A 57,671-nucleotide genomic window follows, 5' to 3' on the forward strand; every position below is an offset into this window, starting at 1 on the left:
CCCGTGCTCTTGGTTTAGATTCAACTTTTGATAGCTTCAGAAAGTCGTGATCGCTTAACTTATGATTTCTAGGCGTTATTTTTGGCATACTGGCGTCGTAATAGTAAATAATAATTTATTATATATTATTTCTTGGAATTGGTATTAGATATCTTCATAGCCTCGTCAAACTCTAACACAGGTAGTTAGAGCCTGTAACTCATCAGAGGTAGGAGTCCTAAATCTTATGTTTCTTGACGATACTTTACGGCTGTGACTAAGACCGAGCATCGTATCCTCAAACTCCGACAAATTGACATCAAGCCCCCACGCAAGCTTGGCTTGCTTGAGCACTGAGCGCAACCTTACCATATCACCGTTTAATGTAGGAGATTTGATTGGCGCTAAACCCTCATACTTACCTTTTAGACGGCTATTAGCAAATGCTGTATAATCCTCACGACTAAGCTCGTTTAACTGTTTGGAGGCTAGCGGTGTGCGTGCTATTAGTTTTAGTGATAGATTATGAGTACGCCCAAACTGACCGCCTAACTCATCTAAGTAGCGATTAATAACATCACGTAACAGCATCGACTTAGCTGAACGCTTTAGCAACAAATCAGGATTGACTTCAATCTCTGCTTCTCGTTTTTTTATCCAAGTTTCAGCTAGCGCTTTTCGGCTAAAAGTTTTTGACTCGCTAAAAGGAGGATAACCTTCCCTGTTAATCCTGATGACTGCTCTAAACCTAAACTTACCGTCTTTTGTTTTACGCTTAGTTATCGATCCCATGACTCACACCACTTACACTTTAAAAATTGATGGTGCAAATATGGCACAACAATAACCCATTAAATAACACGTAAAACATTAAACACGCAAGTAAACACATTTAAATAAATTACAGCTAACACAATATAACACAAAGGTTTAACGCCAAATGCTTAACAATATTAAAGATAAGCGCCTATCCGTAGCACCCATGATTGATTGGACTACGACTGATTATAGATACTTTGCACGCCTATTTAACCCCTATGTCTATCTATATACAGAAATGATTTCTACTGGTGCTATCTTACACGGCAACACAGATCGCTTATTACGTTTTGATACCACTCAACATCCTCTCGTCCTGCAATTGGGCGGAGCCGATATCACAGAGATGACCCAGTGTGCTGTTATTGCTCAACAGCGTAGCTTTGATGAAGTTAATATCAATGTTGGCTGTCCATCAGATAGAGTACAGCATAATAAAATAGGTGCCTGCTTAATGGCTGAGCCAGAAACTGTGGCGAAGTTAGTACATCACATGCAAGCTGAAATTGATATTCCAGTAACTGTTAAGCACCGTATTGGTATTGATGAACATGACAGTTATGAGTTTATGCGAGATTTTGTGGTCGCCTGCGCTGATGCTGGCTGCAAACATTTTATTGTGCATGCTCGTATTGCATGGCTACAAGGTCTTAGCCCTAAACAAAACCGTGAAATTCCGCCGCTTCGCTATGAAGAGGTTTATCGACTCAAACAGGAGTTCCCTGATCTCTATATTGAAATCAATGGCGGTATTGATAGCGTACAACAAATAAAAGTACACCTTGAGCATGTTGACGCAGTAATGATCGGACGTGCTGCTTATCATAATCCTTATCTATTAGCAGAAGCCATGCAGTTGTGGGGGGAACCTGCTGTTAGTCGTGAACAGATTCTAGCAAAGCTATATCCTTATTTAGAACAGCAAGTTGCCAGTGGTGAGCACTTACCTTCTATTGCTCGTCATTTACTAGGTCTCTTTCAAGGACTAGCAGGCGCTCGCAAATGGCGTCAAGCTCTAAGTGGTAAACAGCATTTAACGGTTGATGAAATTAAAGCAGCGGCTGATCACACTCTTAATTTAATTCATAAAGCACAGTTGGCAACTGATTAAGTATCATTAAATCATTACTGTAAAACCATTACCTGCTTTAAGACTCAACTAAATAAGTGCGCTAAATTTATGACATAAAGCTGACATAAAGTTAAAGCCTAAAAAAATAGCCCATCAATTGATGGGCTATTTTATAAAAGCGCATATCACAAACATCGATTTTAATAAAACAAATAATCACAAATATAGTTAACAAGCTTTGAAACAGTTATGGTGTCAACCATGCTAAGTCTACTTTAATTTGCGGTGTAGAACTCACCAATGATCGTATTAAACCAGTATTACTATTTTAAACTTCTTTGACTTTATGCGTTATCAGCTGCTTTACCAGGACGTCTTTCGGGCAGCATACCTTGCTTTAAGATAAAGCTGATAACTTCTTCGATACCATCGCCATCATACAAGTTAGTGAAGATGAATGGACGCTCGCCACGCATTTTCTTAGCATCACGATCCATTGAATCTAAATCTGCATGTACATATTTTGCGATGTCTTTTTTGTTAATGATTAACATGTCAGACTTAGTGATACCTGGTCCACCTTTACGTGGAATATCATCACCAGCTGAAACATCAATAACATAAATAGTTAGATCTGAAAGCTCTGGGCTGAAAGTAGCCGCTAAGTTATCACCGCCTGATTCAACCAAGATTAACTCAAGATTAGGATGACGCTTTTGTAGCTCATCAATAGCCGCTAAGTTCATTGAAGCGTCTTCACGAATGGCTGTGTGTGGACAACCGCCTGTCTCAACACCCATGATACGATCTGCTGGTAATACACCACTTCTTACTAATGAGTCGGCATCTTCACGAGTATAAATATCATTAGTTACTACTGCCATATCATAGTGATCATGCAGTGCTTTACACAGCTGGCGCAATAATGATGTTTTACCAGAACCAACTGGTCCACCGACACCAACACGTAAACATTGTTTCATTATATTATCCTTATAATTTTTATATAGCAAAATCAAAATATAGTTAGCTTGTATGCGCTAACTTAGAATATACTACTAGCTTCATATACTACTAGCTTCATATACTACTAGTTTCATATACTACTAGCTTCATATACTACTAGTTTCATATACTACTAGCTTCTAAATAACCTAGAATACTGAGTCTCATGCTGAGCACTACCAAGCGCTAAGCCTGGTAATATTGGTCCTAACTCATCATCTGATAAATCTAAGGCTTTATCTACTGCGACAACAAGGTTTGGACGTAATTGTTCAATAATTCTTTGTGCAGCCGTCTGACCTAATGGTAACGCTTTACAGGCCGCTGCTAATTGGTTTTCAAGCCATGCCCAACCAAAGCCTAATAAAGTGACTCTTGTTGGTAATCCACGTTTATGTGCCAACCAACTAAATACCGTAATATAGGTTGGATCTTCAGGCATTATCGGATCACCCTGCTCTGCATTAGGTTCAAGACCTAGGCTATTAAGTAAAGTTAATAGCGCTGCACCAAGACGTGAGTCTTCTTCGTTTAGCTCTGCACTTTCACGGTTAGCGTAAAGCCATTCGTTCCAGTACTCTAATCCTTCGCTATCGCCATTTTTCCAACAGGCTTGTAGTCTAGATAACAATGGTAGCTCACATAAAGTTAATCCGTCATCTAATACACCTGTAAGCCAGTCACTAAGGTCGGCTTCATTTTTTACCCAACCGAGCTCAAAAGTACTTTCCAAACCTTGTGACCAGGCGAAAGCCCCTATTGGCAATGCAGGGCTAACTACTTGCATTAGCCCCAAAATTGCCAAATCAGATACGTTACTAGATTGATTCTCAGTGTGCATGGTTGTGATCGCCATGATGGGAGTGTCCCTCATTATGATTATGTTCATGATGACTGTGTTCATGCCCATGTGCATGTGAATGCCCAAGACCAGTTTGCGCATATGCACCTGACTCTGGGTCAAAAGGTGCTTCATGACGCTCTAGAGTTGCCCCTAACAGCTCAGCAAGCTCCTCAAGAACATGATCAGGTGGGAATCTTACCCAATAACGATCATCTGAATCAGAACCAATGGCCAGAGTCACATGACGGTTACCTAAGTGGTAGCAAAGCTTACCTAAAGGTAAACCGTTTTCAATGTATGCGGTAACAACTGGCTCATCGGCAGCACGAACTTGAATCACTTTTCCACAACTAGACTCTAATAAGTCACCATCATTAAGAACCGGTCCTCGATCTAGGAATAGGCCGACTTCCTGCCCTTTATCAGTGGTCGCTTTTAAGCGACCTCTGATACGTAACTCATAAGGCAAAGTTAATGTGTCTAACACCTCACCTTCTTTATCTTTAGTTTCTAGTCTTTTTGTTAATTCAAGCATATTGCTTCCTTACGATTTAGAATAAGTGATAACGTTGTGCTAATGGTAACTCACTTAAAGGCTCGCAACTTAATAACTCACCATCAGCGTAAACTTCATAGGTCTCTGGATCTACAGTTAGATTCGGACACACATCGTTTAGCTTCATATCACTCTTACGCATTGTACGAACGTTTTTACAAGGTACTAATGGACTTCTAAGACCCAACTTCTCTTCTAAACCAGTATTTTCAGCCGCTTGACTGATAAAAGTCATACGTGTTGCATTCACAGCACGACCTTGTGCGCCAAACATGCGACGGTAATGTACAGGCTGAGGTGTTGAGATAGCAGCGTTTGGATCACCCATCAACGCACCTGCAATCATACCACCTTTAATAACTCTAGTTGGCTTAGCACCAAACATTTTTGCTTCCCACAATACCAAATCAGCTAATTTACCAACTTCAATTGAACCAATTTCATGGGCAACACCATGTGCAATAGCTGGGTTGATGGTGTACTTAGCTACATAGCGTTTAGCGCGGAAGTTATCAGCACCTAACTCTTTATCCTCTGGCAACAACCCACGCTGAACACGCATTTTATGAGCTGTTTGCCATGTACGACAGACAACTTCACCAATACGACCCATTGCTTGTGAGTCAGATGACATCATTGACATGGCACCGATGTCATGCAAGATATCTTCAGCTGCGATTGATTCACGGCGAATACGAGAGTCAGCAAACGCAACATCTTCTGCAATATTTGGATCTAAATGGTGACACTCCATCAACATATCCAAATGCTCATCAACTGTATTTACAGTGTATGGACGAGTTGGGTTGGTCGATGATGGTAAAATATTTGGCTGCGCAACCGCAGTAATAATGTCTGGAGCGTGACCACCACCAGCACCTTCAGTGTGGAAAGTATGAATACAACGATCTGCCATTGCATCAAAGGTATCTTGAACGAAACCTGATTCATTTAGCGTATCTGAGTGAAGTGCTACTTGAATATCATACTTATCGGCAATCGTTAATGCGTTGTCGATAATTGCAGGTGTTGCACCCCAGTCTTCATGAATTTTTAGACTCATTGCTCCCGCTTTAACTTGAGCTTCTAAACCTTCTGGAGTACTTACACTACCTTTACCTAAAATACCGATGTTCATTGGTAAATCATCAACGGCTTGTAGCATTTTGTGGATATGCCAAACGCCAGGTGTACTGGTTGTTGCCATTGAACCTTCAGCTGGACCTGTACCACCACCGATCATAGTTGTTGTACCGCTCATTAGCGCTTCATCAACCTGCTGTGGACAGATAAAATGAATATGTGTATCAATACCACCAGCAGTTAAGATTTTGCCTTCACCAGCGATGATTTCTGTGCCTGGACCAACAACAATATTCACATCAGGCTGGGTGTCTGGGTTACCAGCTTTACCAATACCAGCAATGCGGCCATCTTTTAAGCCAACATCTGCTTTGACGATTCCCCAATAATCAAGAATAATGACGTTGGTAATCACAGTATCCATGACTTCGTCACCGGCACTTTGGCCTTGACCCATGCCGTCACGAATTACTTTACCACCACCGAATAGAATTTCTTCACCATAATGCGTGTAATCTTTTTCAATCTCAATCCATAGTTCTGTATCGCCTAGGCGAACACGGTCACCTACTGTTGGGCCATACATCTCTGAATATGCTTTACGAGAAATTTTCATGCTTTAACTCCTAATTTTTATTCTTTATCGAGTGGACCCATAACATCGCCACGGAAACCAAAGATACGACGTTTGCCTGCAAAGGCTACTAAAGTCACTTCACGACTTTGACCTGGTTCAAAACGTACAGACGTGCCTGCTGGAATTGCTAAACGAAAACCATAGGCTTTATCACGATCAAACTCAAGCGCTGAGTTCGTTTCGGCGAAATGATAGTGTGAGCCTACTTGTACAGGTCTATCACCATTATTTGAAACTGTGACAGTAATCGTTTCACGATCTGCGAGTAGCTCAATGTCACCACTTTTTAATTGATATTCTCCTGGAATCATGATAATTCTCCTAAACGATTGGGTGGTTAACGGTGACAAGCTTAGTACCGTCTGGGAAAGTTGCTTCTACCATGATGCTTGGAATCATTTCTGGAACACCTTCCATCACATCATCACGTGTTAGCACTTCACGACCGGCACTCATTAGCTCAGCAACACTACGACCTTCGCGTGCACCATCTAAAATAAATAAACTGATAAATGCAATCGCCTCAGGGTAGTTAAGCTTAAGGCCTTTTGCTTTACGGCGTTCTGCAACTAGACCTGCAGTAAACAGCATTAGCTTATCTTTATCTCTTGGTGTTAAGTCCATCACTTACTCCTCATTGTTATATTGACTCTTATAAAACTTTTATAAAAACAGTTACTTAATTAAGTGGTTGAATTACAAAGTAAATCGAAATATAAACCATGTAAGTAAACACAACCATTACTTAGAAAGATATTTGTGTATAACCATGCTTTTAAGTCAACCAAATACGTGGGATAACAGCTTCATGCCCAGTTAGACGTGGCCGTAAAATCTCACGTGCTTGCTGAAATATTTCCCAAGCTTCATTGCGATCCGTACCCATATAACGTAGCAATAAAACGCCACGACGATAAGTAACTGCCCAATTATTAGAAGCTGGTATAGAGTCGCGCAGTGCTGTAATTGCCTCTTGCGGGTCATCTAGACCAACCACCCAAAAAGTACCATGTGACGTTGCGCCACCTTGACCCCATTTTCCTTGAAACCTAGGATGATCAGGCTCAACAAATTGGCGCTCTATCCATAACGGCTTACCATTACGAAATATTTGAAACTTTTGCTCTAAGCGTCCGCTTTCAAATGGAAGATTTGTTGCAGGTCGGCCAAGGCATAATAGCTCCCAGCCTAAACACTTAGCATTTTCTCCCAGTTCAATATTAAATAGTTGCGTACCACGTGTACCATTAAAAGCTATGGAATCTAGTGGTAACCATTCAAGGATCCCATCATCTTCTACTTGCAAGCTTGTGATCTGATGCCATTCAACATTATTACTATCTGCTTTATATAGCTTATTGGCAGCAGGCGTGGTTACCAAAGTATGCGCACCCTGCTCTACAGTTACATCAAATTCAAGCACATCTCCACTTACCAGTCCACCTGGGGGGTGCAAGATATATACATGGCAACATCCTTCATTCCCTTCTGGATAAAATGGTCTTTGAATACGTAAAGGCCCATAATGTTTAGCATGCCTCATGCGCGTAATATCTGGCAATCCTTTGGTGTCAAAAACTAGTTTTAAAGAAGCATCCCAATGGCGGCTGGCATCAAAACGGTGTCCTGAATCAAACTTTTTAACAGCCGTATCTGGAGAAGTTGTCATTGTATTAAGTACCTTTATTTATTACAATATTTCTTTATTTATTACAATATTTCTTGGTTTATTACTATGATGTTATTTACTTTTAATTAAATTTATCGCTACCAATGCAATATATTTTAAACATTTATTATTGTCTATTTCAAAATTTAAATTTTGTTTTATCATCAACATTCAATAAAAACTTTAACATTCAATAAAAACTTTGACAGATTAAACTTAGCACACCAAAATCTTAACCAGCACACTTAAAATTAGTTATTGTTATCAGGTATTAATTGGCTTTATAGTTCTTTTAACATACTATCTGCTTTTATTTATATTATATTAATATTTGCGATGTACTCTTCTGATGTACTCTTCTTTAGTTAGGAAAGCTAAAAGCTAAAAAGCCAAAAGTTAAAATAAGTCAAATAAAAAAAGTTGAATAAAAACCATAAAAGCTAAATAAAAAGCATAGATTAAATAAAAAAGCATATTCACGAGTAATGCTTTACTTATTTCATCCAATAACTTAGGCATTAGGCAATAGCTAATTTCGATATTATATAACTACTTAAACAAGAAGAATATATAGCAAATCATACCAATACACTGTTATAGACACTCTATATATCTGAACTATTAAAGTCAACTTCTATTCTTGAAAGTTATATAACTCCCCAATAATATCGATAGTTTTTTAGTTAAACTACTACTTTAGACAGAAAAAATTTGTATTCAATACCATTTTCGCTGTTTTAGTTTTACCATTTGTATCTAAACCAAGCCTTGGGGCCCTTTAATCCAACTTAGCTTTATTTAAAGCTCAAGCCATATAAAAGTGGTATATGCCTATGACCTATGTATAGTCTATGATAGAACGACCTTCTAGCCATACATTTTGCGCTATTCCCATAATTTCACTTTATCCCAGTTTTGAAGATTAGTATAGTATGCAAGAAAACAGATATGTTGCTGAAATGTTACTTTCAAGGCTTAACAGAAATTGAGCTTTGATACGTCTATGACTTACACACATCTTATGACTTACAGGACGCACACCTCTCACCATAGCCCCGCCTAAGAAGAGTGGTTATTTATCAATTATGCTGACTGCTGACTGAAATGATAATTCAGTTACATACAGGATATTGGCATCCATGCTGATTTAGAAGGATAGCTAGCAGCTCTACTCCAACTGTTTGTTTATGTGGTTTATTACTATTAATTCCCAACTACCTATTAACTCCCAACTACCTATTAACTCCCAACTACCTATAACATTTATATCTTTATCATCTAGCCTATGGTTATGGTATAGGTAGCTAGTTTTTTCTTTTTTTTTGAATAATTCTTATTACAACACTTTTATCTATCCAAAAATATTTTGGTAAATTAGCAGGTTACATCTTAAAAACATTAGATAAAAAAAAGGTATTGGTTTATTTATAATCATATAAACTTGTTATTCCACAATAAAAGTATGGTAATAGATGGGTATATACTGCTACACTATCCTGCACTGATAGACTCTATCTTTTAATAATTATATTTTAAATATAGATTTATAATAGTTGATTACGTATTTTTATATTTCTTATATATCGTGTAACAACGTAATGATTAGTAACTAAAGTACATATTAGTATTTACATTTTTACTTAAAGGGTACACAATTAAATTTAATATTGTTTTTCTTGCGTAAGTATGTTTACTTTCATGACTTTTTATTCATGATTTTAATTTAGAGGTGTTCTATGACTGAAACGACTAAAGCAGTTCATAAGCCATTAAGCAAGCCACTTGCTTATGCATTTATTATGACTGGTATTTTTGCATTAGCTTTTTCCGCTATTATGGTTAAAGAAGCAAACTTTGAGCCAGTAACAAATGCGTTCCTACGTTGTTTACTAGGTTTCATTACACTAATTCCTTTTGGTATTTGGGAAATCAAAACTAAAAGAAAGTTAAGTAAAAATGGTGTACTTCTAGCAATTGGTGCTGGTATCTTCTTAGGTATTGATATGACAGCATGGAACTACGCCATTTTCTTCATTGGTGCTGGTATTTCATCTGTTCTATTGAACCTACAAATTATCATTATGCCTATGCTGGCAATGATATTTGATAAATTCCAGCCCAAAAAGAGCTTCTGGGTACTTGTACCTATCATGATCTTCGGTATCGTTTTAGCTGGTGGTATCCTTGATGGTGCACCCTCTGAAGGTCCAGCTATTATTTGGGGTTATCCAATTGCATGGATTGGCACAGCACTAGGTATGCTATCAGGTATCTGTTATGGTTGTTACTTATACACCAGTAGAAAATCAGGTACACTAAACGCTGGTTTATACATTCAGCCACTAATGTGGGTGTTCTTAGCGCAGTTAATTCCCCAAGGTTTTACCATGCTTTTCTTATCGCCTGAAGGCTGGAACGTCACTCAAGGTGTATTAGCTAATGGTAAGCTACCACTTGATGCGGGTACTGCGATGACAGGTGATATGATTACTGCTGCTAACTGGTGGTGGATGGTGTTACTAGCGGTTGTTGGTCATGCTATGGCATGGGTATTCGTTCAGATTGGTTCTGTTAACTTAGATCCAACAGTTGTTGCAGGTCTTCTACTATTGAGCCCAATTACTACCGTACTTGTTGCTCCTTATACAAGTGGTGAATCTATCTCTGTGCTACAAGCTATTGGGGTTGTTATCGTACTCGCTGCGGTTGCTTACCAGAACGAGCTACATAAAGCCTTACTTGGTAAGTTAAAAGGTAGTACTTAAAGAAAGCCACCGTAAATGCTTTTTAAGTCAAGCTATTGAGCTATCTAGCCTCATTATGACTTAGCTTTACAACAAAATAGAAAAAAATAAGCCAGATTTAATCTGGCTTATTTGTGTTTGACATTGTCTGAACTGGCTTCGTATATCGCATCTAGCTCCTGCTTAGATAGTAGCTCTTGAGCAAGTGGAAACAGCTCACGCTCTTCAAAACGTATATGCTCATAAAGCGTCTTACCTAACTCTCGGATTTGGTTGGCACTTAGGCTAGGCAAGTGTATGATTTTATATAGCTTTTTATGCTGGCTTGCAATGATATCTAACACCTTTGCCACCTTCGGATAGCTGTCCTTATATCGTGCTAACATCACTAACAATAAATCATCCTCAACCTTAAAGTGGTTGCTCATATTATCATTGATATATTCTGTCAGTGCCATCCAGTGCTTAGCGATATCTTCCACATCATTGGCGCAGCGCTTGGCATGAGTCGCAATAACCAACCCCAGATGATGTTCGCGTGATAAAGGTTGCAACTGTTTGGCACGTTCCATGACACATCCTTTAATATACTGATTCACTGTCGTTTTATTATCAATTTAAACGATTTTTAAAGCTGAAAATTAACCACGGTATACGTTTTCTTGTGCCAGCTCTATCTCAATGCCTTCAATATCTGCCGCTTCTGCTAAGGTGTATAAATAATCACATAAGCCATGATGGAAAGCTTGCTGTGCCAGCTTATTAGCAATAGCAGGTTTGGCTTGTAAGTAATCTAGCTGCACGCCCAGCTGTTTATCCATCACATCGACGATATGAAAACCATAACGGGTTTCTACCGGGCTAGGCGCTAAGCCTTCATCCATAGAAAATACAGCGGACTCAAACTCAGGCACTGTCTGACCTTGACTTAAGACACCCAACTCGCCACCCTGCTCTTTTGATGGGCAAGCAGAATACTGGCGTGCCAATTCGATAAACTCAGCACTTGAATTTTGACTGTTGTTAATGCGCTCGATCAGCTCATATGCCTGCTTTTTAACAGCCAAGCGCTCCTCGCCATCTTCTGGTAAGCTGGCAAGTAGGATATGACGTACCGACATAATAGGTGCTGTCTTATAATCAGATTTATTTTGTTCATAAAAGCGCTCACATACCGCATTATCTGGTGTGGAGGCTGTCACATTTTTGTCAATTAAATCTGAAATCGCCTGCTCTTCATTTGCCTCCCAAGCAGCTTGACCTAGCGTCTCATCTGCCAGTACCGCATGCTTTAATAACTCGCGTACTACCAGCGCCTGAACTGCTAAGAATAACGCATCCTCTTTGGTTGCTGCAGGATGATATTGTAGCTCTTGAGCAATTGCCTTTTTGTCAATCTCTATCCCATTGACTCGAATGGTAGGCAGCTCTTCTCGACTAGAGGCAATTAGATTATTATGATTGCTACGCTCTTCTGCTAAGACTTGCTCAATCAGTTCTTTATCAGAGTGTGGTTTTTTTAGATCATCCGAAGTTGGCATGATACGGATAGTGTCATCTGCCGCTTGTGTTGGATCATAAGTCGTTGCCGTCATGTTATACTCCGTTAAGTTATCCTCACCTTAAACGCTGTATACCTCTATTTAAAGTGAGGATGAACCTTTGTGTTATTTCTTACGCTTAGCTCAATCAAACTATTTAAGCGTGTCACAGCTAGTGTATATTGCCATTATTTTTGTCGCACAATCTGATAGCGACGACCTAAATACCACACTGGTGCACTAATAATGTGAATCAATCGGGTGAACGGGAAGATCAGTATTAAAGTTATACCCAAGGCAATGTGTAGCTGATAAACAACACTGGTGCCTTCGATAGATGACAGGGCTTGTAGCGGTCTAAATACCGTTATGTTCTGTGCCCAACTCGCAAGTTGCATCATGGTGCCGCCATCCATATGACTGGTTGATGCAACAATGGTCAGTAGCCCAAGATTTAGCTGTACAAATAAAATAATCAATACTAATTTGTCAGACATACTTGAGGTATGTGAAATACGGTCATCAGTAAAACGACGGATGATAAGCATGATCATACCGATCCAGCACACAACACCTGCGATACCACCAGCAACCATAGCAAGCAGTTGCTTTTGCGGTGCGGTGATAAAGGGCTCATAAACCCAATGCGGTGTTAACAATCCCACAAAGTGACCTAATAAAATACCGATAATACCAATATGAAATAGGTTGCTTGCGGCACGCATGTTCTTTTTGCGTAGCATTTGTGATGACCCTGTTTTCCATGAGTATTGTGACAGGTCAAACCGTGCCCATGTACCAATAATAGCAACCACCAATGCAATATAGGGGTAAATGCCAAATAAAAATATTTGTAGCCAATTCAAGTTGGCTAGATTTTGTAAGTTGGGATCTGAGATATTCATAGCTATTCTCCTAGAGGCTATTTGGCTGGTGATGTTTGGTTAAAATCTACCCAATGCACAGGGGCATCGACCTGTTTTTGTGGTGGCGCTGACTTGTCAACAGCAATCCCAACTGTACTTGAAGGACAGCGCTCCTCTTGCTGCGCCCCTAAAAAATCAACCGCCTCTTCTTCCCACTCTTTATCAAGTGCATCAAAAGTGTCATCTCGCAGTTCTTGCTGTACTTTTTCCTCTAGCTCAGACACACTCTCAAGAGGCTTGCCAGCAATCTGTAATAATGCATTAAAACAGCCCACATATAAGCTGCCTCTGTCTGTTAAACGAGCAGCTAATAGTGCAATAATATGACTCACGTCAGCGATATCCATTCGAACTTGAATGTCATCGCCAGTCACCGCAGCCTGATAGGCTAAAAATTCCAGATACATTGGTAAGTAATCAGGCAACTCTTTTAGACCGATTTCAAAGCCAGCAGCTTCATATTGAGCCATCAGATCTACCATGGCTTGACCACGATCACGTGATTCGCCATGCACATGCTCGAACAGCCATAACGATAACGATCGTCCACGCTCGAATAAACCGTCATAACGGGCTTGCGACTCTAAAGCACCGGTTTCGACTAAATCATCAATCAAAGCAATAACTTGTGCTCTCACCTCTGGGCTAATTACTGAGGACTGGCTAACAATGTCTTTCGACATTGCCAGCGTGTCATCTTCAAACAGCTCATTGGTTGGATAATCAATCAGCAGGCTCAATACTTTAAGGATTTTCATATCTGAATCTGCAATGGTTGGCATCGCTTGTGAACTTTGATCAATATCGGTATCAAAAGCTGTATTTTGGATAATATCTGTCATGCTATACCTCCCACTTTTGCACGGTGTCAATAAAGTCACGACGGGTAGACTTTTTCTGACCAAACATACTGACATCATTGCTACCTGAACAGCCTTCACCAAAGGTGAATCCACAGCCATTACGTTCAGCAAACGCATCACTCATAGCTTCTTCACGATGTGCTGTTGGGATAACGAAGCGATCTTCAAAGTTCGCGATGGCTAAGTAGCGATACATCTCTTCTACTTGATGCTTGGTTAAGCCCACATCATCCAAGATGCTTTGTACTTCTTGCTTCTCGACCAATTGCATACGCTTGTAGCTGCGCATCGCAAGTAGGCGTTTTAGTGCCATACGCACCGGCTCTTCGTCACCAGCGGTTAACATATTGGCCAAATAACGCAGTGGAATACGTAAGCTGTCTACATCTGGAATCAGACCGTCCATGCCTACTTTGCCCGCTTCTGCTGCATTTTGAATTGGTGATAATGGCGGTACGTACCACACCATAGGAAGCGTACGGTACTCAGGGTGTAATGGTAGTGCCAGCTTCCAATCCATCGCCAGTTTATAAACGGGTGACTGCTGAGCGGCATCAATCACTGACTGCGGTACACCATCTTTTAATGCTTGAGCGATGACTTCTGGATCATTTGGATCTAAGAATACGTCCAACTGCGCTTGATATAAGTCTTGCTCATTTGGCGTGCTTGCCGCTTCGCTAATCTTATCGGCATCATATAACAGGACGCCAAGATAGCGAATACGACCGACACAAGTTTCAGAACAAACGGTTGGCATGCCCGCTTCAATACGTGGATAACAGAAAATACATTTTTCAGATTTACCTGATTTCCAGTTGTAGTAAATTTTCTTATACGGACAACCAGAGATACACATACGCCAGCCACGGCATTTGTCTTGGTCAATCAATACAATGCCGTCTTCTTCACGCTTATAAATTGCCCCACTTGGACAAGACGCCACACAGGTTGGGTTTAAGCAGTGCTCACACAGACGTGGCAGATACATCATGAAGGTATTTTCATACTCGCCATAGATATCGGCTTGCACGTTGTCGAAGTTTTTATCACGACGACGCTTTTCAAACTCTGAGCCTAAGATTTCTTCCCAGTTAGGGCCCCACTCGATGTTCTGCATACGCTTGCCGGTGATGGCAGAACGTGGGCGAGCAATCGGTTGGTGATTGCTAATGGGCGCTGTTTGTAAATGTTGATAATCAAAATCAAACGGCTCATAGTAATCGTCGATTTCAGGTAAATCTGGGTTAGCGAAGATGTTCGCTAACACTCTGAATTTACCACCGATACGTGGATTAATCGTGCCATTGGCATTACGAATCCAGCCGCCTTTCCATTTGTTTTGGTTTTCCCACTCTTTGGGATAACCAATACCTGGCTTGGATTCAACGTTGTTAAACCACGCATATTCCATGCCTTCACGGCTGGTCCAAACGTTTTTACAGGTAACTGAGCAGGTGTGACAACCGATACATTTATCAAGGTTAAGCACCATGCCTACTTGTGATCTAATTTTCATGGGTGTGTGCTCCAAATTTAAGTGTTTAAGGTTGTCTTAACCTTCCAAAGTCGTTGGTAATGGCTGTGGTAATGAGTCATCTGGCTTGTCTTCTAACCAGTCAATTTTTGACATCTTACGAACCACAACAAACTCATCACGGTTACAACCGACAGTGCCGTAGTAGTTAAAGCCGTATGATTGCTGTGCATAGCTACCAATCATGTGCGTCGGCTTCAAGATAGTACGGGTCACAGAGTTATGAATACCACCACGGGTACCGGTGTGCTCAGAGCCTGGAATATTGACCAGTTTCTCTTGTGCGTGATACATCATGGTCATGCCATCTTTCACACGCTGACTGACGACCGCACGTGCTGTAATCGCACCGTTGACGTTAAATACTTCAATCCAGTCGTTGTCTTCAATACCGGCTGATTTTGCATCATTTTCAGACAGCCAAATAATAGGACCACCACGGCTGAGCGTTAGCATGAGTAAGTTTTCAGAGTACGTACTGTGGATGCCCCATTTTTGGTGCGGTGTTAAGAAGTTCAGTACAATCTCTTTGTTGCCATTTGGCTTAGCGTCTTTCATGATGTCCGTGGCTTTGGTATCAATCGGCGGACGATACTGCTGCATCTGCTCACCGAATGCCTGCATCCAAGGGTGATCTTGATAAAACTGCTGACGGCCAGTAATGGTACGCCAAGGAATCAGCTCATGGACGTTGGTGTAGCCTGCGTTATAGCTGACCGATTCAGATTCAAGACCAGACCAGGTTGGGCTTGAGATAATTTTACGTGGCTGCGCAACGATGTCTCTAAAGCGAATTTTTTCGTGCTCACTTGCAGCCGCTAAATGCGCGTGCTCACGGCCAGTAAACGCCTCTAGCGCTTTCCAACCTTTGACAGCAATCTCACCATTGGTCTCAGGGGCTAGCATCAAGATGGTTTCTGACGCATCAATTGCAGTAAAGATTTGTGGACGACCTTCTGTAATACCTGGGGTAGTGACACGATGATTTAAGTCACCTAAATCTTTAACAGCCTTGGTCATATCCCAGTTCAAGCCTTTCGAGCCGTTACCTAATTCCTCAAGCGCAGGGCCTAAGGAGGTGTATTTGGCATAGGTATTCGGATAATCACGCTCGACCACTTTAATCATTGGACAGTTTTTACCCGGTACTGGTTTCTCACCCGCTGTTTTCCAGTCGCTACCACCAAATGGCTGTGCCAATTCACCTGGGCTGTCGTGTTGCATCGGTAGCGTGACCACATCCGTCTCAACACCTAAGTGACCCACTGATACTTGTGAGAAGGCTTTGGCGATGCCTTTATAGATTTCCCAGTCTGTTTTTGATTCCCAAGCAGGGTCAGTTGCTGCGGTTAGTGGGTGGATGAATGGATGCATGTCTGAGGTGTTCATGTCATCTTTTTCATACCAGGTGGCAGTTGGCAACACGATGTCTGAATACAAGCAAGTTGATGACATACGGAAGTCTAACGTGACCACCAGATCAAGCTTACCTTTTGCGCCTTTTTCAACATAATCGACTTCTTTCGGAATCAATCCTTGTGGCAATTCATCTTCACTCATCAGACCATTTTTGGTGCCTAAGAAATACTCAAGCATGTACTCATGACCCTTACCTGATGAACCGAGTAAGTTTGAGCGCCAAATAAACATATTGCGTGGGAAATTTTTAGGATTATCAGGTGACTCACATGCAAAGCGTAAGCTGCCCTCATGTAGTGAATCCACGACATACTCTTCAATCTCTTTACCTTGCGCTTTCGCCGCAGCCGCGATAGATAACGGGTTACGATTAAGCTGAGGTGCTGATGGCAACCAGCCTGCACGTTCGGCTTGAATGTTGTAATCAAGCATGTGCTCTGGGAAGAACTTCTTATTCACACGTGGCGATAAGATTTCGTGTGCAGATACTGTCTCGTGACGCCACTGTGAGCTGTGGTTATAGAAGAAGCTAGTGCCGTTCATATGACGTGGTGGACGATGCCAATCCAGGGCGAACGCCAGCGGCAACCAACCTGTCTGCGGACGTAGTTTTTCTTGACCAACATAATGCGCCCAACCGCCGCCTGATTTACCGATACAACCACACAGCATCAGCATGTTAATCACGCCGCGGTAGTTCATATCTAGGTGATACCAGTGGTTCATGCCGGCACCGATGATAATCATCGACTTACCATGAGTTTTGTGTGCGTTTTCGGCAAACTCACGGGCAACTTGAATCACACGCTCACGGCTAACACCTGTGATGACTTCCTGCCATGCTGGCGTGCCCGCAACACTTGCGTCGTTGTAATCATCAGTGACATGCTCGCCACCAACGCCATTATCCACACCTAAATTGGCTAAAGTTAAGTCGAATACAGTGGCAACTTTAGCGGTTGTACCATCTGCTAAAGTCACCGTTTTACACGGTACTTTTTTGGTCTGTAACGCCTCGCCGGCGACCGCTGTAAAATATGGATGCTCAGTACCACCGAAGTAATCGAAGGTGACATCACAGACTTCCTGCTCGCCTGCCTCAGATTTTAGGCTTAAAGTTAAGTCGATATCTTTGCCAGTTGTGCCACTTTTTTGCTCAAGGTTCCATTTGCCTTTTTCGCCCCAACGATAGCCGATAGAGCCTAGTGGTGACACAAGTTCGCCATCGTTATTTAGACCAATGGTCTTCCACTCTGGGTTATTTTCTTCACCAAGATTGTCCACTAAGTCTGATGCACGCAGATAACGACCAGGACGACGACTACCGCTGTCATCTTCTTCTAGCATGACCAAGATTGGCATGTCGGTATAACGCTTGGCGTAATCTAAGAAATAGTCACTTGGCTGTTTAAGATAAAATTCTTTGATAATCACATGACAAAATGACTGTGCTAACGCGGCGTCTGTACCTTGTTTGGGGTTTAGCCAAAGGTCGGTTAGCTTTGAGATTTCAGCATAATCCGGTGTAATAGAAACTGTTTTGGTACCTTTATAACGTACTTCGGTAAAGAAGTGAGCGTCTGGTGTACGCGTCTGCGGTACGTTAGAGCCCCAAGCAATGATGTAGTCTGAGTTGTACCAGTCAGCGGACTCAGGTACGTCGGTTTGTTCACCCCAAGTCATCGGTGACGCTGGTGGTAAGTCACAGTACCAGTCATAAAACGACAGACAAACGCCACCAATCAAAGACAAATAGCGACTACCAGCAGCATAGCTGACCATAGACATCGCAGGAATTGGCGAAAAGCCGATAATACGGTCTGGACCATAAGTTTTGGCAGTATAAACATTACTAGCAGCGATGATTTCATTGACCTCATCCCAGCTTGAGCGAATAAAGCCACCCAAACCTCGTTTAGACTTATATTCAGCAGTCTTGCTTGGATCTTCAACAATACTTGCCCATGCATCTACTGGGTCTGCATGCTGTGCTTTTGCCGCTCGCCAAAGCTTGAGTAGTGGTTTACGAACTTTAGGATACTTAACACGGTTAGCAGAGTACATATACCAGCTATAACTTGCCCCACGTGGGCATCCACGAGGCTCATGGTTTGGCAAATCTGGACGAGTACGAGGATAATCTGTCTGCTGGGTTTCCCAAGTGACAAGACCGTTTTTGACATAAATTTTCCACGAGCAAGATCCTGTACAGTTAACCCCGTGGGTTGAACGCACTACCTTGTCATATTGCCAACGGTTGCGGTAGCCGTCCTCCCATCCACGTGCTTCGTCACGCACCTCACCATGACCGTCAGAGAACTCTCCTTTTTTGCGTTTAAAAAAACGAAACTGGTCGAGTAAATGGCTCATTTTGCTATCCTCTAGGTTGTGCTTACAAGCGACTATAAGCTCGCAGTAAGCTTTAGGCTTTTCTATGTTTTTGCTTACATTTTCTAAGTTTTTCTTGCATCTATGTGAGCAATGGTAGATATCTGTTGATATTGCCTATTCTATGCAGGTATCCAACGCCTTACTATTATCTGACATAGGCAGCCTGCTACTACTTTGGTAGTAGCTTAACTTTGATAGTAGCTTAACTTTGGTAGCAGCTTTAAAGTGACGCTTTATAAAATTGAAATCGCCAGCCTTGTAACCTTCAATAAGCTGAGAGTAGGATTATTAACGAAAAAAACATTACTATCTTTAAAGTATTGAGCGTATAATTTTTATCATTGATTAATTTATATTATTCTTTCTTTAAAGTACCTTTTTAATCCAAAGATAAGTCTATCTTAATGACTTACCAATCTATCTATGGACTAAAGACTGTACATTTCAGATAGCTGTTTTTATTCGAGGTAACTTTTATGCAATTTGCCGTTATTGGATTAGGTGTATTTGGTCGCGCTTGTGCATTAGAATTACAAAGTCTGGGCAACGAAGTGCTTGGCATTGATTTGGATGAAGATGAAGTTAGCAAGGTTAGTGACACCCTAGCTCATTCTGTCATCGCTGATGCCACTGATAGTGATACTTTAGAAGATCTCAATTTAAGACAGTTTGATGGGGTGATTGTCAGTATTGGTGATGATTTAGAAGCCAGCTTATTGTGCACACTAAACCTGATCAAATTACCAGTCAAAAACCTATGGGTAAAAGCCAAAACCGATGCTCATCACGATATTCTTGAAAGTCTGGGGGTAGAAAACATCATCCACCCAGAGCAGGATATGGGGGTCCGTATTGCACAGTCTATGGCCTATCCCATGATGAAGCAGTACCTATCTTTAGGTAATAAAGAATACTTAGTGCGTATAGATCTTCCTGAAAAAATAGGCTGTGTTAGTCTAAATAAAATTACTGATCGTAATCCAAACACCCGTTTAATTTTGATCGTTCGAGACGATGAAGTCATCCAAGACTTCTCTACAGATATGCTATTACAGCATCCCGATCGTCTGCTTTTTAAGGGTGGAATTAGTGAACTTAAATACTTGGCTAAAAAACTACTATCTCTAGAAAAATAATGTGCATAATAAAGTGCATAAATCGTTAAATACCTCACCTGATACTAAATCTGCAAATTAAGATATCGAGGAAAACGAGTGCAAACGCTACAAGTTGTAGGTTTAGCGAGTTTGACAAAGATAGGTTATTTTCAGTAAAGCTATTATTTAAGGTTATCAGCAGTAAAAGGTAATAACTATGCCAAAAAGAACAACTAATTTATTATCCTCTCCGCCCATTATTCTTGCAGTAGGATTTGTATTTTTAATCATTATCGGTTGTTGTTTACTCAAGCTTCCTTTATCAACGATAAAGCCTGTATCTTGGTTAGAAGCTACTTTTACTGCAACCTCGGCGGTTACCGTAACTGGCTTGGCAGTTGTAGATACCGCTAATTACACTACTTTTGGTCAGGTAGTCATAGCGACTTTGATTCAGTTTGGTGGGTTAGGCTTTATGACTTTTGCGGTATTTGCCTTTATAAGCTTACAACGAAAGCTTAATATAGCCAGTCAAAAAATTGCTCGTGAAGCTTTTGCCGAGACCAGCTTTGGTAAGATTACTTCAACTGCCAAGTCAGTGATTGGTATCTCACTTATTGTAGAGTTTATCGGCTTCGTTGCTTTGACTTTGTTTTTTATTCAAGAAATGCCTTGGTCAAAAGCTATGTATCATGGATTTTTCTACACCATTTCAGCTTTTAATAATGCTGGCTTCGCCTTATCAAGTGATAGCTTAGCGCCTTATGTTCATCATACTGGTATTAATATCACCATTACCTTCCTTATTATTATTGGCGGTCTTGGTTTTATAGTTATTAAAGATATGATCGATAATCGCAGTTGGACCAAAATCAGCGTCAATACCAAATTGGTATTGGTTACAACCCTAATTCTCAATCTTGTGGCATTTTTTTTGTTCTGGCTACTCGAACATAATAATCCTAATACTATTGGCAATTATAGTTTTGGCAATCAGCTCATTGCTTCTTGGTTTCAAGCCATCACTCCAAGAACTGCTGGCTTTAACACCATCCCCATAGATCAATTGACCGATGCCAGCACCCTATTAACTATGTTCTTAATGTTCATCGGGGGTGGCTCGGTTTCTACCGCCAGTGGTATCAAAATAGGGACTTTTGTCATTCTGATCTTAACCACCATTGCTTTTATACGCCAACGTGACGATGTCACTGTATTTGAACGGCGTATCCCAGATCGTTTGGTACGTAAGTCTTTGGCGTTGGTCAGTATTACCGTTATGCTTATTTTCTTTAGTGTCTTTATACTGTCTGTGGTCGAGGCCAATCACGCACTTGAAGACGTACTCTTTGAAGTGGTATCGGCATTAAGTACAGTAGGTTTATCACGTGGTATTACCCCAGAGTTAAGTCAGACAGGTGAAATAGTTATTATGTTTATGATGTTTACTGGACGGGTTGGACCCTTAACGTTAGCTTATCTGATTGCCATGCCAAAAAGCTCTCGAATTCATTATCCTGCAACCAATGTGCTGGTAGGCTAATGCATTCGCTAGGATATGCTGAGAACTGTCTTGGGTATTAAGCTTTCGTGGGTATTAAGTCGTTATAAAGGAGTATAAATACTACTCAGATTTATCCTTCTAAATCTTAAAGGAGTTACAGAATTAATGAAAAACTCAGTATTGACGGTGACGTTACTTATAGTCGGTATCGGTCTTACCAGCTGTGATGCTGTTGAGAAAGATCCCAATATCTTATATAGCGATGAACACAAAGACCCTATTAAAGAGCTTGAGATTGATAATATACCTAGTGAGGATATGCCGTTCCAAAAGCTATATTATGTACCGGTATATTCCAATATCTATGGTGATCAAGACAGTCCCAAAGTGATGTTATCTGCCACCTTAAGTATCCGTAATACCAGTTTAGACAACAGCATGTATATCACCAAAATTGATTATTACAATACCAAAGGCGATTATGTACGCCCCTATTTAAATAAATCGATTGAGTTGCCACCTATGGGGACTTTGAACTATATCGTTGAAAAGCTTGATGATACTGGTGGTGACGGGGCTAACTTTGTGGTGGCGATTGAAAGTGAGGCCAACAACATATCCCCTTTAATTGAAACCATTATGATTGGTACCTTTAGCAATAAGGCCTTTTCATTTACTAGTAATAGCGTTGAAATTGAAGACTCTAAAACGGATGCGTATTTTTAATCGGGGCAAAATAGGCGCTTAGAATAATTAAACTTACTACTTTATGCGTCGAGATGACTAAAAACAGTCTCTATCAGTTCCGTAAATGAAGGCCATACAGCCCCAAGTTTTAGATTAAAAAAATGGGACGCATAACCAAAAAACACAACCAAAAAAAACACGACTTAGGTATTAAACTAAATCCCATAAGTCGTGTTTATTATTGATACCCTGTTATTAGGTATCTTTTATTTATTAGTTATTAGTTCATAGCCTGTTGTTAATTGCCTCATTAACCCATTAAAAAGAACCATTAACAAGGATACTCTGCATTACTACGGCTGTAATACCACCAAGTCAGTACTATACAGAGCACATAATAAATAACAAGTGCGATAAAAGTACCATAAACTCCTAAACCTGAACCAAACATCTTAGGAATAAAAAAAGCACCATAAGCTGCAATTGCCGAAGTAAACCCAACCACAGCCGCAGACTCTTTACGTATCTCAACGAACAATGGCTCAGTACCTATTCTATCAGGATGTTCACGTTCAAGTACGGTACGGAAAATAACTGGAATCATACGGAAAGTAGAACCATTACCAATACCTGTGGTGACAAACAGCACCATAAATGAAATTAAATAACCAATAAAACTACCTTCACGAGTTTCACTTGGTAAGAAATACATCACTGCTGCCACAGCAAGCATCATGATCACAAAGTTCCAAAATGTAACACGAGCACCACCTAATTTATCAGCAATCCAACCACCTGCTGGGCGGAATAACGCACCGACTAAAGGCCCTAAGAATGCAAACTGTAAGGCACTCACTTCTGGGAATGCATTTTTGATTAACATGGGGAATGCCGCTGAGAAGCCAATAAACGAGCCGAAAGTTGCCATATAAAGCACACACATAATCCAGTTATGTTTGCGTTTAAAAATGACCGCTTGATCCTTAAATGAGGCCTTTGCTGAAGCAATATCATTCATCAAGAACCAAGCCGCTATTGAAACCAAAGCAATGAAAGGCACCCAGATAAAGCCTGCGTTTTGTAAATATAAGGTTTTGCCTGATGTGGTAATCTGAGGTGCGCCACCAAGTGCGCCAAATAGCCCTACTCCAATCACTAACGGAATTAAAAACTGCATGACCGACACGCCAAGGTTGCCCAAACCAGCATTTAAACCCAATGCTGTGCCTTGTTTTTCTTTAGGATAGAAAAAGGAGATATTTGACATCGATGATGCGAAGTTACCGCCACCAAAACCACAAAGCAACGCAATAATGACAAATACCGTAAAGGGTGTGCTGGTGTCTTGTACTGCCAAACCCATCCATAACGCAGGTATTACTAGTGATGCAGTAGAAATAGCCGTCCAGCGGCGACCACCAAAAATTGGCACCATAAATGAATAAAAGATACGCAGCGTTGCGCCCGATAAACCCGGTAGCGCTGCTAACCAGAACAATTGCCCCTGATCAAAGTCGAAGCCAATCTCTGGCAAATTAACAATAACCGCACTCCACACCATCCACACCGCAAAAGCCAGTAGCAAGGCTGGAATAGATACCCATAAATTACGACTGGCGACCTGCTTACCCCCATTCTCCCAGAAGTCTTCTTCTTCAGGGTGCCATTGTTGAATGACCTTACCGCCTTTTAGCGCCTCTTTGTTACTCATAGTTCCCTGCCTCATAATTCGTAGCTTTGATTTGAAATTTAATAGCCTGCTGGCACACCAGCTACAATAAATTTATGTCAGCACTAACAGTAAGGGATTATGTGGTTTATTCCTATGCGTATATGGGTTTACACCAGTAGCTTAGTGGGAGTAAGTACAGCTAACCAAAGATGACTACCTCTTTGGTAGTATTATCATTAAATGAGATAGTGTTATTCTAGGCGCAGCTAAACAATTGTTTATATTTCGTTTATTTCAAGATCGATGCCCTTATGCTAAAAACTATCAGCAACATGCTCTCTGATTCACTGCCCACCCGTGCTTGGCTGGCAGTGATTACTGTTACCTTTTTGTTTTTGATGTCAGCTATTAGTAGTGGCTATTTGGCATGGGTATCACAAGAAGATGCCAGAGCTGTGAATACAGCTGGCTCTATCAGAATGGCCACGTATCGTGTTAACTTTTTATTGGCATCAGACTTCCAATATCCTGACTTTATTGATCTGACCGATGACAACTTTGATAGCAAACAACCAGAAGACTCACGTCTATATCATGAGCAAGCTATCGACTATCTCATCAAAGACATGCAGCGCCGCCTAAATGACTTATATCAATATCAAAGCAGTCACAAAAACAACGACTTTGAGATAGACCAACAGCTTAAGAAAATTGATCATCAGTGGCAAACGGTATTACAGCCAGCACTGGCAGCTCAAGATATGAATAGCTTCTACCAAGCCTCTTTAACCTATATTTTTGACGTTGACAATCTGGCCAATCAGCTCCAGTATCGTAATGAACAACGCCAAAAGTGGCAGCAGATTTTGCAGTTTTTGTCATTAATTTTGGCAGTATTAGTCATGCTTGCCGGACTTATAGAACTCAAACAAAAGGTACTCAGACCAGTAAATTCGCTGATAAAAGCAACCAAAGAGTTTCAGCGTGGTCATTTAGACAGTCGTATTCCTGCCAGCGGCTATCGTGAATTTAATAGCCTGGCAGTCTCTTTCAACGACATGGCCGCCACCATAGACTCTTATCAAAAGTCACTGGAACAAGAAGTGGCTGTTAAAACTGCAAACTTAATACAAGCCAATCAGGTGCTGTCACTACTATATGACTTTGCTCGTCACCTCACCACAGAACAAGTGGGTCTCACCCGACTTAACCACCTTATTTCAGACTTTGAGGCGATTATTCCAGGTATTAATTTAACGCTCTGCTTGCAATATGATGCATTAGACAGCAAGGACTCCATTGCAATACATGGGAACAAAATTAGTGAAATCTGTGCGTCAAACACCTGCGACTCCTGCCATGTCAATCTAGCTAAAGCGATTAAAAGCTATCCCGTTGCGCATCGTGACATTCTGTTTGGTGAGCTTCGAGTGCGTGCAACCGCTCCCACAGTGACAGAGGATCCAAACAAAATACCTTTGGTGGATGAAACCACAGTATTTGATAACTCCACAACAGACCACCCTACACCTAAAAACAAGCTAAACCCGACTGAAATAGACCCTATTGCCATCAACAATGAGGCCCTCATTGCTTTAACCAACTTAATCAGCACTGCTATGTTTTTGGTACAACAGCGTCAGCATGAGCACCAGATTATTTTATTAGAAGAGCGTGCTACCATTGCTCGTGAGCTGCATGACTCGCTGGCACAGTCTTTGTCGTATCTAAAAATTCAGGTTGCCATTTTGGAAAAAAGACTTGATAGCACCCACTGTACCAGTCCGGAATATGCAGCCCTGACTGAGTCTATTGTTAAGATTAAAGATGGCTTAAACTCAGCCTATCAGCACTTGCGAGACTTGCTAGTAACGTTTCGCTTAAGTTTAGATGATGATAGCTTTGACGAGGCACTGCACAACTCGGTACAAGAGTTTGCTGAAAAAGGGGGCTTTAACTATCATATTAACAATCAAGTGATGTCATTGAACTTAAGCGCTTCAGAGCAAGTGAACATCATTCAAATTGTGCGAGAGGCGTTATCAAATATCTGTCGTCACTCTCAGGCCAGTGAAGTTGCTGTCAATTTTCAGTATGTTTCTAACAACAGTAATGAAACCATCCTAACCATTGCTGATAATGGTGTCGGTATTCACCAAGAGGTTGATCAGACCCACCATCACGGCCTAATGATTATGCAAGAAAGGGCAAACAGCTTAAATGGGCAGTTCCAAATTACCGAGAACCAGCCTCAAGGTACAATTATTACCATCCGCTTTACCCCTGCATTCTTTCAGCATGAAACTAATGAATAATTACTTAACATAACTGCTCGGTATTTAGATATCAGTATTTAGGTATTAGATATCGGTACTTAGACCAACGCTTTTGACAACTTAATTTGTGAGATTTTATGACAACCACGGTATATACCCAAAGCTCTCCTGCCAAAATCCTACTGGTCGATGATCACCCCATGCTGCGACGTGGCTTGGTAGACCTTCTAAGCCTTGAGCCTGATTTTAAGGTTGTTGCAGACTTCAGTAGCGGCGAAGAAGCCATAGAGTTTTTGGCTAATAACGAAGTAGATTTGATGGTTCTGGACCAAAAGATGCCAGGACTGTCTGGTATTGAAACAGTACAAAAAATTCGTGATAAAGGAGATCAAACTAAAGTTTTAATGTTCACTGTATCTGACAGTGGTGAGGACATTCATGATGCTCTCAAACTTGGTGTGAATGGTTATCTGTTAAAAGACATGCAGCCTGAGCAAGTGGCATTAGATATTCGTAAGGCTTTACGAGGTGAATTGGTGGTCAGCTCAAGACTTGCCGCTGTATTAGCGCAAGCGCTACGCACACCAAGCATCAATGATATCGTTAGCAACCTAACTGCCAGAGAGCTACAAGTTGTAAAAATGATTGCCAAAGGACTGAGCAACAAAATGATAGGCAATGAGCTAGGTATATCAGAGTCCACCGTCAAAGTTCATGTAAAGCATATCTTAAATAAGACCAATTTACGCACTCGTGTGGATGTGGCCGTATGGGCTGTCAATAACTTAGGCTAATTAATGGCACTCTACTGCTAACCTACTGCCAATCTAGTGTTAATTCAATCTAGTATTAATCTAGTGTTAATTTGCCTATAAATAAACACCCTATTCAATGCTAACCGCTTAAGCAATTGACATAAAAAAGCCCCTATCCAGAAATAATGCTAGGGGCTTTTCTGCTGATGCTTACTGAGCTTTTATTCAATCATATTCGCAGCGTTAAGCGGTTATTCATGTGGTTGTGCATTACCATCATATTACTGGGCACGATTTTCTGCTTCAGCCAACTCGATATCTACTGATGACATCTTGTACTCATCACCGAAAGCATCTTCAGGCTCATCAAGCCAAAAGTAGCACACCAGCCAAGCAATAAAAGCACCGCCAGCAATGATATAAAAGAATTGGTTTGGCTCAACAAAGGTATATAAAAACAAGTAGAAAACTGCACCCACGTTACCATAAGCACCTGCCATACCAGATATTTGACCGGTCAAACGGCGCTTGATAGATGGAATAATACCAAAGGTTGCACCCTCTGCCCCTTGCACAAATACCGAACAACCAATGGTAAACACAACCGCAATAAATAATGGCCAGCTAGCATTTAACAATCCCATTAACGCAAAGCCTATGCCAATACCAAACATATAAATGAGCATCACCAAGCGTCTGTTACCTACTTTATCTGAAATATAGCCACCCAAAGGACGTGCCCATAAGTTTACAAACGCAAAAGTTGAGGCAATCAGACCAGCCGCCGTAGGATCAAGCTTCCAAGTGGTGGCAAAGAACATGGGTAGCATAGACACCACTGCCAGCTCTGCACCAAAGTTGGCGAAGTAAGAGACATTCAGCGCTGCTACCGACTTAAAGGGGTATTTATCATCTTCAGGAATACCCGCTTTTAGCATAGGAACATTCACTCTCAATGCTTTATAAATCTGATATACCACGACTAAGGCTATCACTGCATAACAAACAAGCGCCCCAGTTTGATTTAAAAAGCCCATGGCTTGAGTGCGATAAACTAAAACTCCTAAGATGCCATAAAGCGGTATGGTAAATAAGCAGTACAGCCACAAGTCGCGCCAAGTTGACACCTCTAAAGCACCTGCCTTTCTAGATTTTTTATGAGTGTCTGCCGTTGGGCCATCAGTTATCAAAAACCAATAAGCCACACCGTATAAGGCCATCAATAATCCAGATAGTGCGATTGCCCAGCGCCAGCCATCAGGTCCACCAAAAAACTGTAATGCCACTGTCGGAATGGTAATGGCTGCAGCGGCTGAACCAAAATTACCCCATCCAGCATAAAACCCTTCAGCAAAACCAATATCTTTTGGCTTAAACCACAGTGCAGTCATGTGAATACCAACCACAAACCCAGCCCCAACAATCGACATAAACAAGCGCGCAACAAACAGTTGCATTGCTGAGCTACCAAAAGCAAAAAACCAAGTCGGTATCGCCATGATAACCATCAATACTGAAAATACACGTCGTGGCCCAAATCTATCTAACGCCATACCGACCACAACCCGCCCTGGTATGGTTAAGGCTACGTTGGCAATCAAAAACAACTTTATATGCTCTGGCGTCAAAAAGTCTTCGGCCTCAAGCATCAAAGTTGCAAGAGGTGCCATATTAAACCAGACATAGAAGGTTAGAAAAAAAGCAATCCAGGTGTAATGCAGCGCCCTAATATCACGGCGTTCAATCTCAAGCAGCTCTTTGGCATGCATGATATACCTCCTCTAAATAAGGACGTGGCAGTCAAATGCAGTATGAGATACTTATCTATCATTTGACACGTCCATTAATCATTTAAAGTCACTATATCAAGCTGTTTATTTGTAACCTATTGAGCAAAAGCAGTATAAATTTCACACCCATACTACTTATGGGGGATTGGTTTTTTTGTTGATGTTAAATATCAGCTTCTAGTACTTGGTCGATGTATCACCTCACCATTTTCTTTTTCAAACTCAGAAACTGCATTATCACCTAAAACAGAAAATATCTGCTCTAAAGGACGACACAACACAGCGCCTTTATCAGTAATGACTATGGGACGATTGATTAAAACTGGGTGAGTCACCATAGCACCTATCAACTCATCTTCTGTCAAGTTTAAATCATCGAGCCCTAATTCACTATAAACCGTTTCTTTGCTACGTATCAAATCACGTGCTGTTAACCCCATCTTCGATAACAGTTGGGCTAACTGTGTTGCAGTCGGTGGTTGCTTCAAATACTCAACTATTTCTGGCTGTTCACCAGATGCTTTTAGTAGTGCAACTGCATTACGTGAGGTACTACATTTTGGGTTATGCCAAACAATAACGGACATAAAAAACTCCTTAACAAACCAAAGTAAATTACCGTAAAAACTAGGGTCTATTGAATATTAATCTTCATAGGGAAAATTTAGCCTGTTTTTGCACGAAAATGAAATTATTCCTTAAACCTAAACGGCCACTGATCCTATGTGGTGAATGTTCAACAAACCCTACTTATTTCGCTTTTATTAATTAACAAAAAAGGAACAAATTTGCCTGTAAAATATTGTTGATAATGATTATCATTTTTAGGGTGAATTTGGGTATAATATCATACTCTCAATGTTGTATTTTTATCGATACATATTTTAAAACATAGTTTTCTAGCATAAAGCTATTTTAAAAATGAGGTCTTATGTTTAACTTATCATCATATTCTAACTGGTCACTGCCCTCCTCTACCACTGCCAAAAAAACCAAATCACTACTATTGACCCTGCTTGTGAGTAGTGCATTGATTGCCTGCTCTCCAAAAGATAACACCAATAGTCAAGATACTGAGGCGCAGCCAGATAATAGCGTACAAAGTACAGAAACCATAGACACAGATACAAACCCTGAGCAGGCGACGGTCACGATAGATACAGCCCGCGGCCCGATAGAAATGGACATCAACCCAAGTCCTATAGCAGTATATGACATGACTTTGTTACAGGACTTAGCAGCATTGGAAGTCCCAGTACAAGGCATGCCTACCAATTTACACCTAGACAACCTTGAAGCAGCTGGTGCTACCGATAACGTCAAAGTGGGCACAGTTTTTGAGCCGGATATGGAAACGCTAAACCAATTACAACCTCAAGCCATTTTAGTGGGCTCACGCATGGCGGAGAAATTCGACAGCTTAAGCAGTATGGCACCAACTTTAGATATGACGATTGATACCGCTAATATTTATCAATCCAGTATGCAGCGTTTAACTGACCTTGGTAAATTGTTTGACAAGCAAGATAAAGCTGAGCAATTACGAAAAGATATCGATAATGCGATCGCCAAAGCAAAAGCGGCCAGTGAAGGCAAGGGCAATGGGCTGGTAATATTGGTAAATGGCAACAAAATCTCAGCTTATGGTAAAGACTCACGCTACGGTTTCTTACATAACGATTTTGGTATTCCTGCTGCTGATACCAATATTAAAGAAGCTCGACACGGTCAACCAATCTCGTTTGAATACTTACAAAAAACAGACCCTGACTGGTTATTTGTCCTCGATAGAACCTCTGCTATTGGTCAAGAAGGCGTAGGTGCTGCAGAAGTTCTAGACAATCCTTTAATCCATGAAACCAAAGCTTGGAAAAACCAACACATTGTATATTTGAGCCCAGACTCTTACCTTGCTTTCGGCGGTTATTATCAGTGGTTAAAAGATGCACAAACCATTATCGATAATTTAGGTAAAGCTGAAAAGGTAGCTTCTTAATTAAATTATTAGGCCTGGATTTAATTAACAAGTCTTGATCAAATTATTAAGGCTTGATTCAATCATTGCCTGTTTATAATTGGCTCTTTATCAAAGTGTTGTCTTGCTATGTTGTTTAAAAATCGTACCACACCTGTAGCCGCCAAGTTTCCTTGGCTTACGCCAACAGTGCTAAATGTCTTAAGCTTTGTATTATTGACAGCTTTAGTTTTAACCAGTCTTTCACTGGGTGTGGCTGATTTTTCGTGGCAAGGATTATGGCAAGCACTAACGCAACAAGCCGACAGCAGTGATTTACAGCTGCTGTTGGTGAGCCGTCTACCCCGAACTATTGCCATAATTTTGACAGGGGCCTCTTTAGCAGTGGCGGGGATGATTTTGCAAGTGGTATTAAAAAACCGCTTTGTAGATCCCTCGATGGTGGGGGCCACTCAAGGGGCAGGACTGGGTTTATTGTTAGTAAGCTTGTACTTACCTTCAGGCAGTCTTATTACCAAAATGCTATTGGCCACAGTTTGTGCCATTTTAGGCATGATACTGTTTATGCGTCTGATCAAATACTTGCCTGCCACGGACATCTTAATGGTGCCTTTAGTAGGCATTGTCTTTGGTGGCATTATCGAAGCAATTACCACTTTTATTGCCTATCAAACCGAATCTTTACAGCTATTATCGGTATGGCGTTTTGGAGATTTCTCTACTATTCTAGCCGGTCGTTATGAGCTGCTATATATAACTGCGGCTTTAGCATTTATTGCCTACTTACTGGCTGACAAGCTCACCATAGTGGGTTTGGGTGATGCCATTGCCATTAACCTTGGCGTAAATCAACGGGCCATGACTTGGTTTGTCATTCTCACCGTAGCTATGATCAGTGCTGTGGTAGTGGTGACCGTAGGGGCCATTCCTTTTGTTGGTTTGGTTGTGCCCAATATCATAAGCCGCTTAATGGGCGATAGATTAAGACGCTGCTTGCCAGCTGTGGCCTTACTGGGTTCTAGCTTAGTTCTACTGTGTGATGTCATCGGACGTGGTATCCGCTACCCTTATGAAGTTCCTGTTGCTACCGTCTTTGGTGTGGTCGGTGCAGCTGTCTTTTTATGGCTTTTATTACGTAAGCCTAAGCCTGCTGCCAAGCTGAGCTAATCCTACTGGGCGTATTTTATAGAAAATACTGTTAACAACCGATATGTTCAATTTTTTTTCTAATTTGGTTTTCTAATTTGGTTTTCTTATATAGTGCTTTTGATATGAGTTTATTTAACACCGCTTCTTCCCATGAATTATCTATCAAACCAAGCCTAGTATGGAGCAAGCCGGTGTGGATCCTATTTATATTATTGGTGCTTAGCTCTACCCTTTTTATGACCCTAAATGCCAATAATAATTGGGATTTCGTTTTGCCATTTCGGGGCCAGAAGCTGCTCGCTTTGATGATTGTTGGTTATTGCATTGGTGTTTCTACCTTGCTATTTCAAAGCTTAACCCATAACCCTATTTTAACCCCTTCCCTTTTGGGTTTTGACTCCTTATATGTGCTCATTCAAAGCTTATTGATATTCTTTTTGGGAACCGTAAATGTTTTAACCCACCAACCTTTACTTAAATTTGCAATAGAGGTTGTTTTAATGGTGGGTGCCTCCTTATTACTGTTTAGACTTCTATTTACTCGGACCGATCACTCATTATCAAGGTTAATATTGGTGGGGATAATTTTTGGGGTATTATTTAGAAGTTTATCAAGTTTGATAGCCCGTTTAATTAGCCCTGAAGACTTTGTGGTTGTCCAAGCCGCCAGTTTTGCCCAATTTAATACCATCAATACAGAAATGATGACCATAAGCCTAATCATTTGCTTGATAAGTGCTTTTCTGATTTGGCGTTGGCGCTTTGCAGTAGATGTGCTTATGTTGGGCCGTAATGAGGCGATTGGATTAGGGATAAATTATCAACAACTTTCCCTAAAACTGTTAGTGGTTATTGCCATACTAGTAGCCACAGCCACTGCCTTTGTAGGCCCTATTGTTTTTTTGGGTTTATTGGTCTGTGCTTTAACCAATCGTATTAGCGATAGCATGTATCACAGTGAACGTATCATGTTAGTGAGCCTGGTTTCTATGACTACCTTGGTGTTGGGTCAAACTTTATTTGAGCAGGTGTTGGGTATGGCTGGTGTTCTATCCGTTGTTATTGAGTTATTAGGTGGCTTAATTTTTATTGGTTTGATCCTAAAGCAATATAATAAAAACTATGTAGCAACCTAACTTTTCTATCTTTAGATAATTACCAAACTTAGATTTAGCTTATGATTACTCTCAAAAATATTAGTCATCATATCGATAACCAACTGATACTTGATAACGTCAATCTAACACTGCCTAGTGAGCAAGTCATTGCTCTTATTGGTCCAAATGGTGCTGGAAAATCCACCCTATTTAGCGTTATGTCACGCTTGCAGACATTACAAAGTGGCTCTGTACAATTTGCAGACCATGATATCAGCATCACTGATAGCAACACTCTTGCCAAAACTGTGGCCATACTTGCACAAAGCAATCACCTACAAGGTCGGCTACGTGTCGCTGAGTTACTTATGTTTGGTAGATATCCTTATCATCAAGGTCGCCCTACTGAAATAGACAATGAAAAAGTCGCCCAAGTCATCGAACAGTTTGAGCTTCAACCTTTGGCGCAGCGCTATTTATCGACACTCTCAGGTGGTCAACAGCAGCGAGTTCTCATCGCCATGATTGTCTGCCAAGATACGCCTTATTTACTTCTGGACGAGCCACTAAACAACCTAGATATGTATCACTCAGGTCAATTGATGCGGGCATTGCGAGCACTGGCTCATGAACAAAAAAAGACAGTAGTGATTGTCTTACACGATATCAATCAGGCAGCTCAATTTGCGGATACTGTGGTTATGATGAAAGCTGGCCAAGTGATGAAAACAGGTCATCCAATTGAAGTGCTAACTGAAGAAGCCATCGAAGCGCTATATGGTGTAAAGGCCACAGTCATTGAACATAATGGCTTTCCTGTTATTATTGATAGTCGTCATTAGCTCACAAGCACTGCATTAAACCTACAAGGCCTACGAATAAATGAGGTTTACACAAATAGGTTTACGCACTACACTAGTTTACGCACTACACTAGTTTACGCACTACACTATATAGATGCCGAAAATACTATATAGATGCCGAAAATAGATTTAACACCACCACTCCAGCGACAATCAGGGCAATACCTGCAACCGCAGGCATATCAATCGCTTGCTTAAAAACAAAAAACCCAACCATTACAGTTAGAACAATACCTATCCCACCCCAAAGCGCATAAGCGATGCCCAAAGGTATCTCTCTTAGTGACTTGGTCATAAGATAAAATGAACAACAATATAGCACTATGGTCGCAAGCGTTGGCATAAGTCTGGTAAATTCTTCTGACTTTACCAAAAACGTCGTGCCGATGACTTCAAATATAATAGCGCCTGCAAGATAGCTATAAGCAATAAGGGTTGGGGACATCATATAATAGATCTCACACAAATATTGACAAATATTATAGGCTATATATTTTAAACTAAAAACCCTGTTAACTGCTCATATACTTTTGATGTGCAAACGCTACAAGTAGTAGGTTTAGTGAGTTTGACAAAGATAGGCTACTTTTTTAGAAAAGGTATTAGATAGATAATGCCATGATAGACGACTTAGCAAACGTTTTAACCATTGATAAAACAAAATAAAACCATACAATTAATTTAATATACAGAACATAAGGAATCTTGTTTAATAATACTATCAGTTAGGAGACTTGGGCTAGGTTACATTAAGCATTGGTTTTTGACATATCTTTCAACTTAACCATTAAATAGATAGATATGATTACTAATTCAAAACACTTAATGACTGAAAACACCGCATAATCATACAATAAACTGATACAGTAATACTTGCCGTAATCAAGTTGATATATTGCCAGATTATGATTGTCTAAACACCTCTCCCTGCTCTAGTAACTTGATACGTCACAAGATAAATCGCAGCAATAAAAAAAAGCATACGTGTTTTAGGACACATCCTCATTTAGATATAGTGATTTAAGTTGAGGACACACCTTAGCATAGGCTTATTTCTTATTAAATATAATCAATCTTACTCACCATAACCACTAAAAAAGGAGTCCGCAATGAGCGATAAAAAATGCCCATACGCCCCTACAAAACTTACCATGAACAATGGTGCCCCTGTTGCTGATAACCAAAACAGCTTAACCGCAGGTCCTCGTGGTCCATTATTGGCTCAAGACGTTTGGCTAAACGAAAAGCTGGGTAACTTCGTCCGTGAAGTTATTCCAGAGCGTCGTATGCACGCCAAAGGCTCAGGCGCTTACGGTACATTTACCGTCACCAATGACATCACCAAATATACCTGTGCCAAAATTTTCAGTGAAGTCGGTAAAAAAACTGAAATGTTTGCCCGCTTTAGTACCGTTGCTGGTGAACGTGGTGCCGCTGATGCAGAGCGTGACATCCGTGGTTTTGCCCTAAAATTCTATACCGAAGAAGGTAACTGGGACTTAGTCGGTAATAACACGCCAGTCTTCTTCTTCCGTGATCCACGTCAATTCCCAGATTTAAACAAAGCAGTAAAACGTGACCCTCGCACTAATATGCGCTCAGCGACTAATAACTGGGACTTTTGGACACTACTACCAGAAGCACTACATCAAGTAACTATTGTCATGAGTGATCGTGGTATTCCAAAATCATACCGCCATATGCATGGTTTTGGTTCACACACTTATAGCTTCTGGAACAAAGATGGCGAGCGTTTCTGGGTAAAATTCCACTTCCGTACTCAACAAGGTATTGAAAACCTAAGTAACGAAGAAGCAGCGAAAGTTGTGGGAATGGACCGAGAAAGTCATCAAAAAGACTTATTTGAATCTATTGAAAATGGCGACCTCCCTAAATGGAAAATGTACGTACAAATTATGCCTGAAGAAGAGGCAGAAAAAGTACCTTACCATCCATTCGACTTAACCAAAGTATGGCCAAAAGGTGATTATCCTCTTATAGAAGTTGGTGAGTTTGAATTAAATAAAAACCCAGAAAACTACTTCTTGCACGTTGAACAAGCTGCTTTTGCACCAAGTAACTTAGTGCCTGGTATTGGCGTATCTCCAGACAAGATGCTGCAAGCCCGCCTATTTAACTATGCTGATGCTCAGCGCTATCGTGTGGGTGTAAACTTACATCAAATCCCAGTAAACCAACCACGCTGCCCATTTGCAAGTAATCACCGTGATGGATTAGGTCGTGTTGATGATAACTATGCTGGTCGCCCACACTATGAGCCAAACAGCTTTAGTCAGTGGCAAGAGCAACCAGAATACATGGAGCCACCTTTAAAGATCAATGGTGATGCCCACTACTGGAACTATCGTGAAGACGATGACGACTACTTCAGTCAGCCACGTGCGCTATTTAACTTAATGACGGATGAGAAAAAACAGTTATTATTTGAAAACACTGCTGCAGACATTGCCTCTGCTCCAGACTTTATCAAATATCGTCATATCCGTAACTGCTACTGGTGTGATCCAGCTTACGGTGAAGGCGTTGCAACAGCGATGGGATTAACCGTTGAAGATGCAATGGCTGCTCGTGAAACTGATCCAGCACGTGGTTTACCAGGTTTGCTGTAAGTATCACTGCTAAGGTAGGTATTCACTGTTAAGGTAAGTGTTGGCTATGCTTAACTGTGTGCCGTACTTAATTTAAAGCCATACTTAGCTTAGCTAATTATTACCCTGACTATACCTGTACCTGACCATGCATAGCCTCTGGACACTTGTTAGTCGGCTACTTTTAGCTCCCAAGCTATTTTAGTTATGGTATAAGAGGCTACCCCTTGGTCAAAAGTGGATGCCATTTATATTTAATAGTCAGAAGTGATAACCTATTAATAAGCACCCTTAACCTCAGTTAAGGGTGCTTATATGCTCTGAATATCATCAACTCTATACAAGTCCCTAGTTAAGTTTGTATCTTTAATGGCAAAATAATAACCGCTACTTTAGGTTGACCTTGTGCATCCATCATAGGTTGCATCTTTCCTGTTTTTGCAATGCGCTCCATGGCAATATCTATCGCAACATTGCCCGAAGATGCCACCGTATCTGCTTCAATCACCTCACCTTGTGCATTGACAGTGATCTGTAATGTCAGTGTATAGCCAATAATTGGCGCACCTTGGTCTTTTAGGCGCTCTGGTATTGCAAAATGTGGCTCATCTATCCAGTTGATATTTTCCATTTCTACTAGCTGTTCTACTACGCCAGATCCTTCGCCAGCAGTGATACCTGGCAAACCGACGTCACTGCCATTTTTACCTTCTGTGTTGCCGCCTTTATTGTTATCACCTTGTTGGCTTTTAATTTCTTTATCTTTATCATCTTTTTTATTATCTTTTGTGCTGTATTCTTCTTCGTTTTTTTCGGTTTCGGTTTCGGTTTCGGTTTCGGTTTCGGTTTCGGTTTCGGTTTCGGTTTCGGTTTCGGTTTCGGTTTCGGTTTCGGTTTCGGTTTCGGTTTCGGTTTCGGTTTCGGTTTCGGTTTCGGTTTCGGTTTCGGTTTCGGTTTCGGTTTCGGTGACGATTAAATCTTTATTTTCAGGAGTGTCAACCAACTTTTGTGCCAAATCAAACGAGGCTATATCTCGCTCCTCTGCTTTGTTACCAGTACCCGCATCTGTTTGTTGATTACTTGCATCGATTAATGCATCGCCATCAACAAATTTCACTTGTATATGGCCAGCACCTATACCCGCCTCTACACCTTCGCCCATACCTGAGCTAGCAAATAGCTGTGGTGGCAACTGCCCATTCATATTAGCCAACAACCAAGCCACAATCAGGTGCAACAGCAACACACCTGCTAAGGTAATGAGGTGTATATTGTGCAATCTGTGTTTTGGTTTTGCATCATCCATTTTCAATCACTTTGTTTATTAAACTTGTGTTATTTATAATTTATCAAGTACTCTAAGACTGTATAGTCGTAGTCAAATATTTGAGGTGCAAGGCAACCGAGCGCAAGTACTACTTAAGTTGGCTAAGCGAAGTTAACGCCGTACCTCTTTTATATGACTATCTCTTTGTTTTAAGTGTTACAAATAAGCTTAAAAACTAAGCAGTAAAATAAAATTGCTAAAAATAGTATAAAATAATGCTCCCATTCGTACCTATCTTCTATTAATTAGTCGCCATTATGTCATTATTTAAGTCAAAATATCTTCATTATGCTGATAACTGTCCCACTGTATACCCAAATACGGTCAGTATCAAAAATACAGCGCTCAAACACTGTCAGCTAAAACAAGCCATGACTTGTATGGCGTCTATATCTGCCTTGACACTTATCACTGGTACCCTAAACTGCGCTCATGCCTCAGAAACTACAGACAGCTATATCAATACGCCTATTAGTTCGGCCACACATACACCAGCCAACTCGGTGGCAGCAGCTACCTCAAGCGTTAGCGACATTGGCAAAAACTTAGAGCCGGGTACCTATCAAACCTATCCGCTGCAAAATATCACTGACCCTGCATCCGGCATTAGTATCGATGACAGCTACTATATAGAAGTATCAGATCGGCTAAGCCTTAGGCAAGCGCAAAATGTCCTGCTACAAGTCTCACCAAAACTTGCCAGCAATAATGCGGGTATTGCTGCCAGCGAATGGCAGTCTGAAGCGACCAAAGGGTTAAACCGACCGTCTATATTTTTGCGCGCCGGCATCACCCATTATGACATTGGCGCCGATGTTGACTTATCTGATGTCAAATCCAATATTAATAGCGGTTTATCTAACTTTAATCCGTTACCAGGTCTGCCTTTTAACCCAATTGAAGGCATTAATAACAGCATCCCAAACAGCTATGACTTTGAGCGTAAAGAAACCAGCAGCAATGCTGGCGTTGCCATACTTTGGCCTATCTACACCGGCGGACGTACCCAAGCCATTACTGAGCTTGCTGATGCCCGCACCGAAGAAAGCCAAGCTGATGCGCTGATGGATAATGACCAGTTGCAGACCACGCTAATCAATCGTTACTTCACCGCGCAACTGGCCGCACTGGCCGCCTATCTGCGTGAAGATGCACTTAACACCATACGCGAAACAGATCATATGGCGCAGCGTCTGTTAGAAGAAGGTTTTATCTCTGGGGTTGAGCGTCTTGAAGCCAGAACTGCCTTATCAGAGGCAGAAAGTGAGGCCATCAAGGCACGCCATAATGCAGATCTGGCCATGACTGCGTTGCAGCGCTTATTGCGCTCACCGACACCGGTCAAGCCCACAACCCCTTTGTTTGTGTCATCCAAACCCCTGCCGTCGTTGCAGTATTTTCAAAACTTGGCGCTACAAAACCATCCAGGCTTAAAAAAGGTGGATGCCAAATACGCACAAGCCACCTCGTTAAGTCATCTGTCCGATGCCGGTAGCAGACCGACCATTTCCTTATTTGGCTATCATGAAATAGACAAAGATCCCAGCTGGGTAGCAGGGGTGTCTGCCAGCTGGAAGATGTGGGGTGGCATCGATAATGGTGCGCTACAAGCTTCTGGCAAAGCGCAAATGCGCCAAGCCTTGTTGGCAAAAGTTGATGTCAGCGATAATATCTTGCTGTTGGTAGAAAAAAACTGGCAATCTGTGGAAAATGCCCGCGTCCGCTATCAGTCGCTCAATACCAATATCCAATTGGCACAAGAGCTGTTGCGTTATAAAAAGTTAGGGATGCAAGAAGGGGTGAATACCGCATTGGATGTGGCCACAGCGCAAACCAAATACTTACAAGCTCAAACCGAACAAGCAGCAGCAGCCAATGATTATGTGCAAGCGCTAGCGGCTTTGATGCAAAGTATCGGCTCACCAGAAGCCTTTAACGAATATATGGCGGTTGCTGATATTAAGTTACCAACGGTTTATTAACCACGCCTATTAGTGCCTTGTTAGTTGAACATAATTAGTTAGTTGAACATAATTAGTTATTTAAATATGCCAGTAATTAAGTTAAATTGATATTGATTTTATTGTCTTAATATTTATTTTAGTCTTTTTTATCTTTAGGATAAATTGCATGAACGCCCTAAAAAAGCCCAGTCCCATCACGCTTAGAAACATTGTTATTACCCTAGTGGTCATCATCGTCATGGCCGTTATCGTTTATGGTCTGAAAAAAAGCGTGAACAGCACCGAGGCGCCTATTGTGCTACAAGGCCAAATGGAGATGCAATCCACCGCCATTGCCGCCAAAGTGCCTGGGCGTATTGCCAAAATCATGGTGACAGAAGGCGATAGCGTCGGTGTCGGTCAGCAATTAATCGAAATGGATTCCCCTGAGATTACCGCCAAGATGAATCAAGCACTGGCTGGGCGTGAGATGGCACAAAGCCAATTAGACAAAGCTCAAAATGGCGCACGCCCGCAAGAAATCGGGCAAGCCAAAGCAGCTTGGCAAGCCAACCAAGCTGCTGCTGATTTGGCCAAAAGCACTTATGAGCGTGTCAACCGCTTATATGAAGAGGGCTTGATGGCGCGCCAAAAACGTGACGAGGCCTATACTCAATATACTGCCAATCAAGACAAAGCCAATGCCGCTCGCCTACAATATGAAATGGCGTTAGAAGGCGCACGCGAAGAAGACAAAGCCGCCGCTCGTGCACAAGTGGCACAAGTTGATGCCAAGATTGCCGAAGCGCAAGTGGCACAAGATGAAGCCAATTTAAAAAGCCCAATCGCTGGTATCGTCGATGATGTGATTGTCAATCCCGGTGAGGTGGTCGGTCAAGGCGTGCCCATCATGACCTTGGTCGATGTCAATGATCAATGGGTAGTGCTCAATGTTACCGAAGATAACTTAAGCCACTTTCGCATTGGCTCGGAATTTAGCGCCAGTATTCCTGCGCTATCAACTGCTGATCATCCTTACCAAATGCAGTTTAAGGTATTTAACACGGCTGCCATGCCCGACTTTGCGGTATGGCGCGCTACCAATACCGAAGATAACTTTGATGTGCGTACCTTTGAAGTCAAAGCCCGTCCGTTGCAACCAGATCCTAAGGTGCGCTCAGGCATGAGTGTGCTGGTTAGCCTAGACACACAAACGGATGCTCAAGCCAATACTCAGACCAGCAATACGCCGGCTACTGACAAGCCTCAATAGAACAGTCATGCAAATACCAGCAACTAATCTCACTATTGGATTGATGTGATGATGCCCCAGCCGCAAGCAGATAAGCACCACAAAACATCGATTGTATTTGGTGATAAAAACAATCGCAAGTCGTCCTTGCTCGCTGTATTTTTGCGCAGTGCCCGTTATGAAGGCAGATTTTTATTGCATCATTCTTGGGACTATATGATGCTGCTGTGGTTGCCCTTATTAACCATCTTAAGCATTTGGTGGATATTCTCTAAGCCTTATATTGTCGATATTCCCATCGGAGTGATTGATGAGAGCAAAAGCAGCTACTCACGTACCCTCACCCGCTTTTTGGATACCAGCCCAGACCTCAAAGTACAGGCCATTTTCCAAGACAGTCATGAGGCAAAGGCAGCCATGCTCGACCAGAAAATCTATGCGGTGGTGGTCATTCCTTATGATTTTTCTGAACAACTCAATCAAGGCGCGCCTGCCCCTGTGGTGCTGAAGGTCAATGCTCAATACGGAACCCACTCAGGCATTGTGCAAAAAGGGGTACAAACCGTGGTCGGCACCTTCTCTGCTGGCGCGGAAATGAAGCGCTTGGTCAAACAAGGCACTCATAGCGAGCAAGCCAAGGTCAGCTATTCACCCATTGGGATTGAGCGCATTAGCCTATTTAATATTGGTACTAATTATCAGCAGTTTTTGGCAGCCACTGTGATTCCTGCCTTATTGCATATCTTGGCCATGGTCATCGGTGCCACCACCATTGGCCGTGAAATTCGAGATAAAACTTTCTCGATTTGGTATCACACCATGATTTATCCAGACATGCCTTATCCAGATTTTAAAACCTTAAAGCACATTCCACCAGAACAAAAACTTCGCTTTTTGCATGCCAATCTAGATGACAGCTGGCAAATAAACACCGATAATCAAATAAACACCGATAATCAAAGCACCGAGCCACGTATGCCAGAAAAGGTCTCTATCTTGGCTTTGGTGGTCGGACTTAATGGCAAGCTGATTTGGGCATTATTATTTTATATGCTGTGGGGTGGCTTGATGATCACCTTAGCAGTCAAGGTGCATCCTGCCCCAATTGGCGCCATGCTCGTGGTATTTGTCGCTTTTGTGGCGTTAATGATGATTTCATTATGGCTGGGCGCAATCTTTAGTTTGACCAGTTTTTCACTGCGCATGGGGCTATCTTCAACTGGCTTTGTATCGGCACCCTCGTTTGCTTTTGCTGGCGTCACCTTCCCGTTACTTGCAATGAGCGAAGGCGCACAGCGCTGGGCTAATGCGTTACCTTTAACCCATTATTTAAAGGTGCATTTGACTCAGTTGCAGATGTTAGCACCCATCTCTGTCGCCTTACCAACTTTGGTCGGCTTGATTGTCGCTGTCTGTGTCACCTTGGTCATCACCGCCTTATTGTGTTTGCGCGCTTTTAAAAATCCACAACGTTGGGGGGCTCGTTAATGTCAGATAAACCAAAGGCTGAGTTAACGCAAAACAAACTGACCCATGCCAGCTTTTTGCAAGGCTTTTTGGGCACCCTAGTCGCTGTCTTTAAAGACAAAGGGGTGTTATTAATGCTGGTGATTGCACCGATTATTTATGGATTTTTTTATCCTTGGCCATATCGCAGTGAGGTGGTAAAAGAGATTCCCGTTGGCATAGTGGACTATGACCGCAGTACGCTGTCAAAGACCATTAGCCGTTACAGTGATGCCAGCCCAAACTTAAGCGTACAACCCTTTGCCAGTGAGCAACAAGCGCTTGAGGCCATGTATCAAGACCAGATTGCTGGCTACTTAATTATCCCAAAAAACTTAGAAAGTGATGTCTATGCCGGCAAGCCGACCCATGTATCTGTATTGGGCAACAACAGCTACTTTTTGTTAAATAAACAAGTGCAAATGGGCTTTACCACTGCCATAGGCACGGTTTCTGCTGGGGTTGAGATCAAACGCGATGTCGCCCAAGGCACTTATATCAAAACCGCAATGGCCGGCACCCAAGCTGTGCCCCTGCGCATCGATCCTCTGTTTAATAAAACCGAAGGTTACGGTGCTTATGTGGTGCCTGCTGTGGCCATTTTAATTTTGCAACAAACCTTGCTGATGGGCACCGCCTTATTAATTGGTACTTGGCATGAAAACAAAAAACAACATGCCAGCTTGCTCGGCTGGTTGGGTCGTATCTTAGCGTTAGGCACAGTCACCTTTAGCGTGGCCTGTTTTTATTATGGCTGGGTATTTTCGTTTCAAAACTATCCGCGTGGCCACAATATACTGGGTACCTTGGTATTTATGGCCATCTATGCACCGACTGTCGCTACCCTAGGCTGTTTTTTGGGCATGTGGTTTAAAGAACGTGAGCGCAGTATGCAGATAATGATTTTTAGCTCACTACCCATGTTCTTTTTAAGTGGCTATCCTTGGCCAGTCAGTCAATTGCCCACACCTTTACAATATGTGCGCTGGATATTCCCTTCGACCTCTGGCATGAATGCGTCAGTACAGTTGAATCAGATGGGTGCGTCATTGGCAAATGTCAGTGGCTATCTTTATCATTTATTAGCCTTATGGGCACTAGCATTTACGTTACTTATTTGGATTCAACATCGACAAGTCAGACCCAAAACTAACAGTCACTGACGCATATATTTCCATACCCTCAACCTGCGGTCTGATAGATATCGACTCATAGCAGATTTTTTAGCCTGTCTTTTTAAGAGTGTTTAATGTAGTTTGATGCTATTTAATATTGTTTTTTGTTATCCTTTTTGTTTTTATTTGCATTTTAGTCATAAATACTTCATAAACCAACTGTAATATTTAGTTTATAATTTTATTTATATTCAACGCCTTGCGTAACAAATCATTCTAGGGTCTATTAAATTGTCAGCTTCGTAGGAAAAAATTTAGCTCGTTTTTACAAGAAAATAATTTTTTCTTTAAACCTAAATTGCTGTTAAGCACAGTGATTAATATTCAACAGACCCTATTTACCTTTAATTTAGGTCATATTCAATTCAGGGGCTAACATGAAATCTATGAGATTATCAACAGCAGGACGTATTACCGCATTGATTGCGATCACCTCACTTGTAGGTACAGCAACGGCAAATATTCGTCCCTTAGGGGATGTTAAAGTACAACAACAGGCTAATGGCGTACAAGTTGTCGATATCACTGCTCCAAACTCACAAGGGCTATCACACAACAAGTACAATCAATATACCGTCTTTGAACCAGGTGCTGTACTCAATAATGCCACCCAAAGTGGTCATTCGGTACTTGCTGGCAACTTACATGCTAACCCTAACTTCCAAAACACAGATCAAGCAGCCACCGTCATTTTAAATGAAGTCATTAGCCGCAACCCCTCTTTAATCCTTGGTCAGCAAGAAGTATTTGGTATGGCGGCTGATTATATTTTAGCCAATCCCAATGGCATTGCTTGTGAAGGCTGTGGCTTTATTAACACACCTCAAGTCAGTCTAGTTGTCGGCACCCCTGAAGTTACTAACGGCAACCTCACTGGCTATAACACCAATAACGATCGTGGACTTCGTGTTAATCGCGGTGTTCATTTTGATAAAACAGATGTCGTCAATTTTATTGCTCCTCAAGTTTATGTCGATACAGATATTGAAAATGCTCAAAACATTAATATTGTGATGGGTCGTAACCAAGTTGCAATTAATGCTGATGGTAGTTTGGCAGCAGAGTCTATTGGCAGACGCAATGCAAAAGTGTTAGACGGCAATCTGTTGGGTAGTATGCAAGCAGGACGTATCAAAATACATAGTACCGATGATCGTGCAATAGTGGACGTAGAAGGCGTTGAGTTTGAAGCCAATGACTTCCAAGCTCAAGTCGGCAACTTAAATGCCCACGGTGACATACAATATTTTGAAAAACAATATTCCAAAAAAGACTCTCCATTAATTACCTCTACGACATTGCAAATCGGTGAGCATTATCTTCCTACTCGCATTAAAGCGGATAATGTAGATATTAAAACAACAAATGGCTTGACGCTCACTGGTACTCAAATTATTAGCCCCAAAGTAAATCTTGAAGGGGGGAATATCGCCATCAATGGTGAAAAAACCATCAACACCATTTATCGCGCCACCAATACCAAAAAAGGCGGTCTAAAAGAAGAAACCTTATTCCATACTGACAAGGTCACTGCTCTGTATGGTTCTAATATCCGCAGTAATCATATAAATATTGATGCAAAAACAGGCAGTTTAACTGGTAATTCTTCGCAGTTTGTTGCACCAGTAATACGCCTAAATGCAGCAGGTGAAATTGCTTTAAGTGGTGGCAATGCTAATGAGTATCATGATGTAACTTTTGAAAATAGACTGGGCACAATTGCACTAAAACGTGTTATTGATTCTGAATCAGCCAGTAAAGATTATTATATTCCAGCCGCTATTCTTGCCAATAAAGCTGCGATGGTTAGTGGTGATAATCAAGAGTATGCTGGCGCTCAGATAGTTGCAAAAGATATGGCGTTCAAAACCCCTGGCAAAGTGTCATTTACTGCTGAAACCAGTAAAGCCACGCACAATATAGATCATAAAGTCACTTATTGGGGCGGACTATTTGGCTCACAAACCGATAACAATGACACCACCATCATTACCCAAAATGGTGCCGATGTTCAAGCCAGCAATTTATTATATATCGATGCAGCGGAAGGCTTAAACCTGACAGGTAGTCGCGTTCTGGCAGTTAAAGACTCTTATTTGAACTCGCCTCATGGCAACTTTAATATCAAAGGCGCAACTGAGACTACAACTAACGTTGACTTACATCGTACCGGCACCCTCTTTGATATTCCTATTGATGTCACCACGACCACCACCACAGATAAAACTAATAAAGCGTCTATCTTAGAGTCTTACACCAATTTAAAATTAGTCACAGATCAAAATATTAATATTGTCGGTAGTAAAGTAAAAGCAGCAGGATTACTAGATCTAGAGGCAGGTAAAGCGCTCAATATAGTCGGTGTAAGCGATATTCACGATGTTACTACTATCCATGATTCTATTGGCTTTGTCGCAGAGAGTACTTTACCGACTGTGGCAAGTTATGATGCCTCTGCCAGTTGGCGCTTGGGCTTAGGTATTACCCATAATGAGGATATTGACAATACTCAGACCGTAGCAGGTTCACTGGTATCAGGCAGTACAACCAACCTTAAAGGGGGCGATGTTAATATTGCAGGAAGTCGCGTAACCTCTGAAAAAGATCTTAACATTAGTGGGGATAACATCACAACTTCAGCACAAGATAACAGCCATACTATTTCAAGCGATCATACTGATGTTTTTTTAGGTGCTAAAGGTTCAGTAGATAAGTCAGGTGTCACTGTTGGATTGGGCATTGATGTCAATAATCAGAAAAAATCTGATCAAACAACAACCCCTGTTGCTTCCGAACTAAGCGGACAGAACGTCAATATCACCGCAGATAATGACATACACCATTCAGGCACTCAGATAAGCGCTAAAGATACTATCAATGAGCAAGCAAATAATATTATCCATGACCAAGCTCACAGCACTCATAGCACTACTGATAAAAATATCGATGTAAATATTGGTATCTCAGCCTCAGTTGGTTATAAAGGCGGCATCAGCGCTGGACTAAATATTGGCGCTAGTGGCTCTGGTAATAATAAAGTAGAAACTCAAGGTTCAGGCACTACTATTACAGCAGGTACTATCAATGAAAATGCTAAGAATACACTCCATGATGAAGGCACACATTATGAAGCAACAGGTGATGTAAACCTTTCAGCGAAGGACGTGACACTTGCCTCAGGCTACGATAGCACACAAGATACTAACAACTCTGGTGGTGCAAGTATTAACATTGGTCTTGGTGGTCTTGAAGGCACAAGCCCCACAGCATCCGTTGGTGTATCGGCCAATTTCCAACATGATAAAGCAGGCACCACATCTGCTAAACCAGCTACTATTACTGCTGCAAACGTCAATATTCACGGTGATGACACAGTCGTTTCTCAAAGCGACATCACCACACCTGGCAACCTTAATATTGATGCAGGCAAAGAGGTAAGCCTTGTACAATCTGAAAATACCAGCAATGCTTCAGGCGGCGGCTTTGATATCAGCGTCAATGTAGGCGGTCTTGCTCTTGACAAACCAACTCCAAAACCATCAGTTGGTATATCAGTCGGTGCAAACGGGCATAATGGCGCATCAGTTGAAGGTGTCAATAATACAGTTACAGCAGGCAATGTTAACCTCTCAACGACTGAGCCTAATGGCACCGTCAACGTTCAAGGCACTAACCTTACTACTGACAAACTCAATATTGACACCGATACAGCCAATATTGCAGGCACAACAAGTACAGCACATAACGCCTCAGGAGCTGTTAACGCAAATGTTAAAGTCGGTGCAGGTGGCAACAGCCTAGATCTTGGCGGTAAGATTAGTGCTGGCACCAGCCAAAGCCAGAATACTGGCACTAGCAATGTTAAAGCTGGCAAACTTAACATAAACGCCGATGATAGCGTGAATCTAAGCCATGTCAACGTTAGCGCTGACAATGCCACTATCAAGACTAGTGGTGACTTAAACATTACTGCAGGCAATAACACGGATAAACACACCTCTGTTGAGCTTGGTGGAAAGGTTGAAACCAAGAAAGAAAACGATACATTCATTCCGAAAGCTGGCAATATCAGCGTTGGCGTAAATACTGGAAACAGTCTTTCACATACACCTGCTAACGTAAACATCGGACAAAACGCAACTCTTAACGTGGGCGGTAATGTCAATATCACAGGCAGTAGCCTAGTGTCTGATACGACACAAGGCAATATCGCAGGCAATGTAACTAATGAAACATTACAAGGCCATAATAATCAAACTGAGGTAAATATCGCCATTGGAACGGAAGGCTCTCCTGTTAAATACACACCAGAAAATGCTGGATCTCAACTTATTTCAGACATTAGTAATGGCACTATTGCTGGTGTAAAGCCTATTTTAGATATTGATGTTCATCATAGTGATTCTACGACCGTACAGACCACACCAGTGGGTGTCAGCACTGATGATGATCAACTGATTGTAGGAGGCACTGTCAACACCATAGGTACTGATGCTATCGATAGTGCGCATTCATTTGACTTTAGTTTTAACCCAAGCCAAAACTACAACCCCATGCAATATTTAGAAAGCTTTATTAGCCGCTAAACCTACAATTCTCTAAAGCGACACTCAACGCGATAAGTTGCCTTATCGCGTTTTTATTCCAAAGTTATACCAAATCTGAACATTATAATTTCGAGGAAAACGAGTGCAAACGCTACAACGAGTTTAAACGTTATAACGAGTTTAAACGTTACAAATAGTAGGTTTAGCGAGTTTGACAAAGATAGGTTATTTTTCAGAAAAAGGTATTAGATGCTTATAAAATATAGCCCAACAGATCTAAAGTAGAGTCAAATAACTCTAAAGTATAATCAAACAACTTTAAAATGGTTACAAGCCAACCAGTACAAGTAATACTGGATATGACTTAACACGGTTAACCTCTTAACTCTTTAGCAATTCGCCAACTTTAATTGATCTAGCAGACCTTAACCAAACAGCAATTAACCTAATAGCAACTGACCTAACTGAAGATCTCGCTTATAATATCGATCCATATTATCTAGGGCGTGTCTTCAATTCGTGCCATGATATTTAAATGAACTAAAAATAGCTAAATCTTGTCATACAGCGTCAAAATTTTCAAAATAAAGACACGCCCTATCAATCACACCTTTGAACCAACTCACTAGGACTGATCTATAAGATGGAAACTCTAAATATTGTATATTTAGTAGGCGCAATACTGATTTTCTCAAGTATCATGGCCAGCACCTTATCAGCACGATTAGGACTTCCCCTACTTCTACTGTTTTTATTAGTCGGGATGCTTGCTGGTGAAGAAGGTATCTTGGGTATTGAGTTTTCACAATACGGCATTGCCAACTTTATTGGTCAAGCCGCCCTAGCCTGTATCTTACTGGATGGTGGGCTACGGACGTCATTCAAATCCTTTCGAGTCGGACTCAAACCCGCTGTGGTACTGGCGACTTGGGGAGTATTTGCCACTGTTGTCATTTTAGGTCTTTTTGTTACTTGGCTACTAGATGTCGATTGGCGTATCGGACTACTCATGGCAGCCATTGTCGGCTCCACGGATGCAGCGGCGGTGTTTTCTTTGCTGCGTAACGGTGGGGTTAAGTTAAATGATCGGGTACAAGCCACCTTAGAGCTTGAATCTGGCGCAAACGATCCATTTGCCATTTTATTAGTCACCGGCTTAATTGCACTTAGTGTAGATCCTGAAGGTCAGACCACATTAGACTTTATTATATTACTTGCACAACAGCTTGGCTTTGGTGTCGTCATGGGATTGCTATCTGGTTACCTATTATCCAAGCTCATTCCAAAAGTACATTTGGCAGTAGGTATGTATGCCATCTTAATCATGTCTGCCGGCCTTGGGGTATTTGCTGCCACCAACTTACTAGGCGGCAGTGGCTTCTTGGCGGTGTATTTGACTGGTATCTTAATTGGAAATCACAAAGTACGAGCTACTGAACACGTACTGAGGGTGATGGATAGCTTTGCCTGGCTATCCCAAGCAGTGCTATTCGTGGTGCTTGGCTTGTTAGTTACCCCTTCTAATGTGCTTAATGTCTGGCATTACTCCATTGCCATCGCCGCCTTTATGATCTTAGTAGCCCGCCCAATTGCCGTATATATAGGTACCAAGCCTTTTGGCTTTAATAATCGCGAGATTGGGTTTATTGCTTGGGTTGGTCTCAGAGGTGCCGTGCCCATTACCTTAGCAATCCTACCAGTCATTGCTGGTCTCGATGATGCATTTTTACTATTTGACATTGCTTTTGGTGTGGTTATTTTGTCGTTGATATTACAGGGCACCACCATTCCCTTTATGGCCAATTTATTTAAAGTTCGGGTACCAAATAACTCAGAGCCTGATGAGGAGATGGAAATTTGGGTTTCCAATCAAGCCTGTATCACCTTATATGAATTTGAAGTTAAGCCAGGTGCATTTGCCAAAGGACGTCACCCTAAGGATATCTCATCGAAAATTAATAACGATGAAATTGCCATCTTTGCTTTGGTACGTAATGAAAAAATAGTCATGGTTGATAGAAATACTCGCCTACAATTTGGGGACAGAGTCTGGTACGGCTTACTTGGTGATCACGCTGCTAGAATTGCGCGTATTTTTAATGACATCAAAGTAGATCGACGCAAAATTGATGACTTTTATGGCGATTGGATGATCTCACCAAACGTTAAACTTGGCGACTTGCCGTTTTTTAATGAAGCAACAACAGCCATTAATCCACCACTAAAAAACATCAAATCATCGCCCAACGCACCTGCTTCTGCCAATATATGGCAACTGACAGCTGCTGAATATATCAAGGCCAATTTACAGGCAACTCCTGTACCTGGTGATAAAGTTTATATCAATGATGAGTGGTCGCTCATTATTACAGATATTGATGATAACGGTAAGCTACGTACAATTGGTTTAAAGCATTATCAGCCAAAAAACAAATAACCCAAGTTTTAGCAAGCAGTCAATAACAGACTTAGGCGCTGTATTTACACGCTTTGTACACGACAAAAATGCTCAAAGCCTCAAAGGTCGTGGTCTAGGAGACAAATAACTTACCAAAATCTCAAACACACGTCGATTACCAGCAAAGAAATACGCACGCAAACCATCAATCAGGATATCCAAACCAATAGCAAACAAACTTTGCTGGGGTCGACCTTGTTTCTTAAGCTTTCGTCTTTTAGGGTATTGCTGTACAGCCTTAATCCCACACCCGTAGGCTCTATTGCTAACACTATATTTTAATACACAAAACCATCGGTAGGGTGTCGTTCCACGCACCAATAAATGCGACCTCAAAGGTAATACAGAGTGTGTATTTTAATTTGAGTTTAGCTATAAATTGTTGGTCGCCACAATGACATAATCATTGTCCGTATCACGCCTTGCAAATAGACGAACTTTAACGCCATATACGCAAACGACTCTGGCTAACATAAACGTTTCATGATGAGATAGATGAGGTAATGATGTTTTTACTTGCACCAATTTACCCTGATGATTAGGTACCAAGGTGTTGTGTGTGATGCGAATGCAAAACTTTATTTGCTCTTTATTTAGCCATTTTAACCAGGCTTTATAAATCCTCTTGCTATTTGTTTAAGGCTACTGCTTTGTACTTGTATGATCGCTAGAATAATTAAGGCTAAACAGGTTGGTCTTGCCTTGTTCATGGTTAGGTTTTGCGATAATATACTTATGAGCTGATTAAGGTTTGGCATAGTGTGGTTCGTGAAAAAAATTACTATTATGCCTTGTCCTTAGTCAGCTTTTTTGCTTTTTTTGTCGTGTGCAGAGAGAGTTAATATAATAGTACTGCTGATTTACAGCAAATAAAAGGCTGTTGCCCAGCTTTATCTACTAATACCAAGGTGCAACAAGCCCTAATATCAACCTATCACATTGGGTATTTAACCTACCTCATCAAACTTTATGAAACAATTGCTCAACGCCAACCAATCTACTCTCCGTACTCAATATACCCGTGTGCTACTCATGGGCATCAGTGCTTTTGTGATGAATACAACTGAGTTTATCCCTGTTGCACTATTAAGTGATATCGCAAATGACTTTGCCATCACCACCGCAGAAACTGGCTGGATGCTCACCCTTTATGCGTGGATAGTCGCTGCTATGTCACTCCCTTTGATGCTATTAACTCGTAACTTTGAACGCAAACGTTTATTGTTAGGTATATTTGCGGTATTTATTGTCAGCCACCTGCTCTCTGTATTTGCATGGAGTTTTAATGTCTTACTTATTAGCCGAATAGGTATTGCCTTTGCTCACGCAATATTTTGGTCTATCACCGCTGCCATCGCCATTCGAGTTGCTCCAGAAGGCAAAAAGGCATTAGCACTAAGCATTATCGCAACAGGTACCTCTCTTGCTATGGTTCTAGGCGTTCCACTTGGACGATTGATAGGTCAATGGTTTGGATGGCGTACGACTTTTGGTGGGATTGGTGCAGTTGCTTTCGTTGTTTTTGTGCTACAAGCAAAGCTATTACCTACCTTGCCAAGTATGTTTAAGGGTACATTTAGCAAAGTACCTGAATTGCTAAAAAATCCTTTATTAATTTGCTTATATCTACTTATTTTTCTTGTCTTTACGGCACACTATACCGCCTACTCTTATATCGAGCCTTTCATGAGAGAGATCGGGAGCGTCAGCGAAAGCTTTGCGACCTTTATTTTACTATTGTTTGGGGGTGCGGGTATCCTTGGTAGCATTATCTTTAGTCGTTGGGGTGACAGACATGATACACAGCTCATGGTGATTTCTACCATTATCATGCTGATATCAATGTTAACACTATTGTCAGTGGTATCATCAGGTTGGTTACTGAGCTTAACTGCTCTACTTTGGGGAACTGCTTTAATGCTACTGATTATTTCAATGCAGTCCAAGGTATTAATGGTCGATGCTGATGCGCAAGATATGCTAATGTCAATGTTTTCAGGGATCATTAATTTGGGTATTGGCTCTGGTGCACTAATTGGTGGGTATGCTGTTACCACTTTATCCTTATCTAGTATTGGCTTGGTTGGATCCAGCATATCTAGTATCGCTATTATTCTGATAGTGTATATGATTCGCCGTTTTCCTTCGATGCGTTAACACCGCTAGCCTATCCCTCATATCAACATAACGACAACTAAAGACAACTAAAGACAAGGTATAACCTATTTACGTTAAGTGTACTACCGATGTTGACCGACCTAGATCCCGCTTCTGCTTTAAGCCCTGACTGCTATCTGCGGTCGGTCACTTTATAGTCATACCTCATTCTCAACATAAACTTATTAAAACTCGATTTAAACGGGTACTTTTAACCCAAAAAAACGTAACTTTAATCAAATATGCTAAGCTAAAACCACTGTCTATATTAAGAGTTGAGAGTGAGGTTAGTTATATCAAATCAATCAAAATCTATTTAAGCTGATGTTGACTCTACAAGTTTGACAAAACGGTCAATATAATCTTGAATAAACTTAACCGTTCTTTCTGCATTAATATTGCCATCTTCATCAAAATAGTTTGGTGAGTTACCTAAAAATACTTCTGGCTGCCCTAACGATGGCATATCAAAGTAAGACAAAGCAAGGCGCAGATTTTTTTGACTACTATAACCACCCATTTTGCCAACTGAGTGGCTAATAATACCATTTGGCTTGTTTGTCCAAGCGACATCATCATTGGGTTTTGAACAAATATCTACTGCATTTTTTAAGCATGCTGGAATAGTTCTATTGTTTTCAGGTGTCACAAACAACACACCATCAGAAGCTTTAATTGTCTCTCGAAACTCAGTATAAGACTCTGGTAAAGGAAACTCTGACATATTTGGATCATCATAATCGAAGTTATATAGTGGTAGATGACCGATTTCTACAATTTGTACCTCGTAATTTTCAGGAAACATAGCAAGGGTGTTTTTTGCTATTTTGCGTGCAAAAGAACCTTGACGCAGACTACCAACTAAGATACTGATTTTTTTCATGATTACTTCCTATTATGATTAAGGTCTGTTGAGCAGACCCTACAACTTTATGGATAGATAGCTTTTTGTATTAACGCTAACTAGGGGCTGTATAGCCACTAAGCATCGTCAAGGTATTATATATGATAATGATTATCAATATCATTAAAAAAATAAAGACTATTCTTATGCTAAATGTTCTCTGATACTAAATAATCAAAACAAGCGAACATAAAAAAAAGCAGGTCATTCCTGCTTTTTTTTAGAGTCCAGTACGTGTCTCAACTCGTGCAGTGATTTACCAATTACCAGTGATAGCTGGCACCAACCAGCCATTGGCGGTTATCAATAGGGCTAAAGTCATCTGGATCATACGCGCTTCGCTGTTCATCAAATAAGTTGTTAATTGCCATATAAACATCAAAATTTGGTGTCGCATTATAGTTTGCCTTTACATCAACCCCCCACCAGCTTGGTGAGTAAGCCTTATTGCCAGTATCGACCAGTTGTTTTGACTCATAACGTATTTGTTGAATAAGTTGTAACTTATCAGTTGCCTGATAACGAGCATTGGCCGTAACTTTATGTTCTGGGCTGTAAGTTAGATCTGAGCCAGTTTTTTTATTTTCAGTCTGTAAATAGGCATAGCCAACATTGAAGTCCAGCTCATTATTTAACCTAAAGTTTAGACCAACATCAGCACCATAAGTTTTTGCTTTTTCAACATTATCATAATAAAAAACAGCAGTTCTTCCTTGCATAACAGGATTATTACGATCTGTTTGAATTAAGTTTTTGACATCGTTATAAAAGCCATTAATACTAATATCAAAACTGTCACTTAAACTGGTTTGATAGCCTATTTGGTAACTGGTTGATTTCTCAGGTTCAAGATTTGGGTTACCCATTACTTGGTAACCATATTGGCTATGATCAAAGAAATAATAGCGCTCTTTTAAATTTGGTACACGATATCCTCGACCAATACTGGCTCTAACTGAATGTTTACGGTTAGATTGATCATAAAAATCTTGTTTAAGAGCTATTTTAGGCGCATAGTGACTGCCAAAATCACTATCATCTTGGTAGCGAACTCCTGCAACAAGCTCTGTGTCATCTCCAAGCATCCAGTCATCCTGAAGATAGACCTCTGTCGCATCTCTATCTACCTTATTAGCCGCCAACTCTGAAACATTATCTTTTATTTGCTCTGACTCTTCCTTTTGATATTTTGCACCTATTTGTATGGCATGCGACTGATTATCGCCACTATATATTACAGGTAAATCCAGCTGTATCTGTGCAAGCTTTATAGTAGAGTTAAACTCTCGCGTACTATCAGGTATTCTAACACTGCTATGTGTCGTTGTATTAGACTCACTGTCGTATTCTTCATGCAGTACTGAGCCTGATAGTTTGTAAGGGTTTGTATGACTATTGGCTGCAAATTTAGTATAACCACCAGCACTGAACCTTTTTCGCTTTATCTCCTCATCACGTTGCTGCGCAAATGTACCGCCACGACTCACATAATTAAAGCGACTGGTATCATCTTCTTCATAATACCCTGCGTCTAGCCAGTATTGACTACTTGGGTTTGCAGTATTTACTTCATTGATATTAGGCGTAAAGCTAATTCTAGCTTGCACCTGCTTTTGTTCTGAAGCATCTTTTAGATTTGGCCACTTAGCTTGATCAACAGTCAAGCCTTTATCGTCCATATACGAGCCCGATAATCTTGCTTTGAGGCGCTTATCAGACGATATCGCTCCCTCCATCCTCCCTTCTACAAAACTATAATTATTATCAAACTTCTTATCAGAGGGATTTTGTGACCAGTTAGTCCCTAGCTCAGCTGTGATAGAGGCTCGTGACTCAGTGATTGGTCTGGTAATAATATTGATTACCCCACCCATCGCTTAACTACCATATTGTGCAGATGCTGCGCCCTGTATGACTTCTATTTGCTCCACATCTGCATTTAGATATTGACTAATATCAAATGTTGACCCAGTGCTAGAGGATACTGGTAGCCCATCTATCAACACCAGCACCTGATCTCCAGTGAACCCTTGCATTCTAACTTCATACCCCGTTTTTCCATGCAAAGGGGTCAAATAGACACTAGGTAATAGTGCCAAAGCATCTTTTAACGTATGTGCATGATGTTGCTGCAATGTCGCCTTATCCACAACTTGGACTGCAATAGGCGCTTCACTTAACCTCTTATATGAGCGAGTTGATGTCACCACAATTGGCTCTAAGGTGATGGAGGGCATGGTATCTGAGCGTTGCGCTATATTATCATTAGCAACAGCATAGCTGCCACACGCTCCTAAGACGATAATCGTACTACGCTGCATTGCATGAACGATAGCTGATTTTAGGGGATGAACAAGAGGGGTAGTTTGAGTCATAGTAAGCCTTTTATGTAAATATTAGTTCAAGTTTTTATGGCCTTTATTTATCTTTACTTTATTTGTCAAATCATCAGATTTAATTGCACTGCTAATTAATAATCTTTTTGCTTTGATTAGAATCTGTTAAACATTTACAACTGATCGCATCAAATATTGAACATCAAAAAGATTGCTGATCTTTTATATTTTATGAACACTGTATATTAAACGTAAATGAGTTTCAATTAGTTTATGATAATTATTATCATTTACACTTTTGTTGTTTTTCATTATACTCATCATAAGTGTAATATTTTCTATCAACACTGATACCGCACTAAGTAATTTAAAAATAAATGACTTTGAACCACGAACAACGCTTTCTTATTTCGCTTTCTTATTTTGAGTATGAACTCAATTAGTATGGACTCAATAAACAACTGGATAGACCAATAACCTAAACAGAAACTTGGAACTTAAAATCTATGGCAACACTACACGCTAAGACTGATACAAATAGCCAAACAGATCTTGAAACGAACCTGCAACCCAGCGCTCAAAACCAAACTAAAAAAAACAGCGCACTATGGCAACGCTATCAACAACTTAAAGTCAATGACCATTTTTTATTCCCATTAGAAGGTGCTAAAAAATTGAATGTCAGTGAGTTTGAACTTCTCTTGGCTTCACCATACAGTCAGTACTTAGGTACAGACTGCCGACACGTACTGCAACAACTGACCGACTTTAATAAGGTTGAAAGTATTGTTAGAAATGAGCTGGCTGTACATGAGAAAATTGGTAAGTTAGAAAACGTAAAACTTGGCAAGCACATGGGTATTGCCTTAAATGTCGGTGGTCTTGATTTACGCTTTTTTATTGAACGATGGCAATATATGCTAGCCATCACAGATGTCAGCAAAGCGACTCATGAGATACCTGGCTCTTTTAGTATTCAGTTTTTTGATGACAAAGGGGCTGCGATCGCTAAAGTATTTTTGCGTGATTATAGCCAAACAGCTGTGACACAGTGGCAGAGCTTAATCTCAGAGCAAGCACTAACTGAACCACAGCAAATTGCCAAAGTCATTGCAAATCTACCAACACCCAAAGCCTCCCCAGCCTGGAAATATAAAGCGTTAACAACACAAGACAAACAAAGTTTGCAACAGCAATGGCGACAAATGCAGGATGTACATCAGTTTCACTTTATTTTAAAAAATTTAAATCTAGATCGTGCCAGTAGCTATCGACAAGCACCAGATGGGATGACCCAACAGCTTGAACCGCAAGCGATAGACAGTTTATTAAACTTAGCACAGCAAAGTGGCCAACCTATTATGACCTTTGTCGGTAATAACGGGGTGGTACAAATTCAAACTGGGGCTGTACATCAGATTAAGCGTATCGGAGATTGGATTAACATCTTAGACAAAGACCAAACTAATTTTACCCTACACCTTAAAGATAACGCTTTAGCACAGGT

42 protein-coding genes (1 of these 42 running past the window's edge) are annotated in these 57,671 nt (G+C 41.1%); 20 read left to right on the forward strand and 22 right to left on the reverse strand.

The genetic code is table 11. The features are described from left to right. Window positions 1-165: 165 nt before the first annotated feature. Window positions 166-771, reverse strand: coding sequence for a site-specific integrase (locus H140_RS14935; protein WP_019673216.1), 606 nt, complete (start codon window positions 769-771; stop codon window positions 166-168). Window positions 772-919: 148 nt separating this feature from the next. On the opposite strand from H140_RS14935, the gene dusA reads away from it, so the two are divergent. Further along, a complete protein-coding gene (gene dusA / locus H140_RS0108420) occupies window positions 920-1,909 on the forward strand; it encodes a tRNA dihydrouridine(20/20a) synthase DusA (protein WP_019673217.1) in 990 nt (329 codons plus the stop codon). 305 nt (window positions 1,910-2,214) lie between these two features. On the opposite strand, the gene ureG is transcribed toward dusA, so the two are convergent. The 7 genes from ureG to H140_RS0108455 all read right to left on the reverse strand — a co-directional run bounded on the left by ureG (window position 2,215) and on the right by H140_RS0108455 (window position 7,664). Beyond that, window positions 2,215-2,853, reverse strand: a complete 639-nt coding sequence (gene ureG / locus H140_RS0108425) for an urease accessory protein UreG (RefSeq protein WP_019673218.1) — start codon at window positions 2,851-2,853, stop codon at window positions 2,215-2,217. Between the two features lie 155 nt (window positions 2,854-3,008). Next, the gene (locus H140_RS0108430; protein WP_228127164.1) at window positions 3,009-3,731 is read right to left on the reverse strand and encodes an urease accessory protein UreF; all 723 of its coding nucleotides are present in this window, start codon (window positions 3,729-3,731) and stop codon (window positions 3,009-3,011) included. Beyond that, complete coding sequence (gene ureE, locus H140_RS0108435) at window positions 3,706-4,254, reverse strand: urease accessory protein UreE (protein ID WP_019673220.1); 549 nt, start codon at window positions 4,252-4,254, stop codon at window positions 3,706-3,708. Before ureE ends, H140_RS0108430 begins: the two co-directional genes overlap by 26 nt. Window positions 4,255-4,270: 16 nt before the next feature. Further along, the gene (ureC, locus tag H140_RS0108440) at window positions 4,271-5,974 is read right to left on the reverse strand and encodes an urease subunit alpha (RefSeq protein WP_019673221.1); all 1,704 of its coding nucleotides are present in this window, start codon (window positions 5,972-5,974) and stop codon (window positions 4,271-4,273) included. 17 nt (window positions 5,975-5,991) lie between these two features. Beyond that, entirely contained in the window at window positions 5,992-6,306 is a 315-nt protein-coding gene (locus H140_RS0108445) for an urease subunit beta (protein ID WP_019673222.1), read from the reverse strand. Window positions 6,307-6,316: 10 nt separating this feature from the next. After that, window positions 6,317-6,619: an urease subunit gamma gene (gene ureA / locus H140_RS0108450; protein WP_019673223.1), complete on the reverse strand. Its 303-nt coding sequence runs from the start codon at window positions 6,617-6,619 to the stop codon at window positions 6,317-6,319. 151 nt (window positions 6,620-6,770) lie between these two features. Then, a complete protein-coding gene (locus H140_RS0108455; RefSeq protein ID WP_019673224.1) occupies window positions 6,771-7,664 on the reverse strand; it encodes an urease accessory protein UreD in 894 nt (297 codons plus the stop codon). A gap of 1,736 nt (window positions 7,665-9,400) precedes the next feature. On the opposite strand from H140_RS0108455, the gene H140_RS0108460 reads away from it, so the two are divergent. Further along, window positions 9,401-10,429, forward strand: a complete 1,029-nt coding sequence (locus H140_RS0108460) for a DMT family transporter (protein ID WP_019673225.1) — start codon at window positions 9,401-9,403, stop codon at window positions 10,427-10,429. Window positions 10,430-10,536: 107 nt separating this feature from the next. Here H140_RS0108460 and H140_RS0108465 read toward each other — a convergent pair whose 3' ends face one another. From H140_RS0108465 to H140_RS0108490, 6 genes are all read right to left on the reverse strand, one after another. After that, the gene (locus H140_RS0108465) at window positions 10,537-10,980 is read right to left on the reverse strand and encodes a hypothetical protein (protein WP_019673226.1); all 444 of its coding nucleotides are present in this window, start codon (window positions 10,978-10,980) and stop codon (window positions 10,537-10,539) included. A 69-nt stretch (window positions 10,981-11,049) separates the two neighbouring features. Next, on the reverse strand, window positions 11,050-12,003 hold the full coding sequence (locus tag H140_RS0108470) for a peptidylprolyl isomerase (protein WP_019673227.1): 954 nt from the start codon (window positions 12,001-12,003) through the stop codon (window positions 11,050-11,052). Between the two features lie 134 nt (window positions 12,004-12,137). After that, window positions 12,138-12,854: a respiratory nitrate reductase subunit gamma gene (narI, locus tag H140_RS0108475; protein ID WP_019673228.1), complete on the reverse strand. Its 717-nt coding sequence runs from the start codon at window positions 12,852-12,854 to the stop codon at window positions 12,138-12,140. Window positions 12,855-12,871: 17 nt separating this feature from the next. Then, window positions 12,872-13,717 carry a nitrate reductase molybdenum cofactor assembly chaperone gene (narJ, locus tag H140_RS0108480; protein WP_019673229.1) on the reverse strand — a complete coding sequence of 282 codons (846 nt, stop codon included), beginning with the start codon at window positions 13,715-13,717 and terminating at the stop codon, window positions 12,872-12,874. 1 nt (window position 13,718) lies between these two features. Then, window positions 13,719-15,257: a nitrate reductase subunit beta gene (gene narH, locus H140_RS0108485; protein WP_019673230.1), complete on the reverse strand. Its 1,539-nt coding sequence runs from the start codon at window positions 15,255-15,257 to the stop codon at window positions 13,719-13,721. A gap of 36 nt (window positions 15,258-15,293) precedes the next feature. After that, window positions 15,294-19,064 (reverse strand): nitrate reductase subunit alpha, encoded by a 3,771-nt coding sequence (locus tag H140_RS0108490; RefSeq protein ID WP_019673231.1) that lies wholly within the window; start codon window positions 19,062-19,064, stop codon window positions 15,294-15,296. Between the two features lie 497 nt (window positions 19,065-19,561). Here H140_RS0108490 and H140_RS0108495 point away from each other — a divergent pair, with 497 nt between their 5' ends. The 3 genes from H140_RS0108495 (at window position 19,562) to H140_RS14295 (ending at window position 22,412) form a co-directional block, all read left to right on the forward strand. Next, entirely contained in the window at window positions 19,562-20,221 is a 660-nt protein-coding gene (locus H140_RS0108495; RefSeq protein WP_019673232.1) for a potassium channel family protein, read from the forward strand. Window positions 20,222-20,399: 178 nt separating this feature from the next. Continuing rightward, the gene (locus H140_RS0108500) at window positions 20,400-21,725 is read left to right on the forward strand and encodes a TrkH family potassium uptake protein (protein ID WP_019673233.1); all 1,326 of its coding nucleotides are present in this window, start codon (window positions 20,400-20,402) and stop codon (window positions 21,723-21,725) included. Between the two features lie 126 nt (window positions 21,726-21,851). Further along, complete coding sequence (locus H140_RS14295) at window positions 21,852-22,412, forward strand: DUF3124 domain-containing protein (protein WP_019673234.1); 561 nt, start codon at window positions 21,852-21,854, stop codon at window positions 22,410-22,412. A gap of 292 nt (window positions 22,413-22,704) precedes the next feature. Here H140_RS14295 and H140_RS0108510 read toward each other — a convergent pair whose 3' ends face one another. Continuing rightward, entirely contained in the window at window positions 22,705-24,084 is a 1,380-nt protein-coding gene (locus H140_RS0108510; protein WP_019673235.1) for a NarK family nitrate/nitrite MFS transporter, read from the reverse strand. 272 nt (window positions 24,085-24,356) lie between these two features. On the opposite strand from H140_RS0108510, the gene H140_RS0108515 reads away from it, so the two are divergent. Beyond that, window positions 24,357-26,360, forward strand: a complete 2,004-nt coding sequence (locus H140_RS0108515; protein WP_019673236.1) for a histidine kinase — start codon at window positions 24,357-24,359, stop codon at window positions 26,358-26,360. A gap of 98 nt (window positions 26,361-26,458) precedes the next feature. Further along, entirely contained in the window at window positions 26,459-27,115 is a 657-nt protein-coding gene (locus tag H140_RS0108520) for a response regulator (protein ID WP_019673237.1), read from the forward strand. Between the two features lie 242 nt (window positions 27,116-27,357). Here the strand turns inward: H140_RS0108520 and H140_RS0108525 are convergent, their stop codons facing one another. After that, window positions 27,358-28,845 (reverse strand): MFS transporter, encoded by a 1,488-nt coding sequence (locus H140_RS0108525; RefSeq protein ID WP_019673238.1) that lies wholly within the window; start codon window positions 28,843-28,845, stop codon window positions 27,358-27,360. A 191-nt stretch (window positions 28,846-29,036) separates the two neighbouring features. Next, window positions 29,037-29,453, reverse strand: coding sequence for an arsenate reductase (glutaredoxin) (arsC, locus tag H140_RS0108530; RefSeq protein WP_019673239.1), 417 nt, complete (start codon window positions 29,451-29,453; stop codon window positions 29,037-29,039). A 344-nt stretch (window positions 29,454-29,797) separates the two neighbouring features. Here arsC and H140_RS0108535 point away from each other — a divergent pair, with 344 nt between their 5' ends. From H140_RS0108535 to H140_RS0108550, 4 genes are all read left to right on the forward strand, one after another. Beyond that, entirely contained in the window at window positions 29,798-30,862 is a 1,065-nt protein-coding gene (locus H140_RS0108535) for a siderophore ABC transporter substrate-binding protein (RefSeq protein ID WP_019673240.1), read from the forward strand. Window positions 30,863-30,970: 108 nt separating this feature from the next. After that, the gene (locus H140_RS0108540) at window positions 30,971-32,008 is read left to right on the forward strand and encodes an ABC transporter permease (RefSeq protein WP_019673241.1); all 1,038 of its coding nucleotides are present in this window, start codon (window positions 30,971-30,973) and stop codon (window positions 32,006-32,008) included. 218 nt (window positions 32,009-32,226) lie between these two features. Beyond that, complete coding sequence (locus H140_RS0108545; RefSeq protein WP_227672916.1) at window positions 32,227-33,126, forward strand: iron chelate uptake ABC transporter family permease subunit; 900 nt, start codon at window positions 32,227-32,229, stop codon at window positions 33,124-33,126. A gap of 41 nt (window positions 33,127-33,167) precedes the next feature. Continuing rightward, entirely contained in the window at window positions 33,168-33,929 is a 762-nt protein-coding gene (locus H140_RS0108550; protein ID WP_019673243.1) for an iron ABC transporter ATP-binding protein, read from the forward strand. Between the two features lie 127 nt (window positions 33,930-34,056). On the opposite strand, the gene H140_RS0108555 is transcribed toward H140_RS0108550, so the two are convergent. After that, window positions 34,057-34,395 (reverse strand): DMT family transporter, encoded by a 339-nt coding sequence (locus H140_RS0108555; RefSeq protein WP_026348961.1) that lies wholly within the window; start codon window positions 34,393-34,395, stop codon window positions 34,057-34,059. 664 nt (window positions 34,396-35,059) lie between these two features. Between H140_RS0108555 and H140_RS0108560 the strand changes: the two genes are divergently transcribed. Beyond that, a complete protein-coding gene (locus H140_RS0108560; protein WP_019673245.1) occupies window positions 35,060-36,580 on the forward strand; it encodes a catalase in 1,521 nt (506 codons plus the stop codon). A gap of 331 nt (window positions 36,581-36,911) precedes the next feature. On the opposite strand, the gene H140_RS16045 is transcribed toward H140_RS0108560, so the two are convergent. Further along, a complete protein-coding gene (locus H140_RS16045) occupies window positions 36,912-37,865 on the reverse strand; it encodes an energy transducer TonB (protein ID WP_019673246.1) in 954 nt (317 codons plus the stop codon). A 278-nt stretch (window positions 37,866-38,143) separates the two neighbouring features. Between H140_RS16045 and H140_RS14305 the strand changes: the two genes are divergently transcribed. From H140_RS14305 to H140_RS0108600, 7 genes are all read left to right on the forward strand, one after another. After that, complete coding sequence (locus H140_RS14305) at window positions 38,144-39,868, forward strand: TolC family protein (protein WP_019673247.1); 1,725 nt, start codon at window positions 38,144-38,146, stop codon at window positions 39,866-39,868. A 148-nt stretch (window positions 39,869-40,016) separates the two neighbouring features. Then, on the forward strand, window positions 40,017-41,102 hold the full coding sequence (locus H140_RS0108575; RefSeq protein WP_019673248.1) for an HlyD family secretion protein: 1,086 nt from the start codon (window positions 40,017-40,019) through the stop codon (window positions 41,100-41,102). Window positions 41,103-41,150: 48 nt separating this feature from the next. Beyond that, window positions 41,151-42,569 (forward strand): ABC transporter permease, encoded by a 1,419-nt coding sequence (locus H140_RS0108580; RefSeq protein WP_019673249.1) that lies wholly within the window; start codon window positions 41,151-41,153, stop codon window positions 42,567-42,569. Continuing rightward, window positions 42,569-43,750 (forward strand): ABC transporter permease, encoded by a 1,182-nt coding sequence (locus tag H140_RS0108585; RefSeq protein ID WP_019673250.1) that lies wholly within the window; start codon window positions 42,569-42,571, stop codon window positions 43,748-43,750. The genes H140_RS0108580 and H140_RS0108585 overlap by 1 nt, the downstream gene beginning before the upstream one ends. 389 nt (window positions 43,751-44,139) lie before the next feature. Further along, entirely contained in the window at window positions 44,140-48,348 is a 4,209-nt protein-coding gene (locus H140_RS0108590) for a hemagglutinin repeat-containing protein (RefSeq protein ID WP_019673251.1), read from the forward strand. A gap of 604 nt (window positions 48,349-48,952) precedes the next feature. Next, entirely contained in the window at window positions 48,953-50,746 is a 1,794-nt protein-coding gene (locus H140_RS0108595; RefSeq protein WP_019673252.1) for a potassium/proton antiporter, read from the forward strand. 990 nt (window positions 50,747-51,736) lie between these two features. After that, window positions 51,737-52,924, forward strand: a complete 1,188-nt coding sequence (locus tag H140_RS0108600; protein ID WP_019673253.1) for a sugar transporter — start codon at window positions 51,737-51,739, stop codon at window positions 52,922-52,924. A gap of 316 nt (window positions 52,925-53,240) precedes the next feature. Here the strand turns inward: H140_RS0108600 and H140_RS0108605 are convergent, their stop codons facing one another. From H140_RS0108605 to H140_RS15185, 3 genes are all read right to left on the reverse strand, one after another. After that, complete coding sequence (locus tag H140_RS0108605; protein ID WP_019673254.1) at window positions 53,241-53,807, reverse strand: NADPH-dependent FMN reductase; 567 nt, start codon at window positions 53,805-53,807, stop codon at window positions 53,241-53,243. 284 nt (window positions 53,808-54,091) lie between these two features. Then, on the reverse strand, window positions 54,092-55,702 hold the full coding sequence (locus H140_RS14940; RefSeq protein ID WP_019673255.1) for a TonB-dependent receptor plug domain-containing protein: 1,611 nt from the start codon (window positions 55,700-55,702) through the stop codon (window positions 54,092-54,094). A gap of 3 nt (window positions 55,703-55,705) precedes the next feature. Continuing rightward, window positions 55,706-56,203, reverse strand: a complete 498-nt coding sequence (locus tag H140_RS15185) for a TonB-dependent receptor plug domain-containing protein (protein WP_019673256.1) — start codon at window positions 56,201-56,203, stop codon at window positions 55,706-55,708. Window positions 56,204-56,670: 467 nt separating this feature from the next. On the opposite strand from H140_RS15185, the gene H140_RS0108615 reads away from it, so the two are divergent. Further along, on the forward strand, window positions 56,671-57,671 hold the 5' portion of the coding sequence (locus tag H140_RS0108615; RefSeq protein ID WP_019673257.1) for a ChuX/HutX family heme-like substrate-binding protein. It continues 178 nt past the right edge of the window; 1,001 of the gene's 1,179 nt are visible here — the first part of the coding sequence; its start codon is at window positions 56,671-56,673; its stop codon lies beyond the right edge, outside the window.

The organism is Psychrobacter lutiphocae DSM 21542, from assembly GCF_000382145.1.
Taxonomy (GTDB): Bacteria; Pseudomonadota; Gammaproteobacteria; order Pseudomonadales; family Moraxellaceae; genus Psychrobacter; species Psychrobacter lutiphocae.

Excerpts from the sequence above, each read along its gene's own strand:
- H140_RS14935 (WP_019673216.1), bottom strand. The coding sequence starts at position 771 with ATGGGATCGATAACTAAGCGTAAAACAAAAGACGGTAAGTTTAGGTTT.
- dusA (WP_019673217.1), top strand. The coding sequence starts at position 920 with ATGCTTAACAATATTAAAGATAAGCGCCTATCCGTAGCACCCATGATT.
- ureG (WP_019673218.1), bottom strand. The coding sequence starts at position 2,853 with ATGAAACAATGTTTACGTGTTGGTGTCGGTGGACCAGTTGGTTCTGGT.
- H140_RS0108430 (WP_228127164.1), bottom strand. The coding sequence starts at position 3,731 with ATGGCGATCACAACCATGCACACTGAGAATCAATCTAGTAACGTATCT.
- ureE (WP_019673220.1), bottom strand. The coding sequence starts at position 4,254 with ATGCTTGAATTAACAAAAAGACTAGAAACTAAAGATAAAGAAGGTGAG.
- ureC (WP_019673221.1), bottom strand. The coding sequence starts at position 5,974 with ATGAAAATTTCTCGTAAAGCATATTCAGAGATGTATGGCCCAACAGTA.
- H140_RS0108445 (WP_019673222.1), bottom strand. The coding sequence starts at position 6,306 with ATGATTCCAGGAGAATATCAATTAAAAAGTGGTGACATTGAGCTACTC.
- ureA (WP_019673223.1), bottom strand. The coding sequence starts at position 6,619 with ATGGACTTAACACCAAGAGATAAAGATAAGCTAATGCTGTTTACTGCA.
- H140_RS0108455 (WP_019673224.1), bottom strand. The coding sequence starts at position 7,664 with ATGACAACTTCTCCAGATACGGCTGTTAAAAAGTTTGATTCAGGACAC.
- H140_RS0108460 (WP_019673225.1), top strand. The coding sequence starts at position 9,401 with ATGACTGAAACGACTAAAGCAGTTCATAAGCCATTAAGCAAGCCACTT.
- H140_RS0108465 (WP_019673226.1), bottom strand. The coding sequence starts at position 10,980 with ATGGAACGTGCCAAACAGTTGCAACCTTTATCACGCGAACATCATCTG.
- H140_RS0108470 (WP_019673227.1), bottom strand. The coding sequence starts at position 12,003 with ATGACGGCAACGACTTATGATCCAACACAAGCGGCAGATGACACTATC.
- narI (WP_019673228.1), bottom strand. The coding sequence starts at position 12,854 with ATGAATATCTCAGATCCCAACTTACAAAATCTAGCCAACTTGAATTGG.
- narJ (WP_019673229.1), bottom strand. The coding sequence starts at position 13,717 with ATGACAGATATTATCCAAAATACAGCTTTTGATACCGATATTGATCAA.
- narH (WP_019673230.1), bottom strand. The coding sequence starts at position 15,257 with ATGAAAATTAGATCACAAGTAGGCATGGTGCTTAACCTTGATAAATGT.
- H140_RS0108490 (WP_019673231.1), bottom strand. The coding sequence starts at position 19,064 with ATGAGCCATTTACTCGACCAGTTTCGTTTTTTTAAACGCAAAAAAGGA.
- H140_RS0108495 (WP_019673232.1), top strand. The coding sequence starts at position 19,562 with ATGCAATTTGCCGTTATTGGATTAGGTGTATTTGGTCGCGCTTGTGCA.
- H140_RS0108500 (WP_019673233.1), top strand. The coding sequence starts at position 20,400 with ATGCCAAAAAGAACAACTAATTTATTATCCTCTCCGCCCATTATTCTT.
- H140_RS14295 (WP_019673234.1), top strand. The coding sequence starts at position 21,852 with ATGAAAAACTCAGTATTGACGGTGACGTTACTTATAGTCGGTATCGGT.
- H140_RS0108510 (WP_019673235.1), bottom strand. The coding sequence starts at position 24,084 with ATGAGTAACAAAGAGGCGCTAAAAGGCGGTAAGGTCATTCAACAATGG.
- H140_RS0108515 (WP_019673236.1), top strand. The coding sequence starts at position 24,357 with ATGCTAAAAACTATCAGCAACATGCTCTCTGATTCACTGCCCACCCGT.
- H140_RS0108520 (WP_019673237.1), top strand. The coding sequence starts at position 26,459 with ATGACAACCACGGTATATACCCAAAGCTCTCCTGCCAAAATCCTACTG.
- H140_RS0108525 (WP_019673238.1), bottom strand. The coding sequence starts at position 28,845 with ATGCATGCCAAAGAGCTGCTTGAGATTGAACGCCGTGATATTAGGGCG.
- arsC (WP_019673239.1), bottom strand. The coding sequence starts at position 29,453 with ATGTCCGTTATTGTTTGGCATAACCCAAAATGTAGTACCTCACGTAAT.
- H140_RS0108535 (WP_019673240.1), top strand. The coding sequence starts at position 29,798 with ATGTTTAACTTATCATCATATTCTAACTGGTCACTGCCCTCCTCTACC.
- H140_RS0108540 (WP_019673241.1), top strand. The coding sequence starts at position 30,971 with ATGTTGTTTAAAAATCGTACCACACCTGTAGCCGCCAAGTTTCCTTGG.
- H140_RS0108545 (WP_227672916.1), top strand. The coding sequence starts at position 32,227 with ATGACCCTAAATGCCAATAATAATTGGGATTTCGTTTTGCCATTTCGG.
- H140_RS0108550 (WP_019673243.1), top strand. The coding sequence starts at position 33,168 with ATGATTACTCTCAAAAATATTAGTCATCATATCGATAACCAACTGATA.
- H140_RS0108555 (WP_026348961.1), bottom strand. The coding sequence starts at position 34,395 with ATGTCCCCAACCCTTATTGCTTATAGCTATCTTGCAGGCGCTATTATA.
- H140_RS0108560 (WP_019673245.1), top strand. The coding sequence starts at position 35,060 with ATGAGCGATAAAAAATGCCCATACGCCCCTACAAAACTTACCATGAAC.
- H140_RS16045 (WP_019673246.1), bottom strand. The coding sequence starts at position 37,865 with ATGGATGATGCAAAACCAAAACACAGATTGCACAATATACACCTCATT.
- H140_RS14305 (WP_019673247.1), top strand. The coding sequence starts at position 38,144 with ATGTCATTATTTAAGTCAAAATATCTTCATTATGCTGATAACTGTCCC.
- H140_RS0108575 (WP_019673248.1), top strand. The coding sequence starts at position 40,017 with ATGAACGCCCTAAAAAAGCCCAGTCCCATCACGCTTAGAAACATTGTT.
- H140_RS0108580 (WP_019673249.1), top strand. The coding sequence starts at position 41,151 with ATGATGCCCCAGCCGCAAGCAGATAAGCACCACAAAACATCGATTGTA.
- H140_RS0108585 (WP_019673250.1), top strand. The coding sequence starts at position 42,569 with ATGTCAGATAAACCAAAGGCTGAGTTAACGCAAAACAAACTGACCCAT.
- H140_RS0108590 (WP_019673251.1), top strand. The coding sequence starts at position 44,140 with ATGAAATCTATGAGATTATCAACAGCAGGACGTATTACCGCATTGATT.
- H140_RS0108595 (WP_019673252.1), top strand. The coding sequence starts at position 48,953 with ATGGAAACTCTAAATATTGTATATTTAGTAGGCGCAATACTGATTTTC.
- H140_RS0108600 (WP_019673253.1), top strand. The coding sequence starts at position 51,737 with ATGAAACAATTGCTCAACGCCAACCAATCTACTCTCCGTACTCAATAT.
- H140_RS0108605 (WP_019673254.1), bottom strand. The coding sequence starts at position 53,807 with ATGAAAAAAATCAGTATCTTAGTTGGTAGTCTGCGTCAAGGTTCTTTT.
- H140_RS14940 (WP_019673255.1), bottom strand. The coding sequence starts at position 55,702 with ATGGGTGGGGTAATCAATATTATTACCAGACCAATCACTGAGTCACGA.
- H140_RS15185 (WP_019673256.1), bottom strand. The coding sequence starts at position 56,203 with ATGACTCAAACTACCCCTCTTGTTCATCCCCTAAAATCAGCTATCGTT.